At 58.0% G+C, this 55,666-nt stretch carries 55 protein-coding genes, 2 tRNA genes and 1 other RNA gene (1 of these 58 cut by a window edge); 39 read left to right on the top strand and 19 right to left on the bottom strand.

The features are described from left to right. From CXK91_RS16735 to CXK91_RS16690, 10 genes are all read left to right on the top strand, one after another. Nucleotides 1–650, top strand: partial view of a heme lyase CcmF/NrfE family subunit gene (locus tag CXK91_RS16735; RefSeq protein ID WP_103457223.1) — the final stretch only. The gene continues 1,327 nt to the left of window position 1, outside the view; 650 of the gene's 1,977 nt are visible here — the last part of the coding sequence; its start codon lies off the left edge, out of view; it ends in the stop codon at nucleotides 648–650. Continuing rightward, complete coding sequence (locus CXK91_RS16730; RefSeq protein ID WP_103457222.1) at nucleotides 647–1,177, top strand: DsbE family thiol:disulfide interchange protein; 531 nt, start codon at nucleotides 647–649, stop codon at nucleotides 1,175–1,177. The genes CXK91_RS16735 and CXK91_RS16730 overlap by 4 nt, the downstream gene beginning before the upstream one ends. Continuing rightward, nucleotides 1,174–1,647, top strand: coding sequence for a cytochrome c-type biogenesis protein (locus tag CXK91_RS16725; RefSeq protein WP_103457221.1), 474 nt, complete (start codon nucleotides 1,174–1,176; stop codon nucleotides 1,645–1,647). The genes CXK91_RS16730 and CXK91_RS16725 overlap by 4 nt, the downstream gene beginning before the upstream one ends. Beyond that, a complete protein-coding gene (gene ccmI, locus CXK91_RS16720) occupies nucleotides 1,644–2,855 on the top strand; it encodes a c-type cytochrome biogenesis protein CcmI (RefSeq protein ID WP_103457220.1) in 1,212 nt (403 codons plus the stop codon). The genes CXK91_RS16725 and ccmI overlap by 4 nt, the downstream gene beginning before the upstream one ends. Nucleotides 2,856–2,873: 18 nt before the next feature. Further along, entirely contained in the window at nucleotides 2,874–3,314 is a 441-nt protein-coding gene (locus CXK91_RS22940; protein WP_103457219.1) for a hypothetical protein, read from the top strand. A gap of 161 nt (nucleotides 3,315–3,475) precedes the next feature. Further along, nucleotides 3,476–3,772, top strand: coding sequence for a flagellar protein FliT (locus CXK91_RS16710; protein WP_103457218.1), 297 nt, complete (start codon nucleotides 3,476–3,478; stop codon nucleotides 3,770–3,772). Between the two features lie 422 nt (nucleotides 3,773–4,194). Further along, complete coding sequence (locus CXK91_RS16705; protein WP_103457217.1) at nucleotides 4,195–5,664, top strand: sigma-54 dependent transcriptional regulator; 1,470 nt, start codon at nucleotides 4,195–4,197, stop codon at nucleotides 5,662–5,664. Nucleotides 5,665–5,824: 160 nt separating this feature from the next. Next, on the top strand, nucleotides 5,825–7,012 hold the full coding sequence (locus tag CXK91_RS16700; RefSeq protein WP_103457216.1) for a sensor histidine kinase: 1,188 nt from the start codon (nucleotides 5,825–5,827) through the stop codon (nucleotides 7,010–7,012). A 5-nt stretch (nucleotides 7,013–7,017) separates the two neighbouring features. Further along, complete coding sequence (locus tag CXK91_RS16695) at nucleotides 7,018–8,412, top strand: sigma-54-dependent transcriptional regulator (RefSeq protein ID WP_103457215.1); 1,395 nt, start codon at nucleotides 7,018–7,020, stop codon at nucleotides 8,410–8,412. A 61-nt stretch (nucleotides 8,413–8,473) separates the two neighbouring features. Next, on the top strand, nucleotides 8,474–9,133 hold the full coding sequence (locus CXK91_RS16690) for a thiopurine S-methyltransferase (RefSeq protein ID WP_003280425.1): 660 nt from the start codon (nucleotides 8,474–8,476) through the stop codon (nucleotides 9,131–9,133). 26 nt (nucleotides 9,134–9,159) lie between these two features. Here CXK91_RS16690 and CXK91_RS16685 read toward each other — a convergent pair whose 3' ends face one another. The 4 genes from CXK91_RS16685 to CXK91_RS16670 all read right to left on the bottom strand — a co-directional run bounded on the left by CXK91_RS16685 (nucleotide 9,160) and on the right by CXK91_RS16670 (nucleotide 12,534). Then, nucleotides 9,160–9,804 (bottom strand): DUF2959 domain-containing protein, encoded by a 645-nt coding sequence (locus CXK91_RS16685; protein ID WP_003280427.1) that lies wholly within the window; start codon nucleotides 9,802–9,804, stop codon nucleotides 9,160–9,162. A gap of 82 nt (nucleotides 9,805–9,886) precedes the next feature. Further along, complete coding sequence (htpX, locus tag CXK91_RS16680) at nucleotides 9,887–10,759, bottom strand: protease HtpX (RefSeq protein ID WP_003280429.1); 873 nt, start codon at nucleotides 10,757–10,759, stop codon at nucleotides 9,887–9,889. Between the two features lie 88 nt (nucleotides 10,760–10,847). Continuing rightward, complete coding sequence (locus tag CXK91_RS16675) at nucleotides 10,848–11,318, bottom strand: hypothetical protein (protein ID WP_103457214.1); 471 nt, start codon at nucleotides 11,316–11,318, stop codon at nucleotides 10,848–10,850. Between the two features lie 4 nt (nucleotides 11,319–11,322). Continuing rightward, on the bottom strand, nucleotides 11,323–12,534 hold the full coding sequence (locus CXK91_RS16670; RefSeq protein ID WP_003280433.1) for a pyridoxal phosphate-dependent aminotransferase: 1,212 nt from the start codon (nucleotides 12,532–12,534) through the stop codon (nucleotides 11,323–11,325). Between the two features lie 190 nt (nucleotides 12,535–12,724). On the opposite strand from CXK91_RS16670, the gene msrB reads away from it, so the two are divergent. The 3 genes from msrB to CXK91_RS16655 all read left to right on the top strand — a co-directional run bounded on the left by msrB (nucleotide 12,725) and on the right by CXK91_RS16655 (nucleotide 14,608). Next, the gene (msrB, locus tag CXK91_RS16665; protein ID WP_003280434.1) at nucleotides 12,725–13,123 is read left to right on the top strand and encodes a peptide-methionine (R)-S-oxide reductase MsrB; all 399 of its coding nucleotides are present in this window, start codon (nucleotides 12,725–12,727) and stop codon (nucleotides 13,121–13,123) included. 26 nt (nucleotides 13,124–13,149) lie between these two features. Beyond that, entirely contained in the window at nucleotides 13,150–13,632 is a 483-nt protein-coding gene (locus CXK91_RS16660; protein ID WP_103457213.1) for a glutathione peroxidase, read from the top strand. An 85-nt stretch (nucleotides 13,633–13,717) separates the two neighbouring features. Next, complete coding sequence (locus CXK91_RS16655; protein ID WP_102819546.1) at nucleotides 13,718–14,608, top strand: ATP-binding protein; 891 nt, start codon at nucleotides 13,718–13,720, stop codon at nucleotides 14,606–14,608. Between the two features lie 85 nt (nucleotides 14,609–14,693). On the opposite strand, the gene CXK91_RS16650 is transcribed toward CXK91_RS16655, so the two are convergent. Both CXK91_RS16650 and CXK91_RS16645 read right to left on the bottom strand, forming a co-directional pair. Beyond that, nucleotides 14,694–15,371, bottom strand: a complete 678-nt coding sequence (locus tag CXK91_RS16650; RefSeq protein ID WP_103457212.1) for a glutathione S-transferase family protein — start codon at nucleotides 15,369–15,371, stop codon at nucleotides 14,694–14,696. 51 nt (nucleotides 15,372–15,422) lie between these two features. Further along, a complete protein-coding gene (locus CXK91_RS16645) occupies nucleotides 15,423–16,178 on the bottom strand; it encodes a hypothetical protein (protein ID WP_003280439.1) in 756 nt (251 codons plus the stop codon). Nucleotides 16,179–16,406: 228 nt separating this feature from the next. On the opposite strand from CXK91_RS16645, the gene CXK91_RS16640 reads away from it, so the two are divergent. Both CXK91_RS16640 and CXK91_RS16635 read left to right on the top strand, forming a co-directional pair. Continuing rightward, a tRNA-Glu gene (locus tag CXK91_RS16640) sits at nucleotides 16,407–16,482 on the top strand. 16 nt (nucleotides 16,483–16,498) lie between these two features. Continuing rightward, nucleotides 16,499–16,574 (top strand) — tRNA-Gly (locus CXK91_RS16635). Nucleotides 16,575–16,794: 220 nt separating this feature from the next. On the opposite strand, the gene CXK91_RS16630 is transcribed toward CXK91_RS16635, so the two are convergent. Further along, nucleotides 16,795–17,085: a metal-sensing transcriptional repressor gene (locus CXK91_RS16630; RefSeq protein WP_003280478.1), complete on the bottom strand. Its 291-nt coding sequence runs from the start codon at nucleotides 17,083–17,085 to the stop codon at nucleotides 16,795–16,797. A gap of 185 nt (nucleotides 17,086–17,270) precedes the next feature. Between CXK91_RS16630 and CXK91_RS16625 the strand changes: the two genes are divergently transcribed. From CXK91_RS16625 to CXK91_RS16610, 4 genes are read left to right on the top strand one after another with little or no spacing between them, the layout of a single operon-like run. Further along, on the top strand, nucleotides 17,271–17,588 hold the full coding sequence (locus tag CXK91_RS16625; protein ID WP_003280480.1) for an ArsR/SmtB family transcription factor: 318 nt from the start codon (nucleotides 17,271–17,273) through the stop codon (nucleotides 17,586–17,588). After that, nucleotides 17,585–18,019 (top strand): YeeE/YedE family protein, encoded by a 435-nt coding sequence (locus CXK91_RS16620; RefSeq protein WP_058064707.1) that lies wholly within the window; start codon nucleotides 17,585–17,587, stop codon nucleotides 18,017–18,019. Before CXK91_RS16625 ends, CXK91_RS16620 begins: the two co-directional genes overlap by 4 nt. A 2-nt stretch (nucleotides 18,020–18,021) precedes the next feature. Beyond that, nucleotides 18,022–18,441 (top strand): DUF6691 family protein, encoded by a 420-nt coding sequence (locus CXK91_RS16615; protein WP_103457211.1) that lies wholly within the window; start codon nucleotides 18,022–18,024, stop codon nucleotides 18,439–18,441. A 13-nt stretch (nucleotides 18,442–18,454) separates the two neighbouring features. Next, nucleotides 18,455–18,655: a YgaP family membrane protein gene (locus tag CXK91_RS16610; protein ID WP_003280485.1), complete on the top strand. Its 201-nt coding sequence runs from the start codon at nucleotides 18,455–18,457 to the stop codon at nucleotides 18,653–18,655. Between the two features lie 77 nt (nucleotides 18,656–18,732). Here CXK91_RS16610 and CXK91_RS16605 read toward each other — a convergent pair whose 3' ends face one another. The 7 genes from CXK91_RS16605 to CXK91_RS16575 all read right to left on the bottom strand — a co-directional run bounded on the left by CXK91_RS16605 (nucleotide 18,733) and on the right by CXK91_RS16575 (nucleotide 26,826). Next, complete coding sequence (locus tag CXK91_RS16605) at nucleotides 18,733–19,113, bottom strand: rhodanese-like domain-containing protein (protein WP_103457210.1); 381 nt, start codon at nucleotides 19,111–19,113, stop codon at nucleotides 18,733–18,735. After that, a complete protein-coding gene (locus CXK91_RS16600; protein WP_103457209.1) occupies nucleotides 19,110–20,888 on the bottom strand; it encodes a SulP family inorganic anion transporter in 1,779 nt (592 codons plus the stop codon). The genes CXK91_RS16605 and CXK91_RS16600 overlap by 4 nt, the downstream gene beginning before the upstream one ends. Next, nucleotides 20,888–22,633 carry a bifunctional protein tyrosine phosphatase family protein/NAD(P)/FAD-dependent oxidoreductase gene (locus CXK91_RS16595; RefSeq protein ID WP_103457208.1) on the bottom strand — a complete coding sequence of 582 codons (1,746 nt, stop codon included), beginning with the start codon at nucleotides 22,631–22,633 and terminating at the stop codon, nucleotides 20,888–20,890. The genes CXK91_RS16600 and CXK91_RS16595 overlap by 1 nt, the downstream gene beginning before the upstream one ends. Before the next feature lie 21 nt (nucleotides 22,634–22,654). Continuing rightward, nucleotides 22,655–23,518 carry an MBL fold metallo-hydrolase gene (locus CXK91_RS16590; RefSeq protein WP_103457207.1) on the bottom strand — a complete coding sequence of 288 codons (864 nt, stop codon included), beginning with the start codon at nucleotides 23,516–23,518 and terminating at the stop codon, nucleotides 22,655–22,657. Nucleotides 23,519–23,697: 179 nt separating this feature from the next. Then, nucleotides 23,698–24,423 carry an ABC transporter ATP-binding protein gene (locus CXK91_RS16585; protein WP_103457206.1) on the bottom strand — a complete coding sequence of 242 codons (726 nt, stop codon included), beginning with the start codon at nucleotides 24,421–24,423 and terminating at the stop codon, nucleotides 23,698–23,700. Continuing rightward, a complete protein-coding gene (locus CXK91_RS16580; protein ID WP_003280494.1) occupies nucleotides 24,416–25,636 on the bottom strand; it encodes an ABC transporter permease in 1,221 nt (406 codons plus the stop codon). The genes CXK91_RS16585 and CXK91_RS16580 overlap by 8 nt, the downstream gene beginning before the upstream one ends. 5 nt (nucleotides 25,637–25,641) lie before the next feature. Further along, nucleotides 25,642–26,826 carry an efflux RND transporter periplasmic adaptor subunit gene (locus CXK91_RS16575; protein ID WP_103457433.1) on the bottom strand — a complete coding sequence of 395 codons (1,185 nt, stop codon included), beginning with the start codon at nucleotides 26,824–26,826 and terminating at the stop codon, nucleotides 25,642–25,644. A 237-nt stretch (nucleotides 26,827–27,063) separates the two neighbouring features. Here CXK91_RS16575 and CXK91_RS16570 point away from each other — a divergent pair, with 237 nt between their 5' ends. Beyond that, the gene (locus tag CXK91_RS16570) at nucleotides 27,064–27,996 is read left to right on the top strand and encodes a ZIP family metal transporter (protein WP_103457205.1); all 933 of its coding nucleotides are present in this window, start codon (nucleotides 27,064–27,066) and stop codon (nucleotides 27,994–27,996) included. A 37-nt stretch (nucleotides 27,997–28,033) separates the two neighbouring features. Here CXK91_RS16570 and CXK91_RS16565 read toward each other — a convergent pair whose 3' ends face one another. The 3 genes from CXK91_RS16565 to CXK91_RS16555 all read right to left on the bottom strand — a co-directional run bounded on the left by CXK91_RS16565 (nucleotide 28,034) and on the right by CXK91_RS16555 (nucleotide 30,669). Further along, complete coding sequence (locus CXK91_RS16565; protein ID WP_103457204.1) at nucleotides 28,034–28,765, bottom strand: OmpA/MotB family protein; 732 nt, start codon at nucleotides 28,763–28,765, stop codon at nucleotides 28,034–28,036. A 2-nt stretch (nucleotides 28,766–28,767) separates the two neighbouring features. Continuing rightward, a complete protein-coding gene (locus CXK91_RS16560; RefSeq protein WP_058064701.1) occupies nucleotides 28,768–29,577 on the bottom strand; it encodes a motility protein A in 810 nt (269 codons plus the stop codon). A gap of 105 nt (nucleotides 29,578–29,682) precedes the next feature. Next, nucleotides 29,683–30,669 carry an NAD(P)/FAD-dependent oxidoreductase gene (locus CXK91_RS16555; RefSeq protein ID WP_103457432.1) on the bottom strand — a complete coding sequence of 329 codons (987 nt, stop codon included), beginning with the start codon at nucleotides 30,667–30,669 and terminating at the stop codon, nucleotides 29,683–29,685. Between the two features lie 308 nt (nucleotides 30,670–30,977). Between CXK91_RS16555 and ffs the strand changes: the two genes are divergently transcribed. The 3 genes from ffs to efp all read left to right on the top strand — a co-directional run bounded on the left by ffs (nucleotide 30,978) and on the right by efp (nucleotide 33,063). Further along, nucleotides 30,978–31,074: signal recognition particle sRNA small type (gene ffs, locus CXK91_RS16550), an RNA gene on the top strand. A 237-nt stretch (nucleotides 31,075–31,311) separates the two neighbouring features. After that, nucleotides 31,312–32,451, top strand: a complete 1,140-nt coding sequence (gene earP, locus CXK91_RS16545; protein ID WP_103457431.1) for an elongation factor P maturation arginine rhamnosyltransferase EarP — start codon at nucleotides 31,312–31,314, stop codon at nucleotides 32,449–32,451. Between the two features lie 45 nt (nucleotides 32,452–32,496). Further along, entirely contained in the window at nucleotides 32,497–33,063 is a 567-nt protein-coding gene (gene efp, locus CXK91_RS16540) for an elongation factor P (RefSeq protein WP_003280508.1), read from the top strand. Nucleotides 33,064–33,330: 267 nt separating this feature from the next. Here efp and CXK91_RS16535 read toward each other — a convergent pair whose 3' ends face one another. Continuing rightward, nucleotides 33,331–34,680, bottom strand: a complete 1,350-nt coding sequence (locus CXK91_RS16535; protein WP_103457203.1) for a class II 3-deoxy-7-phosphoheptulonate synthase — start codon at nucleotides 34,678–34,680, stop codon at nucleotides 33,331–33,333. A 134-nt stretch (nucleotides 34,681–34,814) separates the two neighbouring features. On the opposite strand from CXK91_RS16535, the gene CXK91_RS16530 reads away from it, so the two are divergent. After that, nucleotides 34,815–35,564, top strand: coding sequence for a spermidine synthase (locus tag CXK91_RS16530; protein WP_103457202.1), 750 nt, complete (start codon nucleotides 34,815–34,817; stop codon nucleotides 35,562–35,564). Nucleotides 35,565–36,659: 1,095 nt separating this feature from the next. Continuing rightward, on the top strand, nucleotides 36,660–38,330 hold the full coding sequence (locus CXK91_RS16525) for a DEAD/DEAH box helicase (protein ID WP_103457201.1): 1,671 nt from the start codon (nucleotides 36,660–36,662) through the stop codon (nucleotides 38,328–38,330). 300 nt (nucleotides 38,331–38,630) lie between these two features. Here the strand turns inward: CXK91_RS16525 and CXK91_RS16520 are convergent, their stop codons facing one another. Beyond that, nucleotides 38,631–39,077, bottom strand: coding sequence for an REP-associated tyrosine transposase (locus tag CXK91_RS16520; protein ID WP_103457200.1), 447 nt, complete (start codon nucleotides 39,075–39,077; stop codon nucleotides 38,631–38,633). 586 nt (nucleotides 39,078–39,663) lie between these two features. Between CXK91_RS16520 and ihfB the strand changes: the two genes are divergently transcribed. From ihfB to CXK91_RS16450, 14 genes are all read left to right on the top strand, one after another. Beyond that, nucleotides 39,664–39,948 (top strand): integration host factor subunit beta, encoded by a 285-nt coding sequence (ihfB, locus tag CXK91_RS16515; RefSeq protein ID WP_003280517.1) that lies wholly within the window; start codon nucleotides 39,664–39,666, stop codon nucleotides 39,946–39,948. A gap of 144 nt (nucleotides 39,949–40,092) precedes the next feature. Further along, entirely contained in the window at nucleotides 40,093–41,361 is a 1,269-nt protein-coding gene (locus tag CXK91_RS16510) for a Wzz/FepE/Etk N-terminal domain-containing protein (RefSeq protein WP_103457199.1), read from the top strand. 302 nt (nucleotides 41,362–41,663) lie between these two features. Further along, the gene (locus CXK91_RS16505; protein ID WP_103457198.1) at nucleotides 41,664–42,944 is read left to right on the top strand and encodes a GNVR domain-containing protein; all 1,281 of its coding nucleotides are present in this window, start codon (nucleotides 41,664–41,666) and stop codon (nucleotides 42,942–42,944) included. A 130-nt stretch (nucleotides 42,945–43,074) separates the two neighbouring features. Next, nucleotides 43,075–44,619 carry an MBL fold metallo-hydrolase gene (locus CXK91_RS16500; protein WP_103457197.1) on the top strand — a complete coding sequence of 515 codons (1,545 nt, stop codon included), beginning with the start codon at nucleotides 43,075–43,077 and terminating at the stop codon, nucleotides 44,617–44,619. A 206-nt stretch (nucleotides 44,620–44,825) separates the two neighbouring features. Then, nucleotides 44,826–46,127, top strand: a complete 1,302-nt coding sequence (locus CXK91_RS16495; protein WP_103457196.1) for a flippase — start codon at nucleotides 44,826–44,828, stop codon at nucleotides 46,125–46,127. Then, on the top strand, nucleotides 46,117–47,508 hold the full coding sequence (locus tag CXK91_RS16490; RefSeq protein WP_181003972.1) for a Coenzyme F420 hydrogenase/dehydrogenase, beta subunit C-terminal domain: 1,392 nt from the start codon (nucleotides 46,117–46,119) through the stop codon (nucleotides 47,506–47,508). Before CXK91_RS16495 ends, CXK91_RS16490 begins: the two co-directional genes overlap by 11 nt. Next, a complete protein-coding gene (locus CXK91_RS16485; RefSeq protein ID WP_103457194.1) occupies nucleotides 47,508–48,731 on the top strand; it encodes a polysaccharide pyruvyl transferase family protein in 1,224 nt (407 codons plus the stop codon). The genes CXK91_RS16490 and CXK91_RS16485 overlap by 1 nt, the downstream gene beginning before the upstream one ends. Further along, complete coding sequence (locus CXK91_RS16480) at nucleotides 48,724–49,527, top strand: glycosyltransferase family 2 protein (protein ID WP_103457193.1); 804 nt, start codon at nucleotides 48,724–48,726, stop codon at nucleotides 49,525–49,527. Before CXK91_RS16485 ends, CXK91_RS16480 begins: the two co-directional genes overlap by 8 nt. A gap of 4 nt (nucleotides 49,528–49,531) precedes the next feature. Further along, entirely contained in the window at nucleotides 49,532–50,590 is a 1,059-nt protein-coding gene (locus CXK91_RS16475) for an EpsG family protein (RefSeq protein ID WP_181003971.1), read from the top strand. A 9-nt stretch (nucleotides 50,591–50,599) separates the two neighbouring features. After that, complete coding sequence (locus CXK91_RS16470) at nucleotides 50,600–51,574, top strand: NAD-dependent epimerase/dehydratase family protein (RefSeq protein WP_103457191.1); 975 nt, start codon at nucleotides 50,600–50,602, stop codon at nucleotides 51,572–51,574. Beyond that, nucleotides 51,574–52,758, top strand: coding sequence for a glycosyltransferase family 4 protein (locus CXK91_RS16465; protein WP_103457190.1), 1,185 nt, complete (start codon nucleotides 51,574–51,576; stop codon nucleotides 52,756–52,758). Before CXK91_RS16470 ends, CXK91_RS16465 begins: the two co-directional genes overlap by 1 nt. After that, nucleotides 52,755–53,726: a UDP-glucose 4-epimerase family protein gene (locus CXK91_RS16460; RefSeq protein ID WP_423834026.1), complete on the top strand. Its 972-nt coding sequence runs from the start codon at nucleotides 52,755–52,757 to the stop codon at nucleotides 53,724–53,726. The genes CXK91_RS16465 and CXK91_RS16460 overlap by 4 nt, the downstream gene beginning before the upstream one ends. A 97-nt stretch (nucleotides 53,727–53,823) precedes the next feature. Next, nucleotides 53,824–54,846 carry an MraY family glycosyltransferase gene (locus tag CXK91_RS16455; protein ID WP_423834025.1) on the top strand — a complete coding sequence of 341 codons (1,023 nt, stop codon included), beginning with the start codon at nucleotides 53,824–53,826 and terminating at the stop codon, nucleotides 54,844–54,846. Further along, nucleotides 54,839–55,420, top strand: a complete 582-nt coding sequence (locus CXK91_RS16450) for an acetyltransferase (RefSeq protein WP_103457189.1) — start codon at nucleotides 54,839–54,841, stop codon at nucleotides 55,418–55,420. The genes CXK91_RS16455 and CXK91_RS16450 overlap by 8 nt, the downstream gene beginning before the upstream one ends. Nucleotides 55,421–55,666 lie beyond the last annotated feature (246 nt).

Here is a 55,666-nt window from a genome sequence, read left to right as displayed (position 1 = left end):
TATTCGGTGATTTCAACTGGGCGGTGCTTGCGGTATGCCTGCTGGCCGCCTGGGTGCTGCTGGCCAGCCTACGTGATCTGTTCGACAAGACCCGCCACAAGGGCCTGCTCAAAGGCATGCGCAGCATGACGCTGAGTTATTGGGGGATGCACTTGGCGCACCTGGGCCTCGCCGTCTGTGCGATTGGCGTGGTTCTTACCAGTCACCAGAGTTCGGAACGCGACCTGCGCCTGGCTCCAGGCCAGTCACTGGAGCTTGGTGGCTATCAGTTCGTTTTTGAGGGTGCCGTGCACCATGAGGGGCCTAACTTCACCTCGGACAAGGGGACCATTCGGGTGCTGAAGGGCGACAAGCAAGTCGCCGTGCTGCACCCGGAGAAGCGTCTGTATACCGTGCAGCAGATGCCGATGACCGAGGCCGGTATCGACGCTGGGTTCACTCGCGACCTCTACGTTGCACTGGGCGAGCCGCTGGATAACGGAGCCTGGGCAGTGCGCGTGCATATCAAGCCCTTCGTCCGCTGGATCTGGCTGGGCGCTCTCATGATGGGACTTGGCGGTGTACTGGCAGCATGCGACCGCCGTTATCGGGTCAAGGTGAAAACCCGCGTGCGCGAAACACTTGGCATCTCAGGAGCACAGCCGGCATGAAACGCGCATTGATGCTAATCCCCTTGGCGATCTTCCTTATTATCGCCGGGTTCCTATACAAGGGGCTGTTCCTGGATCCGAGTGACATCGGCACGACCATGATTGGCAAGCCATTGCCCGCGTTTTCCCTGCCTTCGGTGGAGGATCCGGCGAGAACCTTGACCACTGCCGATTTCGTCCGCGGCGAGCCGGCGCTGGTCAACGTCTGGGCAACCTGGTGCCCGACCTGCCGCGCAGAGCACGCAATGCTCAACAAGCTGGCAGAGCGGGGCGTGGCCATCTATGGCATCAACTACAAGGAAACCGGGGATGCGGGCCGTTGGCTGAGCGAGCTGGGGAATCCGTATCGGCTCACGGTTGCGGACCCGCAGGGTAGCCTGGGTCTTAACCTTGGCGTCTACGGCGCGCCGGAAACCTTCCTGATCGACAAGGCCGGCATTATTCGCCACAAATACGTGGGTGCCATCAATGACGATGTCTGGCGAGGGCAGCTGGCCGCGCTCTATCAGCAACTGGTGGACGAATGAAACGACTGATTAGGGGCGCGCTGCTTGGTCTATTCCTCGCTACGACCGCCCATGCAGCAATCGATACTTATGAATTCAGGGACGACGCGGAGCGAGAGCGCTACCGCACTCTCACCGAAGAGCTGCGCTGTCCGAAATGCCAGAATCAGAACATTGCCGACTCCAACGCGCCGATTGCCATGGATTTGCGTCAGGAGATCTTCCGCATGCTGGAAGAGGGAAAGAGCAACGACCAAATCGTTGACTTTCTGGTAGACCGATATGGTGACTTCGTTCGCTACAGTCCGCCGGTGAACGTAAAAACGTTACTGCTTTGGTATGGGCCGGCTGGGCTGCTCGTATTGGGATTTGGTGTGTTAACCACAATCCTGGTGCGCCGCCGTCGAGTCGAGAAATCTCCTGCATCGAACACCCTTTCCGAGACCGAGCGCGAACGTCTCGCCCAGCTTCTGGATAAAAAAGACTCATGACCGATTTCTGGATAGCCGCTGGCGCTCTGCTGCTGGTGGCACTGGCCTTTTTGCTGCTACCCATTCTGCGCGGCCGTCGTGCGCAGACTGAAGAAGACCGCACGGCGCTGAATGTTGCGCTGTACGAAGAGCGCCTAGCTGAGCTGACAGCGCAGAATGTTGCCGGGACGTTGAGCGATGAACAGCTGGAGGCTGGGCGGGCTGACGCTGCACGCGAGCTGCTGGAAGATACTGAAGGCAGTGATGCGCCAAGGCTGGCCAAGCTCGGGCGCAGCGTGCCGCTAATCGCGGCCTTGCTGGTTCCTCTCGTCGGATATGGCCTCTATATGCATTGGGGGGCTATCGACAAGGTGCATATGGCCCGGCAGTTCACGGATCAGCCGCGCACCGTCGAAGAAATGACGGCGCACCTCGAGCAAGCTGTAAAGGAGCAGCCGGACTCCACCGAAGCCTGGTACTTCCTGGGGCGCACTTACATGAATCAGGAGCGCCCGGCCGATGCGGCCAAGGCTTTCCAGCGCGTCGTGGACATTGCCGGACGTCAGCCGGAGTTGCTCGGTCAGCTGGCCCAGGCGTTGTATTTCGCGAGGGATCGGCAATGGTCCGACGAATTGCAAACACTTACCGACGAGGCATTGCAGGGGGATCCGCAGGAGCTCACCAGCCTTGGCCTGCTCGGTATCGCCGCCTACGAGGAGGAGCGTTATCAGGATGCAGTGCGTTTCTGGGAGCTTCTGGTCGCTGCGCTGCCCGAGGAAGATCCGTCTCGTGAGGCCATTCGCGGCGGTATCGAGCGTGCACGCCAGCAGATCGACGGAGGTTCCGCCAGCGCGCAAGAGGATTCTGCGGCAGAGACAGTAGGTGTTACTTTGCAGGTCGAGGTAGACCTCGCTCCAGAGGTGGCCCAGGCAGTTTCACCGCAGGACACGGTTTTCGTATTTGCGCGTGCTGTGTCGGGGCCTCCTGTTCCGCTCGCCGCGAAGCGCCTCACGGTTGCTGATCTGCCTGCGACGATAACGCTAGGCGATGCCGATGCGATGGTGCCGTCTATGAAAATCTCCAGCGTCGAGCAGGTCCTGCTGATGGCGCGTATTTCGCAGTCGGGCGATGCAACCAAGGGCGAGTGGATGGGTCAGAGCGAGGCGGTCAATACGGCCGACGGAAAATCCACCGTGCGTCTGACGATCAATCGTGCTGAGGCGCCCTGAGCCGTCAGTGAGGAAAAGATGAACACGAGAGCGTCAGCCAACCTGCAGTCGTTCAAGCGCTTTGGGCAATGCGGCGTGCTGTTGGGCCTGACGCTGTTGCTCGGTGCATGTGCGGGAAATCCCTATGACTCGACCCCGCAGGAGCCGGCAGCGCAGCCTGCTCCCCGCACGCCCGAGCCTACTGGCCCAGTGATTGCTCCGCCGCCAATCAAGGCACCTTCCGCACCACGAGCCCCAACAACCCAGAAGAGCCATCCTCGGTATGCCCCGCCGCCACACGTGGCTGCGCATTGGGATAACCGCTTGGGTGTGTATGTTGTGGAAGGGCGTGACCTCTACTATCGCGAGCGGTTGTACTACCGGTGGGATGGGGATTGGCTCTGCGCTGGACGGCCGGATGGCCCCTGGGAGCCTGTCGCGCCGCCCAGCGTGCCCCCAGGCTTGCGCAATCGCTACTGATTCAGCCTCCTTGTCGAGCGCGGCGGCCAAGAGGACTTTTCGGCAAGCCGGCCTAAAGGCTGCTGACTGGTTGCCGATAAAGGTTCTGTACCGTTGTTCTGCAACGTTTCCAGCTGGCTCGGCGAAAGCCGTCGCATCGGGCTCACGCCCCGGAGTCAATCATGAATGCTTCCGTAAAGCGCCTCGAAGAAACCGGTTCTGCACTACGCGATGCGCTGACGCAGCAGGACTGGGCGGCCATAAGCATGCTCGATCGCGAATGCCGCAATGCCGTGGACGAAGCCATGCAGGCACAGGAACGCGATAATGGTCTTGTTCGCCTGCGCCTGCAGGAGTTGCTCGACCTATATGGTGAGCTAGTCATGACATGCCAAATCGAGCAGGCCCGTGTAGTTGGCGAGTTGCGCCAGCTGAACCAGTCTCAGCAAGGTGCCAAGGTCTACCAGCTTTTCGGGTAACCCCCTCGTGATCCGCTAGCGTCTTCTGCCGCTCCGTACGCTCCTCCATTCCTTTGCAACGACTTTGCCACCGCATCCACGCGCCGGGCTGTAGGCACCAAGTCAAAATCTCGAATTTTTATCATTACAAAGTATGTGGCATTATGTCGCCATTATTTTGCCGGCCTAGGCATGTGCGCTGCGTACTGCTGAGTATTTGATGCGTATGTCTGCCATTGTGCGCAAAACGTGCTGGATCAATTTCAGGTCGCGTCACGCGACCGTTATTTTTCTCTCGTTCTTTGGTCGCTAATTCACGTCATAAATTTGACTCAGTTCATTTTTTCATTAATCTAGCTTCATCTGCCATGAGTGCGGTCGCCTTTCTACTGAGGTGGCGGACGCACGCTTTCTTTCAGCCCATTTAGAGCCCTATAAACAAGATGTGGCGTGAAACCAAGATTTTGTTGATAGACGATGATCAGGACCGCCGGCGAGACCTGGCCGTCATCCTGGATTTCCTCAGTGAAGATCACGTGGCTTGCTCCAGCAACGAATGGCATGAAGCCGTTGCCGGTCTGGAGTCCAGTCGTGCCATTAATGGCGTCATGCTGGGCTACGTGGCTGCCAAGGGCGGCGCTGTCGAGCTGATCAAGCAGATGGGCAAGTGGGATGAAAACGTCCCGCTGATGTTGATAGGGGAGCCTGCTCACGCCGATTGGCCGGACGAAGTGCGGCGGAGGGTGCTCACCAGCCTGGAGATGCCGCCCAGCTATAACAAGCTGCTCGACTCCCTGCATCGTGCGCAGATCTATCGGGAGATGTACGACCAAGCCAGGGCTCGTGGCCGACAGCGCGAACCCAACCTCTTTCGCAGCCTGGTAGGTACCAGTCGGGCCGTCCAGCATGTGCGGCAGATGATGGAACAGGTTGCCGATACGGAAGCCAGTGTCCTGATCCTCGGCGAGTCCGGCACAGGAAAGGAGGTTGTAGCGCGGAATCTGCACTATCACTCCAAGCGGCGCCAGGGGCCATTCGTTCCGGTTAACTGCGGTGCGATTCCGGCGGAGCTGCTGGAGAGCGAGCTGTTTGGCCATGAAAAAGGCGCGTTTACCGGCGCAATCACTGCGAGGGCAGGGCGGTTCGAGCTGGCTGAAGGTGGCACGCTATTCCTTGATGAAATAGGCGACATGCCGCTGCCCATGCAGGTCAAGCTGTTGCGGGTGCTGCAGGAGCGGACATTCGAGCGCGTCGGCAGTAATCGTACTCAGAATGCTGATGTGCGCATCATCGCGGCGACGCACAAGGATCTTGAGAAGATGATCGAGGTGGGGACCTTCCGCGAAGATCTCTACTATCGCCTAAACGTCTTCCCAATCGAAATGGCGCCGCTGCGTGAGCGCGTCGAAGACATCCCGCTGCTGATGAACGAACTGATTTCGCGCATGGAGCACGAGAAGCGCGGCTCCATTCGCTTCAACTCGGCTGCCATCATGTCGCTGTGTCGGCACGACTGGCCGGGCAATGTTCGCGAGCTGGCCAATCTGGTCGAGCGTATGGCGATCATGCATCCCTACGGCGTCATCGGCGTAATGGAGCTGCCGAAGAAATTCCGGCATGTAGATGACGACGATGAGCAGTACGCGACCAACCTGCATGATGAAATGGAAGAGCGTGCGGCCATCAGTGCACCAATGGTCATACCCGAAGCCCAGGCGATGCTGCCGGTCGAGGGTCTGGATCTGAAAGAGTACCTTGGCAATCTGGAGCAGGGCCTCATCCATCAGGCGCTGGAAGATGCCGGTGGGGTGGTGGCTCGCGCGGCAGAGCGCTTGCGCATTCGGCGCACGACGCTTGTTGAAAAGATGCGCAAGTACGGTATGAATCGGCGTGATGACGATATGGGCGAGTAAGCGCTGAGCGGTATTTCGAAAGGCCACCTCATCAGGTGGCCTTTTTTTCGAGTGTCCTTCAAGCTCGTCATGGATTTGCACTAAGCGCGTCAGCAGCGCTGGGCACGAAGTTTGCTGTCGTCACTGCACTGACTATCTTTTGACAGGCGCGAGTGAAACAGTGAATTCCGTCACCAGGCCTTCCATAGATCCGCATGACTCCCCAGACGCGCTTGCGTTGACGCGGTCTCTCGAGCTGTTTCGCCAGGTCTCCGGACAGCTGGGCGAGTCCGAGGGTTTTTTGCAGGCGCGGGTTGCCGAGTTGAAGGGCCAGCTTGCCGAGGCTGGCGAGCTACGCCGCCAGGAGCTCGAAGAAAAGGAGAGGCTCGCGCAGCGATTGCAGAATGTTCTGGATCTGCTGCCGGGCGGCGTAATTGTTATCGATGGGCATGGGCAGGTACGTGACGCCAACCCCGTTGGGCTTGAACTGCTCGGCGAACCGTTGGTGGGGGCGCACTGGCGGGATGTGATCGCTCGCTGCTTTGCGCCCCGCAAAGACGATGGCCATGAAATCTCATTGCGCAATGGCCGCCGTCTGTCGATCGCCACGCGCTCGCTCAGCGGGGAGCCAGGCCAGCTGGTACTGCTCACGGATCTTACCGAAACACGGCGCTTACAGGACCAGCTGGCGCGCCACGAGCGATTGTCCTCACTTGGGCGGATGGTTGCCTCGCTTGCCCACCAGATTCGCACGCCATTATCTACGGCGTTGCTGTATGCCAGCCACCTAGAGCAGGGTGGGCTGACGGAGGCGCAGCAGCAACGTTTTGCTGGCAATCTGAAGTCGCGGTTGCACGAGCTGGAACACCAGGTGCGCGACATGCTGGTTTTTGCCCGTGGTGACCTGCCTCTGAATGATCGGCTTAGTCCGGCGGCGTTGCTGCTGGCATTGCGTGCCGCTGCCGAGGCGCAACTGCAGAATGTGGCGGTGCGTTGGCAGTGTGATGTTCACGGTGCAGAGATTCTGTGTAATCGCGATACGCTGGTCGGCGCGTTGCTCAATCTTATCGAGAATGCCCTGCAGGCCAGTGGTGGAGACCTCCGGCTGAAGGTTCACCTGTATCGCCGGGATGGAGCGCTGCGGCTGTGTATCACTGACAACGGCCCAGGTATCGAAGCCGACACACTGGCTCGTTTAGGTGAGCCGTTCTTCACGACCAGAACTGCCGGTACCGGGCTTGGTTTGGCCGTCGCCAAAGCTGTCGCCAAAGCGCATCAGGGCCAATTGCAATTGCGCTCGCGGCCAGGGCAGGGCACGTGCGCGGTGGTGACACTTCCGCTGATTCCTGCTGTACAGAGATCGGAGTGACCTGCATGGCCGCCAAGATACTTCTGGTCGAAGATGACCACTCTTTACGCGAAGCCTTGGGCATTACGCTCCAGTTGGGTGGTTACGAATACCGTGCCGTCGACTGCGCCGAGGCAGCCCTGGTTGCCCTGAGCGAAGAGCTGTTCGGGTTGGTCATCAGCGATGTGAACATGCCAGGCATGGATGGGCATGAGTTGCTGGGCCTGATTCGGCAGCGCTATCCCCACATTCCAGTACTGCTGATGACCGCTTTTGGCGCGGTGGCGAGGGCGGTTGATGCTATGCGCCAAGGCGCTGTCGATTACTTGGTCAAACCGTTTGAACCGGGCACGCTGCTGGAGTTGCTGGCTCGCCATGTCAACGGCACCGTCGATACTGCCGAGTCGGAGGGGCCGGTGGCGTGCGAGCTGTCCAGTCAGCAATTGCTGAGCCTTGCCGCGCGGGTGGCGCAAAGCGATTCGACAGTATTGATTTCCGGCGAATCCGGCACCGGCAAAGAGGTACTGGCGCGTTACATTCATCAGCAGTCGTCTCGGATGGACAAGCCGTTCATTGCAATTAACTGCGCTGCGATCCCGGACAACATGCTCGAAGCGACCCTGTTTGGTCACGAGAAGGGTGCGTTCACCGGGGCGATTGCGAGTCAGCCTGGCAAGTTCGAGCAGGCCGATGGTGGCACGCTATTACTCGACGAAATCTCCGAAATGCCTTTGGGGCTGCAGGCAAAGCTGCTACGCGTCTTGCAGGAGCGGGAAGTCGAGCGTGTAGGCGGGCGCAGGCCAATCGTGCTTGATATTCGAGTGCTTGCCACTACCAACCGGGACCTGGCTGGCGAGGTGGCTGCCGGCCGCTTTCGCGAAGACTTGTTCTATCGGCTCTCGGTGTTCCCTCTGGCATGGCCGCCCCTGCGTCAACGGCCCGCAGACATTCTGCCGTTGGCCGAACGCTTATTGGCCAGTCATGCCCGGAAGATGCGTCAGGTCCCGGCGCGCCTTTCGGCTGAGGCGCAGCGCTGCCTGGTTCAGTATGGGTGGCCCGGAAACGTGCGAGAGCTGGATAACGCCATCCAGCGCGCGCTGATTCTTCAGCAGGGTGGCCTGATACAGCCTAGTGACCTGTGTCTTGTGGCGCCGGGCATCCAGGCGAGCTTGCCAGTGGTTGGCGCTCCCGGGCAGTCGCTGGGCGAGCCTGCCGTTGACGTGGTCGAGCCCGGCAACGCGCTGGGCGATGATCTGCGTCGTCGCGAGTTTCAGCTGATCATCGACACCCTGCGTGCCGAACGCGGGCGGCGTAAGGAAACGGCTGACCGGCTGGGTATCAGTGCACGCACCCTGCGCTACAAACTCGCGCAGATGCGCGATGCCGGATTGGATGTCGAGGCGTCGCTTTACGCCGGCTGAGTGCGCTGGCCTCAACGATGCTCTGATAAGCTGCCGCCATCATCATGATGGAGATATCCAGGTGCACGAAGACTTCTGGCAGGAGCGCTGGGCTCGCAACGAGATCGGTTTTCACCTTGACGTTGTTCATCCTGGCTTGCGTCGCCACTGGCCGCGCTTGGACCTACCTGCCGGCGCCCAGGTGTTGGTGCCACTCTGCGGAAAAAGCCTGGATATGACGTGGATCGCCGGGCAAGGCTACCGGGTGCTGGGAGTCGAGCTGAGCGAGAAGGCCGTTGAGGCATTCTTCGCCGAGCAGCAGCTTGAGGCCGAGATTACTCAAGTCGGAGTGTTCAGGGTCTATCGATCCGGGGCACTGGAGATTCGTTGTGGTGACTTTTTCGCGCTGGGCGCCGCCGATGTTGCTGGATGCCGAGGTGTTTATGATCGTGCCGCGCTGATTGCGCTGCCCCCGCCAATGCGGCAGCGCTACGCGGCGCTGCTGTCTGCCATCCTGCCAGGCGGTTGTCAGCAGCTATTGGTTACGCTGGACTATGACCAGGCTGAAATGGACGGCCCACCGTTTGCTGTCAGCGATGCCGAGGTAATGGGCCTGTATGCCGATGAATGGGATGTGGAGCGGTTGGAGGCCAAGGAGGTTCTGGAGCGTAACCCGCGAATGCGGGAGCGTGGTCTAACGCGCCTCGGTGAGCACTTTCATCGGCTGCAACGGCGGGGCTGACCCGCCGCAGGTTAGCGGTGTGGCGATCAGTTTGCGGCCTGTAGCCGGCGAATGAACGTATCCGCCTCGTCAATGGCGCGCTGCATATCTGCCATCAACTGATCGACATTGCCTTGCAGTGTGCGGTACTCCCCATGCAAAGCGCTGATCGCTCGGGCGTTGAGGTTGTGCTTGAGAAACAGCACCTGGTCCCGTAACACGCTGAGCACCGGCTCGATGCGCTTCTCTGCTGCCTTCATGCGCTGAAGCAATGTCCGGTACTCAGCCCTGGTGCGGCTGAGCTCCTTTGCGCTGGCGGCTTTCAAGCTGGCGTTACTGTATTGCTTGAGCTCGCTTTCCCACTCCTTGAACAACGCGTCAGCCACGTCTTCGACTGCCTCGATGCGAAGTTGAACATCGCGCGCGCTTGCCACGCTGGCTTCGTACTCTCTGTTGAGCGCGTCATAGCGCTTTTCCAGATCACCGCCCTTTACCTCGACGACGCTGCGGTAACGCTCCAGGGCGTCCTTGAACTGCTGCTTGGCTTCCTGCTGGGAGTCACGGGCATCTTCCACTCGATCGACCAGAATGTCGCGCTTATGGATGCCGGCCTTCTCCATGGCTGAGTAGTAGGCGCTCTGACAGCCAGTGAGGGCAAGTAGGGCGCAGCAGGCGAATATGAAGCGACGCATGGTGATTCCTTGTATGCGGGATGACACTGCATAGACAAATGAAAAGGGCGACTTACGTCGCCCTTGGTACATATCGCGTAGGTCAGCCGCGCTGGCGCAGCGCTTCGATGCGCTCTTCCAGCGGTGGGTGGGTCATGAACAGGCCGGCCAGACCATGCTTCAGCGAGCCGTTGATGCCGAATGCCTTGAGTGTGTCAGGCATGTGCACCGGCATGCCTTGTTCGGCGCGCAGGCGCTGCAGTGCCCCGATCATGGCGCTGGTGCCGGCCAGCTGGGCACCGGCCTCGTCGGCACGGTACTCGCGCTTACGCGAGAACCACATGACGATAATGCTGGCGAGCAGGCCCAAAACCAGTTCGGCGAAGATGGTTGCGACGAAGTAGCCAATGCCGTGACCATCCTCATTTTTCAGGATCGCCTTGTCGACGAAATTACCGAAGATGCGCGCGAAGAACATCACGAAGGTGTTCACCACACCCTGGATCAGCGCCAACGTAACCATATCGCCGTTGGCTACGTGGCCGATCTCATGGGCCAGCACTGCCTTGACCTCGTCTGGAGAAAAGCGCTCGAGCAGGCCCTGACTGACTGCGACCAGCGCGTCGTTACGATTCCAGCCGGTGGCGAAGGCGTTGGCTTCGTAGGCAGGGAAAATCCCGACTTCGGGCATCTTAATACCGGCGTCGCGCGACAGCTGTTCAACCGTCTGCAGCAACCACTGCTCATGACGGGTACGTGGCTGGCTGATGATTTCGGTGCGGGTACTCATCTTCGCCATCCACTTGGAGATGAACAGCGAGATCAGCGACCCTGCGAAGCCAAAAACCGCACAGAAGACCAGCAGGCTTCCGTAGTTCTGGCCGGTGTAGCGATCAACCCCGAGCAGCTTCAGGGTGATGCTGGCAATGACCAGTACCGCAAGGTTGGTGGCCAGGAACAAGAAAATGCGCATCATGTTGCGGCAGACTCCAGGGTAGGAATTGAAGAACGATAGGCTATATAAGGTGCGGCCTTGAGCTATTCAACCGAGCGACTATTTCAAGCTATGTCGCTTGCCCAGCCAGGCTCGGGTGCAAAGGTGCACCCAGCTCGTTTTCGAACAGCAGTCGGGCAAGTTGAGCGACACGCTCGCCGTGCCTGTTCTTCAGTGCATCGCGAAGCTGATGGGCGAGGCTCGCCTGAATGCGGAGCACGCTCGGAGGCAGGCTGTGGTCCCCAGTGATGTGTCCCGGGACGCCGCGCGTGAGGCGCACGAAGCCTTTTTCGGTAAGCACCGCCTGGTCAAGCGCCTGGAAATGAATGGTGCTATCGAATCGCAGATAGCCTTCTTCGGCAAGCCAGAGCAGTGCGCTCAAGCAGCTTTGGTGGCGTTTGGAGGGGAGGCCGAACTCATCCGGCTCCTCCCGGCCGATCAGATCTTCGACATAAAGCGCAACCTTGCGCGGAAAGGCCTGATAGAGCATGAGCAGGCCGCTCGCTGCATCCTTGTAGAAATCGTCGATCTGCAGGTCCATCGTTTTACTGCTGATAAGTCTTGAGGAAGTTGCCGATACGTCCAATGGCCTGTTCCAGATCGTCTACGCGGGGGAGGGTGACCACGCGGAAATGATCGGGCCACGGCCAGTTGAATGCCGTGCCCTGGACGATCAACAGCTTTTCGGCCAGCAGCAGGTCGAGCACGAACTTCTCGTCGTTGTGAATCGGACAGATCTTCGGGTCGATGCGCGGGAAGGCGTACAGCGCCCCCATTGGCTTGACGCAGCTGATGCCGGGAATATCGTTGAGCAGCTCCCAGGTGCGATTACGCTGCTCGAGCAGGCGACCCGGCGGCAGTACCAGATCGTTGATGCTCTGGTAGCCGCCCAGTGCGGTCTGGATGGCGTGCTGTGACGGCACGTTGGCGCACAGGCGCATGTTGGCAAGGATATCCAGGCCTTCGATGTAGCTCTGAGCCTTGTGCTTGGGGCCGGAGATCGCTACCCAGCCGGAGCGGAAGCCGGCAACGCGGTACGACTTGGACAGGCCGTTGAAGGTCAGGCACAGCACGTCCGGTGCCAGCGATGCAGTGGAAATGTGCACTGCATCGTCATACAGAATCTTGTCGTAGATCTCGTCGGAGAACAGCACCAGCTTGTGCTGACGGGCCAGCTCGACCATACCCTCAAGCACTTCCTTCGGATAGACCGCGCCGGTAGGGTTGTTCGGGTTGATCAGGACCAGTGCCTTGGTGTTCGACGTGATCTTGGCTTTGATGTCGGCCAGATCCGGCCACCAGTTGGCCTGTTCATCGCAGAGGTAATGCACCGGCTTTCCGCCAGCCAGGCTGACCGCGGCGGTCCACAGCGGGTAGTCCGGCGCGGGAATCAGTACCTCGTCGCCATTGTTGAGCAGGGCCTGCATGGACATGACAATCAGCTCGGATACGCCGTTACCGAGGTAGATATCCTCGATGCCGACGCCCTCCACCTGCTTCTGCTGGTAGTACTGCATGATTGCCTTGCGCGCACTGAACAGGCCTTTCGAATCGCTGTAGCCTTGCGCAGTGGGCAGATTGCGGATCACGTCCTGGAGGATTTCCTCCGGTGCTTCGAAACCGAACGGCGCTGGGTTGCCGATATTCAGCTTGAGGATGCGATGGCCTTCCTCTTCCAGCCGCTTGGCGTGCTTTAGCACGGGCCCGCGGATGTCGTAGCAGACATTGGCGAGCTTGTTCGATTTGCTGACCTGCATGATCCTGAGTGTCCCGAAGTGAAAACGCGCCAGTTCCGGAAATGGCTGGTCACGTTTGGCATGAACCCGGGCGCCTTGGCAGTAGGAAGCCCCGCTGCCAGACTAGGCGTCGAAGAGGGACGCATGATACGTGCGCCCCGACCACCGGAAAAGGTACAGATCGGCCTTTTTTGAGCTGAGGAGTGTATCGATGGATAAGCTGGAAAAACCGCTCGAGGTCTGGCGTGAAGAACTCTCTGACGAGCAGTTCCAGATATGCCGGCTCGGTGCCACAGAGCGCCCGTTCACAGGCAAGTACAACGACACCAAGACAACCGGTATCTATCACTGTGCATGCTGCCGTACACCGCTGTTCGACTCGGATGCCAAGTTCGATTCTGGCTGCGGTTGGCCCAGCTATTTCCAGCCCGTGAGCGATACTGCCATTGCCAGCATCGACGATTTCAGTCACGGCATGCATCGGATCGAGGTCAGATGCGCCCGCTGCGATGCTCATCTTGGTCATGTGTTTCCTGATGGCCCACAGCCAACCGGATTGCGTTACTGCATCAATTCGGCTTCTCTCAATCTGGAACCGCGCGAAGCTTGAGCTCCGCCGGCCGCAAGGAGCCATGTATGCACGATCCATTGTTGGACATCCCCTGCGTCACCATCGAGGGTGAGCAGAAGACGCTCGCTGATTTCGGCGCCAAGGTGCTGCTGGTTGTGAATACTGCCAGTCAGTGTGGTTTCACGCCCCAGTACAAGGGGTTGGAGGAGCTGTGGCAGCGTTATGGCGAGCGCGGGCTGGTGGTGCTTGGTTTTCCATGCAATCAATTTGGTGGGCAGGAGCCGGATGGCGAGCAGGAAATTGCCGCATTCTGTGAGCGACGCTTCGGTGTTTCCTTTCCGCTGTTCGCCAAGGTCGAGGTCAACGGTGGGGAGGCCCATCCGCTATTTATCGAATTGAAAAAGCGAGCGCCTGGCCTGCTGGGCAGCAAGGCTATCAAGTGGAACTTCACCAAATTTCTCGTTGCCGATCAGGGCGGGACGGTGAAGCGATATTCCTCGCGCACCAGCCCTCAAGCGCTGGCCGCAGAAATCGAAGCACTGCTTTAGCGGTTCAGGCAAGGGCGCTGTTAGGCCAGCCCATCGCGAGTTGTTCGGTCCGGTTCAACCGGGCCTTTTAGTATCTGGAGTCTCCATGGATGTCGAATTGAAAGCCTTCCTGCAACGTGCAGAGGGCCTGCTGGCGCGTATCGAGCCGCTGCTACCGGTTCAGCCTCCCGTCATCGATTGGGATCGCACCTTGGCGGCGCGCTGGCAGCGTGACGCCCGCAGCGGCTTCCTGGCGCCGCTGGAAGTCAGTCTGGATCTGAGTCTGGCTGATTTGATCGGCGTTGATCGCCAGCGTGACTTGCTGGCTGCCAATACCCGTCAGTTCGTCGATGGCCTGCCGGCCAATCATGTGCTGCTCTGGGGTGCCCGAGGGACCGGCAAATCCTCGCTGATTCGCGCGTTGCTGGCCGAATATGCCGCGAGCGGGCTGCGCTTGATCGAGATCGAACGTGATCATCTGGCGGATCTGCCGCGAGTTGTCGAGCAACTCGCAGGATTGCGTCAGGCATTCGTTCTGTTTTGTGACGACCTTTCGTTCGAGGCGGGAGAGGGCGATTACCGTGTGCTCAAGAGCGTGCTGGACGGCTCTCTGGAACGAGCACCGGAAAATGTCCTGCTATATGCGACGTCGAACCGCCGGCATTTGGTGCCGGAGCGGCAGAGTGACAACGAAAACTGGCAGATGGTCGACGGCGAACTGCACCCGAACGAAGCGGTGGAAGACAAAATCGCGTTGTCCGACCGTTTTGGTTTATGGCTGTCGTTCTACCCCTTTACCCAGCAACACTACCTCAGCGTGGTGCGTCACTGGATCGACTCGCTGGCGCGCAACGCGAAGTTGCAGTGGGACTGGGATGAAGCGTTGGAGAAGGATGCAATTCGCTGGGCCACCGGACGCGGCAATCGCAATGGCCGCTGTGCCTACCAGTACGCCCGTCAGTGGGTAGGCAAGCGTTTGCTGGAGGCCCGGGGCTGAAGGGATCGTGAAGGGATCGCCAGCAACCACCCGCCATCGCTGGCTGCTGCGCGTATCGCAGCGGGCATTGCCCGGGCGGCGTGGTTCAGGCAGTAGCGGCCTTGCCCATTTCCTTGAGTTTGGCGTTCATGCGCTGCTCGTCCGGCAGCATGCCTGAGGCCGAAGGCAACGCCAGCATACGAGCATGATGACCAGCCAGGCCTGGCCAGCGTTGCGCGTCGAGCTGTTCGCCGCCGTGCGCCATATTGATCAACTGGCAGGCTATGGCAATATCGGCCATCGAGAGCCGATCTCCGACGAAGAAGTGCTGCTGGCCAAGTTGCTGCTCCAGGTAATCGAAGTGCGGTGGTAGCTTCTGCTGCAGAGCTGCCTGCACTGCCTCTTCGTTGCAAGGATGGCCGGAGGTTGGCTTGAGGATTCGGTTGCGGAAGACGGTGAAGGTAGTCAGGGGCGCCAGTTCATAGTCTGCGTACTTTTCCAGCCAGCGGATTCGGCCACGGTCTTGGGCTGTGTCTCCGTAAAGCGCGACGGTATCGGGATAGGCTTCTTCCAGGTGCTGGCAGATGACGCTGGAATCGGCGAGGGTGCAGTCGCCGTCCTTGAGCGCTGGAATGCGGCCTAGGGGATTGATTTCCAGATACCACTGCGGCGGTGTAAAGGGCATGACCGTTTCGAGCTTATAGTCGAGTCCCTTTTCCTGCAGGCACAGGCGCACCTTGCGTACGAAGGGGGAGAGGGGCACGCCGTAAAGGGTTAAAGTCATTATTGTTCTCCGCAGCTAATCGGTTCTTTCAAGGCGCCGGATGGTGAGCCATCAATAGACGTTGTTCTTCTTCCAGAGATCTTCGTCATCGAACGCTTTCAACCCTTCTTCCAGCTCGTTGGGCATTTCTGCTTTGGGCTGCTCGTTATTCAGTACCAGAGCGTTTGAATGCTCGAGCAGCGCCTCCAGCTGTTGCAGCTGGGCTTGGTAAGGGGCCGGTGCCGGCTGGCGGCGAATGTGCTGAATGCCTCGTTCGAACGCCAGGCGCGCGCGCTGTGGCTGGCCCTGCTGCAATGCAAGCTTGCCCAGGCTGGTGAAGAACTCGATATGCAAAATGGCCAACATGCGTTGGATGTCCTGCACCCAGCGTTTGGCCTCAGCTTTCTGCAGCAGCCCTTCTTTGGTCGCATGAACGATCTGCGCATGAAGGTCTTCGAGCATGAAGCGACTTTCCTTGGCTTGCGCTTCGGTCAGAATCTGCCGTGGTGGATTGCGTACCTCGATGCCATCGCCCTTCGCCACGTCAGCGCGTAGCGTCTGAATGCGCGAAGCGAGTTTTTCGTTACCCTTGTCCAGCGGCTGCAGACGCTCGCTCAGGGCGAGTTCGAGCCGCGACAGCAGTAACTTGAGGGCCGGCGTCATCATCTGTCCTGGAAGGCTATCGGACAGATTGGCACAGCGGCGGCAGCGGTCAGTCAAGTCTGCGCGCTTGCGGGCCTTTTCCAAATTGCCCTTTTCGACGATCTGGATCGTGTACACGATGCCGACCAGTAGAAAGGCCCCGGCCAGGACCAGGCCCGTGATCATAAGTGGGGACACTTGATTGTACCTCGCGCGCCGCTGGTCTTTCGCCTGAGTGTAGTGGCTCGGCGGTGCGGCCGATAGCTTCTATTGCAGCTGAGCCACGTAGAGAAATTTTTTTCTAAACTATGCTTGACGACTCTTGGAGGCCTCCATAGAATGCGCGCCACTTGCAGCGTGAAGCACCAAACAGAGCGCTGCAAGCCGGAATGAAACTTGTGGTTTCCGGGCAGCGTCCCCTTCGTCTAGTGGCCTAGGACACCGCCCTTTCACGGCGGTAACAGGGGTTCGAGTCCCCTAGGGGACGCCATTTTTGTTGTAGATAAGCGGGAATAGCTCAGTTGGTAGAGCACGACCTTGCCAAGGTCGGGGTCGCGAGTTCGAGTCTCGTTTCCCGCTCCAAATTCTCTTCGAGTGCTTCTTGGAAGAACTTGAAGATTGAAAAAGCGACCTTAGGGTCGCTTTTTTCGTTTCTGAATCAGGCCTTTTCAGCCGGTGTCTGCAGGCGCGTCCCGCGCTAATCAGTGATCGATGATGTGACAGCATTGGCCGAGGCCGCCGATTATCCTGGCGACCCCTAGACTCGGTTGGCGCTGAACGACTGCTCAGGGCCAGCGTACCTTCAGGTGTACTTGGTGAAGATGCTGCGTACGCGCGCCAGTGTCTCGCCGGTATCCTGGGTTTGATCGTGCAGTGCCTCTTCGATCAGGCAGGTCAGCATCAACCGATAAGCCTTGTCCAGCGCGCTGCGAGCAGCGGAAAACTGCTGGGCGATGGATTCGCAATCCTCGCCACGTTTGATCATTGCCTGGATGCCCCGCACTTGTCCCTCGACCCTCGCGAGCCGTTTCAGCATGGCCTGCTGTTGCGCCTGCAGGTCTGCGGATTCGGCAAGAGTAGTCTGGTCGTTCATGCCGCTACCTCGAAATCAGTGGAATGGTATGTCTGCCACGTTCCGGGTACCGGAGCGGGGACTCATATACGGGTATGGGCATGCTAGCGGCGCGAGCGGTCATGGCCAACTTCTTTCGCTCAGGGCTTGCATAACAATATATAAAAAAATATATTGTTTTCATCTTAAGCGTTTTGGTTTTCGTCATGGGCCCCGATTTGGATATAGAGCAACTGCGAGCCAACGCGGCTTCCGCCGGTGCCTTGCTAAAGGCTCTGGCCAACCCTGATCGCCTGTTGCTGCTTTGTCAGCTCTCGCAGGGTGAGCGCAATGTCTCCGAGCTCGAACAACTTTTGGGTATCCAGCAGCCGACATTGTCGCAGCAGCTGGCTGTGCTCAGGCGAGAAGGCCTAGTGGCTACGCGTCGCGAGGGCAAACAGATCCACTATCGAATAAGCAGCCCGGAAGCTTTGGCCGTGATCACCACGCTTTATCAGTTGTTCTGCGAGGGAGATCGACAATGACCATCGACTGGATCAGCTTCACGCCGTGGTCTGCACTCGCTGGTGGCGTATTGATTGGTGCTGCAGCGAGCCTGTTTGTTCTGCTCAACGGGCGTATCGCAGGTATCAGTGGGCTGCTCGCCAGCGCGCTGCAGCGCGGCGCGGAGGGCAGAGGTGAAAAGCTGTTGTTTCTGCTGGGTGTGCTGGTCGCGCCGCTGCTGTGGATGCTGTTCGGTACGTTGCCGGCCTTGGAGTTTCAGTCCGGCTGGCTCGGGTTGGTGGTGGCTGGTCTGCTGGTCGGCCTGGGCACCCGCTATGGCGCCGGATGTACCAGTGGCCATGGGGTGTGCGGCATTTCGCGACTGTCTGTGCGCTCCATCGTCGCCACATTGGCTTTCATGGCCGCTGGCTTTGCCACCGTCTTTGTTCTGCGTCATCAGCTTGGAGGATGAGCATGCGCAAGCTGGCTTCGTTTGCTGCCGGGCTGTTGTTCGGGGTGGGGTTGTTACTTTCGGGAATGGCCAATCCGGCGAAGGTTATCGGCTTTCTAGATATCACTGGCGCCTGGGACCCATCGCTTGCGCTGGTTATGGCCGGCGCTATCGGTACGGCACTCCTGCCGTTTACGTGGGCCAAGGCGCGTAAGCGCTCGCTGCTTGGTGCTCCCATGCAGTTACCCAACAAGCGCGAACTCGATGGACGGCTGATCGGCGGCAGTCTGCTGTTTGGAGTGGGCTGGGGTATCGCTGGCATCTGCCCGGGGCCAGCTATTGCCGTACTGCTGAGCGGGCATTGGCAGGTCGTGCTTTTCGTTCTCGCCATGCTAGGCGGGATGCTGTTGTTCTCTGCGCTGGAACGCCGGCGCACTTGCTGACCGGGAGGTCATTATGAAAGCCAACGTTGGAACCATCGATCGGACACTACGTATCGTAATCGGCATTGCGCTGATCGGCCTGAGCCTGGCCGGAGTAATCGGCGTGTGGGGCTGGATCGGCCTATTACCGCTGGCCACCGGTATCTTTCGCTTCTGCCCGGCCTATACGCTGCTTGGCATCAAGACCTGCAAAGCCTGCAACACCAAGGCATAACGGCTGCTGTGCTGCAGACCACGAAAGGCCGACGGTGATGTCGGCCTTTTCGCTGGTGCAGATTTACCTTTGTGTCGTTATTCGAAGCTCGGCAGGCTCGGCTTGACCGCCGCTTTTCCGGCTGCGGTCCATGCGTCGAAACCGCCGGCGATAGATTTCACGTTCAAATAACCCATTTGCCGCAGCGAAGCGGCTGCCAGCGCCGCACGGCCGCTGGTTTTGCAGTAGAGCACGATGTTCAGATCGCGTGCGCCCAGCTCAGGCGTTCCGCTGAGCTTGAATTCCAGCAAGCCGCGCGGAATGTTCAGCGCACCGCTGACATGGCCCTCCCGGAATTCGTCTGCTTCACGTACATCGATTACCACATCGGCCGCCTGGATCGCTGCCTCGGCCTCAGCCAGCGGTATCTCCTGGATGCCGGCCCGAGCCTGCTCGACGAGATCATGTGCGGTTTTCATTCTGCGTTCTCCTTGATGCTGGAAAAGTGGTCGCGCTGTCGTTCCACTGCGTGACGGGTGGTATGAGGGTCCAGGTTGAGCAGGGCTTCGTACTGGCTGATGAACACCTGGCCGCCGAAATGTTCGAGAAAATCAGTGCGCCGTAGCCGATCCATCACCGGGCCTTTCACTTCGGAGAAATGCAGCTGAATGCCGGCGGTACGAAGGCGTGCTGCTATGGCTTCGAGGCTTTCCAGGGCGCTGGCGTCGATCAGGTTTACGCCGGGACACATGAGTACCAGATGCTCGGCCTGTGGATGGCGGCCAATGAGCTCGGCGATGCGGTCTTCCAGAAAGCGCGCATTGGGGAAGTACAGGCTCTCGTCGACGCGCACCGACAAGACCTTGTCGCTCTGCACTACGGCGAAGCGTTCGATATTTCGGAAATGCTCACTGCCAGGCAGTTGCCCGACCACGGCGATATGCGGTTGGCTGGTGCGCCAGAGGAAGAGCAACAATGACAGACCGACCCCGAGGATGATGCCGCTCTCCACGCCAATCAGCAGCACGCCGAGCATTGTCGCGGCCATCGCTGAGGCGTCCTGGGGAGAGTATCGCCAGGTACGCTGAAGCGCGGCGAGGTCCACCAGGCTGAGCACCGCAACAATGATCGTCGCGGCCAGCACGGCATGTGGCAGGTTGTGAAATAGCGGCGTGAAAAACGCGACAGTCAGAGCGATGCCCGCTGCGGTCAGGGCGCCGGCCAACGGTGTTTGAGCGCCTGCGTCGAAGTTGACCACCGAGCGGGCAAAGCCACCAGTAACTGGAAAGCCGCCGCTTAGGGCAGCGGCAACATTGGCGCCGCCGAGGGCCACCAGTTCCTGGTTGGGCTCGATGCGTTCTCGTCTTTTGGCTGCAAGGGTCTGCGCCACGGAGACAGATTCGACGAAGCCGACCAGGCTGATCAGCACTGCAGCCGGCAGCAGCTGCATGGCCAGGGCAAGGTTCAGCGACGGCAGGTTCATCGAAGGCAGTCCGCTGGGCACCTCGCCGACTACCCGCACTCCAGCGTCGGCGAGCTGAAAGGTACTGACGGCCGCTATCGCAAGGAGCAGGGCTGCGACTGGCCCAATTTTCGACAGCGTTCCGGCAGTCCGAGGACTCATGCCGAGCCGTTGCAGCCGGTCGCCGAGCTGGCTGCGTATCAGATAAAGAAATATCAGGCTGGTGACGCCGACGCCTAGCGTCGGCAGGTGCGTTTGCGGCAAGCCAGCGACCAAGCCTTGGGCCAGCTCTAACGCGTTTTCACCGACGATCGAGATGCCGAGGATGTGCTTGAGCTGGCCAAGGGCAATGAGAATGCCTGAGGCGCTGATGAATCCGGAAATCACCGGATGGCTGAGAAAATTTGCAATGAAGCCCAGCCGCAACGCGGCCATGACCAGCATGATCGCACCAGAGAGCAACGCCAGCAGCATTGCCGCGCCTGCGTACTCCGCGCTTCCAGCAGCGAACAGCGGCCCTAGGGCTGCGGCGGTCATCAGCGATACCACTGCAACCGGGCCAACCGCCAGGGTGCGGCTGGTGCCAAAGAGGGTATAGGCAATCAGCGGCAAGATGCTGGCGTAAAGGCCGGTTACCGGCGGCAAACCTGCGAGCATTGCGTAAGCCAAGCTCTGCGGTATCAGCATCAGGGTCACGATCAGCGCCGCGAGGCTGTCCTTGGCTGCCGCTGCCCGGTTGTAGTCTTTCGCCCAGCCCAGGCATGGCAGGTAACGGGCCAGCCGCTGCTGCATCACTTTTTCTCCTGGGTGAAGTCGCAGGCGCTGGACGCCTCAGCCGGACGCGGCTCGAAATCCAGGTGTTTCGGCTCGGCCAGCCACTCATGCCCTTTGAGCATCATGTCGTAGTAGATCGACGGCATCCATTGGGTCTTCAGCCGCCAGGCCAGGCGTCTTGGCACACGTGGATCGAGCGGGAAGGTCGGCAGCAGTTTGCCGCCGTAGCCGAACTCGGCAAGGATCACCTTGCCACGCTCGACCGTCAGCGGGCAGAAACCGTAGCCGTCATAGATCGCTCGAGGCCCCTTGCCGTCGAGCACGCTCAGGATGTTTTCCGCTACCACTGGTGCCTGCTTGCGCACAGCTGCGGCGGTCTTGGCGTTGGGGGCGGAGCAGACGTCGCCAAGACTGAATATGTTGCCGAAGCGCGGGTGACGCAGGGTTTCGTGCTCTGCTTCGAACCAGCCGTCGGCGTTAGCCAGAGCGCTCTGGCGGATGAAGTCCGGCGCATGCTGCGGCGGCACCAGATGCAGCAGATCGAAGTCACGCTCCACCGTAGTGCTCTGTCCGGTGCCGTCGGTGGCTTTAAACCAGGCCTTTTGTGCCGGCCCGTCGATTGCCACCAGGTTGTGGTTGAAGTTCAGCCGGGCACCGTAGCGTTCGACGTACTGCATTAGCGCGGGCACGAAGTCGGCGACGCCGAACAGCACCGCGCCGGCCGAACAGAAGTCGACCTCGATGTCCTGCAGCACGCCTTGCTGGCGCCAGTGATCGCAGGACAGATACATGGCCTTCTGCGGTGCGCCGGCACACTTGATCGGCATCGGCGGCTGAGTGAACAGCGCCTTGCCACCGCGCAGGCTCTGCACCAATTGCCAGGTATAGGGCGCCAGCTCGAAGGCGTAGTTAGAGGTCACGCCAAACTTGCCAAGGCTGTCGCGGGCGCCTTCGATAGCATCCCAATCGAGGCTCAATCCAGGGCATACCACCAGTGCTCGATAGCCTATGCGGCTGCCGTCTTCGAGCACCACTTGCTGATGCTCCGGCTCGAATGCTTCGGCAGCCGCGCGGATCCATTGCGCCTTGGACGGAATGCAGCGACTCATCGCGCGCTCGGTCGCGGCGCGGTCGAACACGCCGGCGCCTACCAGCGTCCAGCCGGGCTGATAGTAGTGCTGGTCCCGCGGCTCGATTATGGCGACGCGCAAATCAGGGTTGCGTTTGAGCAGGCTGGCAGTCACGGCGCAGCCGGCCGCACCGCCGCCAACCACCAGCACGTCGTAGCGCGGTGTAGCGGCGAATCGTGTCGCAGAGAGGAGCAGCTGATCGCCCTCGGACTGCCAGTGCTGCTGCAGCCGCGGCAAAAGGGCGCTCAGATCGTAGTCCGCCTGCTGCGCTGTTTTCAGCAGTACCTGCGGATCCAGATGGTGTGCCTCGGCCAGCGCCCAGAGCGAGGCCGATCGGGTCCCGGTCCTGCAGAACGCCAATGCCGGCCCCTTGATCCGCTCCAGCAGTGCGCGAAAGTCCGCGATATCGGCGTCACTGATCTGGCCGGATACCACCGGCAGGAAGTGGTACTCGAGCCCCGAATCCTCGGCGGCGATGCGCATCGCCTCGCTCGACGGCTGAGCTTCACCCTCGTTGTCCGGACGATTGTTGATGACGCAGCGAAAGCCGCTGCTGGCCAGCAGTGCTATGTCCGACGGTTGCAGTTGGGCGGCGACGGAGATGAAGGGTGTCAGGCGTTTTAGAGTTTGCATGTGACGGCCTCCACGCTCGGCTTACAGCACGTCCAGAGGGATCTTCAGATAGCGCGTGCCGTTGCTTTCGGGGCTGGGCAGCTCGCCGCCGCGCATGTTGATCTGCACCGAAGGCAGGATCAGCGTAGGCATGCCCAAGGTTGCGTCCCGCTCGGTGCGCATGGCGACGAACTGGTCCTCAGTGATGCCACTGTGTACGTGCACGTTGCTTTCGCGTTCGGCGGCGATAGTCGTCTCATAGAGGAACTCTTCTCGGCCCGGCGCCTTGTAGTCGTGGCACATGAATACCCGCGTGTCGCCCGGCAGGGCGAACAGTTTCTGGATCGACTGATACAGCATGCGCGCGTCTCCGCCGGGGAAGTCGCAGCGGGCAGTGCCGTAATCGGGCATGAACAGCGTATCGCCTACGAACGCCGCGTCGCCGATGACGTATGTCATGCAGGCGGGCGTGTGGCCGGGCGTGTGGATTGCGCGCGCCTGGACGTCGCCCACCTGGAAGGTGTCGCCATCGTGAAACAGATGGTCGAACTGGCGGCCATCGGTAGCAAAATCGGTACCGGCATTGAACAACTTGCCGAATGTGTCCTGCACAACGGTGATCCGATCACCGATTGCCAGCTGGCCGCCAAGTTGTTGCTTCAGATAAGGCGCGGCGCTCAGGTGGTCAGCATGCACATGGGTCTCAAGCAACCATTGCACCTTCAGCTCATGCTCACGTACGTAAGCGATTAAACGCTCCGCGCTGGTATGGGAGGTGCGGCCCGACGCCGCGTCGTAGTCCAGCACCGAATCGATCAGCGCGCATTGACGCGTAACGGGGTCGCTGACCACGTAGCTGTAAGTGAAGGTAGCGGGATCGAAGAAAGCTTCAATGTGGGCATTCATGGGGTGCGCCTCTTCTATATTCATATACCGGCGGGGGTATTCGTGTGATGCCTGATCTTAGCTCTGAAGTTGGTTATATGCTTAGAATTAATAGTTATTAATGGTCGGGGTCGTTTCGCGTGTGGGCATGACGCACGCTGGCCGCAGGCTGAGCGCTAGGCCAGCCAAAGAGTGACTGATCAGAGGGTGCTGGTTCGGGCTTCGTCACTGACGATATGTCCGTCGACCAGCTGGATGGTCCGCTCACAATCCGCAGCGAGTCGCGGATCATGGGTTACCACCAGCACCGCGCAGCCAAATTGAGCATTGATGCGATGGAACAGTTCGAACACGCTTTGCGCGGTGCGACTGTCCAGATTGCCGGTCGGCTCGTCGGCCAGCAGCAGAGGAGGGCGCGTGACCAGCGCTCGGGCGATGGCCACCCGTTGCTGCTGACCACCGGAGATCTGCGTTGGCTTCTTGTCGGCGAACTGGCTCAGCCCGACTTCGTCGAGTAGGCCGCGCGCCAGTTCGATATCCGCGCTCGATGGCTTGCCGTGGCGGATCATCAACGGCATCAGCACATTTTCCAGCACGCTGAAGGCCGAGATCAGGTGGTGAAACTGGAACACGAAGCCAATCGCCTGGTTGCGCAGGTGGGTGCGGGTTTCGTCGTCGCTGTCGCGTGTCGCTTGTCCCAGCAGGTACAGCTCGCCGGAACTGGGCGCATCGAGCAGCCCGATCAGGTTCAGCAGCGTGCTTTTGCCTGAGCCGGACGGCCCGATCAGTGCTGTGAGCTCGCCGCGGCACAGGCGGAGGTCGATACCGTGCAGTACTTGCGTTTCCAGTGGCGTGCCAGGATTGAAAACCTTGCGCACCTGATCCAGGCGCAGGACCTCGTTTGCATTGGTGGCCAGATCAGACATAACGAATTGCCACCGCAGGGTCGTAACGTGCCGCGCGGCGCGCCGGCATGGCAGCCGCCAACACGCCGGTGATCGTGGCGATCAGCATGGCCAGCGGTACCAGTGTCGGGTCGACGGGGATATCGAACAGGCGCGGGCCGGCTATATTGAACACCTGCACCAGCCCCCATCCAACGCCGCCGCCGCAGGCCGAGCCGAGCAGTCCGAGTAGCCCACCCTGCAGCAGGAACACGCGCAGGATCTGCCCACGTGGACTACCCATGGCGCGCAGGATGCCGATCTCTCGGGTACGCTGAACCACACTAACGGCCAGCACGCTGGCGATGCCGAACGCCACGGAGATACCGACGAATACGCGGATCATTTCGGTGGTCATGCTTTGCGAACTGAGGGCATTGAGCAGTTGCCCGTTGGTTTCCATCCAGCTCTCGGCGCGCAGCCCGGTGAGGCGAGCCAGGCGCGTGGCGACCTGGTCGGCCTCGAAGATTTCCGCGACTGTGGTATCGATTACTGTGACTCCACCCGGCAGGTCGAGCAGCGTCTGCGCCTGCTTCAAATCCAGGTAAACGTAACGTGCGTCCAGTTCGCGCACGCCCAACTCGAAGATGCCTGCGATATCGACTACGGTTTCCCGGCCTTCGCCCGCATCCAGTCGCAGCTTGTCACCGATGCCCAGGCCCAGGTCACGGGCGAGTTCCTTGCCGATCACCGCGTTGCCGGCGCCGACCACCAGCTGGCCTGCGATGAGGTCGCGGCTGAGGGGGATGATGCGCTGGTAACGCTGCGGATCGATGCCGAGCAAGGCCACCGAAGCACGGGCCACGCCGCGTCGAGCGATGGCCGGGCCGCTGATTACCGGTGACACCGCGAGGATCTGCGAGTCCTGATCGAGCACATCGCGAACATCCTGCCAATTGATGATCGAGCGCAGCCGTTGTGCCCTTGGGCTCTCCAGCACCAGTGACCAGCTACCGTCATCTACAGGCAAGGTGCGGTTGACTTCATCCGGCGGCAGGATGCGGATATGTGCCTGGGTGCCGAGCGTGCGTTCGACCACGTTGGCCTGCAGGCCGGTGATCAATGCGGTAATGAAAACGATCACCGCCGAGCCGACGGCGATGCCGAAGATGATCAGCAGCGATTGCATACGGTTGTCCAGCAGGAAGCGCAGGGCGATCGTCCATTCGGTCCACAACGAGTCGGCGAGGCGCATGCCAATCAGTCCTGAATGCCGCTGGGGATCTGTTGCTCGACTACCCGCACGCGCTTGCCCTCTTCGGCGTCAGCGATCAGCACCAGGTCACCGGCTTCCAGACCATCGATGACCTCGCTCAATGCGGTGCCCAGCAGGCCCAGACGTACGTTGACCCGTTCGACCCGTCCAGCGTTGACCCGCAGTACCTGAGCACGCGCGCCGTCGCGCGCGCGCAGTGCATCGTTGGGCAGCACCAGTGCTTGTTCGCGACGGCCAGTCTCGATGTTCACCGAAACCGTCATGCCCTGGCGGAGAAGGTCGGTCGGCTCTTGCAGGTCCAGATGAACATCGATGGTCCCGCGGGCTGTGTCGACGCTGGGTGCGATAAAGCTGACTCGCGCCGTCAGCACGCGGTCGGGGTAGGCATCGGCGATGATCTTCGCCGCTTGGCCCAGTTCGATTGGGGCCAGATTCTTCTCGTCCAGCGGCAACAGAATTTCGCTGCTGCCTGAGCGGGCGATGGCCAACAACGTGCGGCCCGGTTGGACCAGGTCGCCGGGCTCGACATCGCGCGTCTGCACGATGCCGTCGACCTGCGCGTGAATACGGGTTTTTGCGAGCGCTGCGCGAGCCGCTTCCAGGCGCTGACGCAATACCTGCTCCTCGCTGCCCCCTGCGGCCACGGTGGCAGCGGCGAAACGGGCGCGATCACGTATGACCCGTGCGGTCAGCTCCGCACGGCGGGCCTGCTCCAGCGGTTCGGAGGCTAGGATTTTGCGTTCGAAGAGCGTCTCACGGCGCTGCAGCTCTCGGCTCGCCTGTTCCAGATTGTGCTGTGCCTCGCGCAATGTGGCTTGCGCCTGTGGGCGGGTGGAATCGATCAGTTGCTGCAGGCTGGCCTCGGCTTCAAGCACGCGGGCTCGCTGCTCGTCGTCGCGTAGCTCGAGCAACAGATCGCCGGCCTTCACCGCGTCACCCTCACGCACATGGCGCGCAGCAATGACACCGGTTATCTCGCTGCCTACCTGTGCCAGCGATTGGCTATCCACCTCGCCGCTGGCGACTACACGTTGCACCAGCGGTCGTGCTTCAACGCGATAGGCTGGCAATTGCGGGCCTTGCAGTTGGCGCCAGAACAGCCAGGCGCCAAGCAGCACGAGTGCAACGAGCAGCGGAAATGCGCGGCGGGTGGATTTTTCGGCTGGCACGACGGACCACTCCCTGATGCGGCCCGTGACGGCCATCAAATCGTTTCAAGCTTACGGACAACTTCCGGCAATTGGTACAAGGCCAATGGCTACGAGGCATAGCGTCGCATTGCTGATCAAGGGCAGATGGCTTTCGCGCTGCGATGGCGGTCCATGGGGATGTCCTATCGCGGCGATAGGCTCAGGTTCCGAGAGGGGCGGAGTACACTGGCGGTCCGCCCCCAGGATTTCGTGATCATGGCCTCGACCATTCAAAGCCCTGCTGCCACTTTACGCGCCGCCTGGATCGCCCAAGCGCAGGCCAGCCCCTGGATCACCTTCAGCCTCGCTGCTGCTGCAGCCGCGGTGCTGCTTCTGCTGGTGGCGGGCGGCGTTAGTGCATTTCAGAGCGATGACACGGACAACGTTCGCTACGCGCTGCTCGGCGGCACTGCCGGTTTTGTCGCGACGGCTTTTGGCGCGTTCCTGGCGATCGGTCTGCGCGACATCTCTACCCGTACACAGGACAGCATGCTTGGTTTCGCAGCTGGAATGATGCTGGCGGCGAGCGCGTTCTCGTTGATCCTGCCGGGCTTGGCAGCCGGCCGTGAATTGTTCGGCAGTGGTTCGGCGGCGGCTCTGACTGTCGTCGTCGGCCTGGGTTTCGGCGTGCTGTTGATGCTTGGGCTGGATTACTTCACACCCCATGAGCACGAGAGCACGGGCCCTTGCGGGCCGGAGTGCGAGCGCTTTAATCGAGTCTGGCTGTTCGTCCTTGCCATCGCGCTGCACAACATTCCCGAAGGCATGGCCATTGGTGTCAGCTTCGCCAATGGCGACCTTAGTGTTGGCCTGCCGCTGACCACTGCCATCTCCATTCAGGACATTCCGGAGGGGCTGGCTGTCGCGCTGGCATTGCGCACGACGGGGCTGTCTGCAATGCGGTCGGTACTGGTCGCTGCGGCTTCCGGGCTGATGGAGCCAATTGGCGCGTTGGTGGGTATCGGCATGTCGAGCGGGTTCGCCATTGCCTATCCCATCAGCCTTGGCTTGGCTGCGGGCGCGATGATCTTCGTGGTTTCCCATGAAGTCATTCCGGAAACCCATCGCAACGGACATCAGACGCCCGCCACCTTGGGATTGATGGTGGGCTTCGCGGTGATGATGTTTCTGGATACCGCGCTGGGGTGATGCAGGCGGTGTCGTCGGCCTTGGAGATCGATGGTCGTCAGGGTTTATCGGGCTCGGTGCGCATGACCAGCTCGACGCGCCGGTTACTGGCCCGGCCGCGTTCATCGGCGTTGTCGGCAATCGGGCGAGTGTCGGCATAGCCGGTCGCGCTCAAGCGCGTCGCTTCGATATCGGCCAACTGCAGGTAGCGCACCACGCTGCTGGCGCGGCTGGCGGAGAGCTCCCAGTTGGAAGGGAAGCGTTCGGTCTGGATTGGCAGGTTATCGGTGTGGCCTTCGACGATGATTCGATAGCGGCCTGCGGCGAGGGTTGGCACCAGGCGATCGATTACGTCCAGGCCCGCATCTTCCAGCTCTGCCCGACCGGAGCCAAACAGTATCTCGCTGCTGATGCGAAAGCTGATGCTGCCATCGTTGACGATTACCTCGATATCTTCGCCTAGCGCTAGGTCCGCCACCGAGCGGGCTACCTCATCGGCTTCGGTTTCCACATCGGTCGCCGGCGACGGTACCGGGGCGATGGATGGGATGGGCGAGGCTGAAGACTGCAGTGCCACGACCTGTTCGCCAGCAGTCAGCGACGCAGCCTCGAGCGCTGTCTGTTCGTTCTGCTTGGCATCCCCTTTACCCGCCATGGCCAGCATGATGACCAGCATGACCAGCAGCAGCGTGAGCATGTCCAGGTAGGTCACCAGCCAGGCTTCCTGCTCCTCCTCCCGTTGCGGCTCGATATGCCATCTGGCAAACCGGCTGCCCTGTGGCCCGCTCACCCTCAATCACCCTGCGGTTTGACGCGCGGCGCGACGGGGGTGCCGTCGCGGATCTCGTCGTCATGGTGGGCAATGAATGACTTCAGCGTTTCTCGCATGTAAGCGGGGCTGCGGCGGTTGCACATCATCGAAATGCCCTGCATCACCAGGTTCATAAGTGCCACGCGCTGCTCGGTGCGCCGTTCCAGCTTCACGGCGACCGGCTTGAGAATCAGGTTGGCCAGCAACACACCATAGAAGGTGGTCATCAATGCGACCGCGAGGCTGCGGCCGATCAGATCCATGTCGCCACTGCCGAGCATGAACATCAGGTTGATCAGTCCCACCAGCGTGCCGATCATGCCGAATGCCGGCGCATAGCTGGCCATGGCGCGAAACAGCTGCGCCTCGGCGTTTTCACGGGCACGCAAACGAGCGATCCGCCATTGCAGCACGTCCAGGATGTCCTCTTCCGGCGTATTGTCGATCACCAGCTGGACGCCCGTGCGTAGAAACGGATTACTGACCTGCTCGACTGCCTTTTCCACGGCGACGAGATCTCCGCTGATCCACAGTCGGGATATCTGAACCAGCTCATCCAGATCCTGACGGGTATACAGCCGCTCGTTACGCATTACGGTCCATATCAGCCCGAATACCCGCGTGACCTCGCGTAATGGGTAGCTGATAAAGGTGGCCGCCAATGTGCCGACCAGGACGATGCCAAGGCTGGGCAGGTCGATGAACATTGCAGGTTCTTTGGCTGCAAAGAGCATGACGACAGCGAGCAGGCCGATGCTCGCGAGGATGCCGATCAGGGTGGAGGGATTCATCGAGACTCCGCTGAAGGGGGCAATGCACAAAGCGCGCGATGATAGCAGCCGGTCTGGATGCGCGGCTGACCTGGGTCAGGCCCGGATCAGCCGCGGTGCTTGCGCTTAGAGATTTTCCAGCAGCCGCCGCGCGGCTTCCTGCCCACTGAGCCAGGCACCTTCCACCCGACCGGACAGGCACCAGTCGCCGCAGGCGTACAGGCCTAAACCAGCGTCGGCCAGCGCGTTCCACTCATGGGCCTGCGCGGGCCGGGCATACAACCAGCGGTGAGCCAGCGTAAATTCCGGGGCCGGCACCACGCAGTCGATCAGCTCCGCGAAAGCGCCATGCAGACGCTCGATGACTTGCTCTTTGGGCAGATCCAGATGCTGACGGCTCCAGCTGCTGGTGCCATGCAGTACCCAGGTGTCGAGGTCGCCGTTGCGTCCGGGCTTGCTGCGGTTGCGCGCGATCCAGTCCAGTGCATCGTCCTGCACGAAGCAGCCTTCCAGGGTCGTACTCAACGGTGTGGCAAAGCCCAGCGCGACCGCCCACGTCGGCTCCATCGCCACGCTGGCTGCGACCGCGGCTAGCTTGGGCGCGCTCGACAGCAGCGCGGCCGCCTGCGGTGCCGGAACCGCAACCACCACCTGACTGAAAGGTCCGTGACTGGTGCCGGTAGCATCGACCAGGGTCCAGAACTGCTCGCCGCGAAATACCTCGGTGATCCGGCAACTGAACGTGACCGGCATCTCGCCCAGCAGGCCGCGGGTAATTGCGCTCATGGTTGGCGTGCCGACCCAGCGCAGCTGCTCGTCGGCCGAGGGTTTCAGCTGTCCGTCGCGGGACTGGAAGAGGGTGGGTGTCCATTGACCTACCCAGCCTTCGGCCTGCCATTGGTGTACGGTTTCGGTGAAGCGCCGATCGCGCGTGGTGAAGTACTGCGCCCCGAGATCCAGCGAGCCCGCGTCGCTGCGCTTGCTGGCCATGCGGCCGCCGCTACCGCGGCTTTTGTCGAAGAGGTGTACGGCGTGCCCGGCATCGCACAGGGTGCGGGCTGCCGACAGACCTGCGATTCCGGTTCCGATGATGGCGATTGGAGCCTTGCTCATGATTACCTCGTATGCTGGTGCCATCAGCTGCACTGACGAAACGCCGCGCAGCATGATTTCATGACAAGCGTTCGATAGCGCTTGAGCCTGCTCATCCTCGGACAGACGCCGGTGTTTGGCTAGAGGGTTTTGCTGCAATGGGGCAACCATCCGACGGTTTTCAGTGTTGCAGACTGTCGGTGCTCTCCCCAGACGTATGAGGCAATCGGCCTGCCGTGCACCGCGCCTGCAGCCAATGGTTGTAAGTTGCTGATAAGCCGGTACAATGGCGCCGCTCGCCGCCAGGCGAGTTTTGTTATGGTGGGCCCTGCCGGTCCCCTCGCAACGATCAGCCGTGAACCCGGTCAGGCCTGGAAGGGAGCAGCCGCAGCGGTGACATTGTGTGCCGGGGTGTGGCTGGTAGGGTTCACCTCCATAACGACTTCCCGGTTTCTCTCCCTCCTTGTTTAAAACACGCTGACGCCTACACGGGCTCGGGTGCATTCGTACGTCTGCCGTTCTGTCTTTGGCATGCCGCTCACTGCGAATGCTAGGACTTTACCTATGCCTCGCCCCCCCCCCCCGGCGGCTGGCTCAACCTTGTATCCTGCGCAGCATTTTCAAAAGACGTGAAGTGCCTTTATCTGTTTGAGGAGCATGGGTTTGTCTGTCAAAGCGAAGTGGGACATCTTTTGCGCTGTCGTGGATAACTTTGGCGACATCGGCGTCACCTGGCGCCTGGCCCGACAGCTGGCGGCAGAGCATGGCCAGGAGGTGCGGCTCTGGGTAGACGATCTGGTCACGTTCGCTCGGCTCTGCCCTGCGGCCAATGCCAACGCCGAGCAGCAAACATATGAGGGCGTTGATGTCAGGCTCTGGCCCAAGACGTGGCCAGGTGCTGATCCCGTCGATGTGGTCATCGAAGCGTTTGCCTGCAGCTTGCCTCAACCGTACATCAATGCGATGGCTGCGAGCGGCCGGCGAATCCTCTGGTTGAATCTAGAGTACCTGAGCGCCGAGGATTGGATCGTCGGCTGCCATGCACTGCCGTCACTTCAGGCGAACGGACTGCAAAAGTACTTTTTCTTCCCCGGCTTTGAAGCGCAGACCGGCGGCCTCATCCGTGAGGCTGATCTGATGCTGCGGCGTGCGGAGTTCCAGGGTGATGTGGCGCAGCAGGCTGATTTTCTCGCTACGCTGGGGGTGGTGCGAAAGCCGGGCTCACGCCTGCTTTCGCTGTTCGCTTATGAGAACCCTGCAGTTGCGGGCTGGCTGGACGCGCTAGCGGCTGATTCGCACGTCAATCAGCTGTTGGTTCCAGAGGGGCGGGTACTTGGTGATGTCGCCGCCTGGCTCGGTTTACCAAAGGTGCAAGTTGGTGAGCACCACCAGCGCGGCAGTCTTCAGCTGAATATCGTGCCGTTCATGACCCAGGACGAGTACGACCTGCTGCTGTGGAGCTGCGACTTCAATGCGGTGCGGGGCGAGGAGTCTTTCATTCGCGCCCAGTGGGCCGGCCGACCGCTGGTGTGGCATATCTATCCTCAGGAAGACGACGCCCACTGGGACAAGCTCAATGCCTTCCTCGATCTGTACGCGCATGGACTGCCGACGGCTGCTGATGTCGCGCTGCGAGGATTCTGGCGAGCTTGGAACATGGGGGAGGGCGCGGGCGAGGCTTGGCACGCTTTGATGCGGGAATATCCGGCGCTGCTCGCGCACTCCCAGGGCTGGACGCACGAACAGGTAGCCAATGGCGACCTGGCCGGAAAGCTGGTGTTTTTTTACACAGATTGGCTATGATACGCGGCCTGTTTTTTTGTCTCTAATTCCCTTCGGATATTTCGTATGAAAACCGCACAAGAGTTCCGTGCCGGCCAGGTGGCCATCATCAACGGCGCACCCTGGGTCATCCAGAAAGCCGAGTTCAACAAGTCCGGTCGTAACAGTGCCGTGGTCAAGATGAAGCTGAAGAACCTGCTCAACGGTTCGGCTACCGAGACCGTTTACAAGGCTGACGACAAGCTGGAGCCGGTCATCCTCGAGCGTAAGGAAGTGACCTATTCCTACTTCGCCGACCCGCTGTATGTGTTCATGGACGACGAGTTCAACCAGTACGAAATCGAGAAAGACGATCTCGAAGGCGTAATGACCTTCATCGAAGACGGCATGACCGACGTCTGCGAAGCCGTTTTCTACAACGACAAGGTGATCTCCGTCGAGCTGCCGACCACCATCGTTCGCGAAATCGTTTACACCGAGCCGTCCGTCCGTGGCGACACCTCCGGCAAGGTTATGAAGACCGCTCGCCTGAAGAACGGTGCCGAGCTGCAGGTTTCCGCTTTCTGCGAAATCGGTGACTCGATCGAAATCGACACCCGTACCGGCGAGTATAAGTCCCGCGTCAAGGCCTGATAGGCCTCGCAGACCGCTCGAAAAAAGCCCGGCCCAGCGCCGGGCTTTTTTGTGCGCACTATCGGGTGGATGGTGAGTGCACGAACTGGTGGGCTGAAGCCCACCCTACAGCGTTATAGCCCGCCCTCTGTGCCGAACCGCTCGTGCGTAGGGTGGGCTTCAGCCCACCAAGGATCGCTCGGTGACGCAGCTGACAGGGCCTACCTTCACAGCGTCGCAGCTGCGATGCCTTAGTTCCCGACACCAAGACGGCTGTTGCCAAAACCGTCAGTTGGGGCGCAGCTGCTTCAGTGTCTCGGCGATCATGAAGGCCATTTCCAGCGACTGATCGGCGTTGAGTCGCGGGTCGCAATGGGTGTGGTAGCGATCACTGAGGCCGGCCTCGGTGATCGGCCGCGAACCACCGATGCACTCGGTCACGTTCTGACCGGTCATCTCAATGTGTATGCCGCCGGGATAGCTGCCCTCGGCACGGTGTACATCGAAGAACTGGCGGACTTCGGCAAGCACCTTCTCGAAGTCCCGAGTCTTGTAGCCGCTGGAGGCCTTCATTGTATTGCCGTGCATTGGGTCGGAACTCCACAGCACATGGCGACCTTCGTTCTGCACTGCACGCACCAGTCGCGGCAGGCCAGCTTCGACCTTGTCGGCACCCATGCGTACGATCAGATTCAGGCGGCCCGGATCGTTCTGTGGGTTGAGGATGTCGATCAGGCGGATCAGCTCATCGCTGTCCATGCTCGGCCCGACCTTCACGCCGATGGGGTTGCCCACGCCGCGTAGGAACTCGACATGCGCGCCGTCCAGCTGACGCGTGCGGTCACCGATCCACAGCATGTGTGCGGAGCAGTCGTACCAACCGCCGCTGAGGCTGTCCTGGCGGACGAATGCCTGCTCGTAGTTGAGCAGCAGCGCCTCATGGGCAGTGAAGAAGCTGGTTTCGCGCAACTGCGGTGCGCCATCAAGGCCGCATGCCCGCATGAATTTCAGTGTTTCGTCGATGCGTGCGCCGAGCTGGTGGTACTTCTCGGCCAGTAACGAGTTGGCGATGAAGTCCAGGTTCCACTGATGCACCTGGTGCAGGTCGGCAAAACCGCCTTGGGCGAAGGCGCGCAGCAGGTTCAGGCTGGAGGTCGACTGGTGGTAGGCCTGCAGCAGGCGCTCCGGGTCCGGCACGCGGCTTTTTTCATTGAAGTCGATGCCATTGACGATGTCGCCACGGTACGCCGGCAAGGTCACGCCATCGATGGTCTCGTCGCCGGCCGAACGCGGCTTGGCAAACTGACCGGCCATGCGTCCCACCTTCACTACCGGGCAGCCGGCGGCAAAGGTCATGACGATGGCCATCTGCAACAGCACCTTGAAGGTGTCGCGAATCTTGGTGGCGGAGAATTCGGCGAAGCTCTCGGCACAATCGCCGCCCTGGAGCAGAAACGCACGGCCCTGGGTCACCTCGGCAAACTGCCGCTTCAGCTCGCGCGCTTCGCCGGCGAATACCAAGGGTGGCAATCCGGCCAAAGTATGTTCGACGCGCTTGAGATGGTCGGCATCCGGGTATACGGGCTGTTGCTGGATCGGCTTGCTTCTCCAGCTTTCGGGGCTCCACGCGTCGTTCATGATCGTTCCAATTCCTAAAAAGTGCGGCGATTTTACCTGAAGCGCTTGGCCCCCGGAGATAGCGATGGCCTATAGGCCTGCGTAAGATGCGCTTCGCCGAAACACCGGTGATCGGATAGCTGTGGAGCACATTGATGGACAAAGAGGAGCGTTTGCTCGCCGAGGTGCATGACGCGTTCGGGCTCATTCGCGTGCTGGAAGTGGGGGAGTATCGCTTCCTGGAGTTTGGTGCTGCGATCGAGCAGAGCTGCGTCTTCACAGCCGATCCCGCCTGGCTGGAGTATGACTACACCCGCGCCATGCTGCTGGGCGGGCTTTGTCATGCGGAGCCGGAGACGGCGCTATTTCTCGGGCTGGGCGGAGGCAATCTGACTCAGGCTTGCCTGCAGTTCCTGCCGCTGGAGGACGTCGAGGTCATCGAGCTGCGTCCGGCGGTGCCAGAGCTTGCGATGCGCTATCTGGGCCTGCAGAACGACTCGCGCCTGTACATTCGTATCGGCGATGCAACCGAGTTGCTGGATACCGCCGAGAGTTCCGACCTGATTTTCGTCGACCTGTACAACGACGCGGGCCCGGATGCCGCGCATCTGGCCTGGTCGTTCCTCAAGCGCTGCCAGGAGAAGCTCAACCCTGACGGCTGGCTGATCATCAATCAGTGGGGCACCGACGATGACCGCCCCCTTGGTGCGGCATTGCTGCGCGGCCTCTATCACCGGCACTACTGGGAGTGCTCGGTGAAGGAGGGCAACGTGGTGCTATTGGTGCCGGCGGATCTCGATCAGCAACTGGATATGGTCGGGCTGCGTCAGCGCGCCGAAGCGCTTGCGCCACGTCTTGGCTATTCGCTCGAATCACTGATTGGGGCGCTACGGCCTGCGAGCTGATCGCTGCGCCAAGCTGGCGCGTCGGCTGCTATGACGTGTCGATGCGCTTTCTATCGCCGTAGCGCCCGTGTTGCCGAGGTTTGCACCAGGCGGTCGAGTATGTTCGACATCATCAGCGGGCCGCCAAAGCTTTAGGAGCCGCGCCCCGTTATGAAGACAGGCCGCAAGCCTATCAAAGCAACAGCTTCGCCCCGAGGTCGGGCCTCCCACAACAGCAGAGAGCGCTTACCAACCTCGTAGGAGGCGCGCCCCCGCGGCGATGGCAGGCTGCAAGCCTGCCAAAGCAAAAGCTTCGCCCCGAGGTCGGGCCTCCCACAACAACGCCAGAGTGCACACCAAACCGCAGGAGGCGCCCCCCGCGGCGAATGGAGGCTGCAAGCCTGCCAAAGCAGGAGCTTCGCCCCGAGGTCGGGCCTCCCACAACGGCACCAGAGTGCACACCAAACCATGGGGGGCGCGCCCCCGCGGCGATGGCGGGCTGCAGGCCTACCAAAGCAAAAGCTTCGCCCCGACACCGGGCCTCCCACAACAGCACCAGAGTGCACGCCAAACCGTAGGAGGCGCGCCCCCGCGGCGAATGGAGGCTGCAAGCCTGCCATAGCAAGAGCCTCGCCCCGAGGTCGGGCCTCCCACAACAGCGCCAGAGTGCCCACAAAACCATGGGAGGCGCGCTCCCGCGGCGATGGCGGGCTGCAGGCCTACCAAAGCAAAAGCTTCGCCCCGACACCGGGCCTCCCACAACAGCACCAGAGTGCACGCCAAACCGTAGGAGGCGCGCCCCCGCGGCGAAAGGCAGGCTGCAAGCCTGCAAGAGTGGGCCAGGGGTGATCACTAATCGCCCCTGTAAAATACACGCACAGCGTCACGTTAATCCGGTATAGTACGCGCCGGCTGCAAACCAGCCTGCGTTCAGGTACTGCAACACACGAAGCGCTGCTTCGGCTGCTGTCCGCTTCGAGCGGGCTATCCTTGACGATTCATCATTCATTCGTTTTCGCAACCCCGCCGACCAGGCTGCCAGGGTGACCCTCGGGTTTTACACGGCATGCGCAGCTTCGGAACAATGGGTCTTGCGGAGCATCAGAGACAAGACCCATGACCCAAGAAATCGGCGGCTTTGCCGCACTCGGTATTCACTCCGCTGTTCTGGCTGCCATCAGTGCAGTTGGCTACGAAGAGCCATCTCCCATCCAGTCCCAAGCGATCCCGGTGATCCTTGGCGGCCACGACATGATCGGCCAGGCACAGACCGGCACGGGCAAGACCGCTGCCTTCGCACTGCCAATCCTGTCGAAAATCGATCCCGCTCGTAAGGAAGTGCAGGCACTGATCCTTGCGCCGACTCGCGAGTTGGCGTTGCAGGTCGCAACCGCATTCGAGACTTATTCCAAGCAGATGCCTGGCCTGACCGTCGTCGCGGTCTATGGTGGCGCACCGATGGGCCCGCAGCTCAAGGCCATCCGCCAGGGCGCACAGGTCATCGTTGCGACTCCGGGCCGTCTGGTCGATCACCTGAGCCGCAACAGTGGCCTGCTGTCGACCATTCGCTTCCTGGTACTCGACGAAGCGGACGAGATGCTCAAACTGGGCTTCATGGATGACCTCGAAGTGATCTTCGAAGCCATGCCGGAAAGCCGTCAGACTGTTCTGTTCTCCGCCACGCTGCCGCATTCCATTCGCGCGATTGCTGAAAAGCATCTGCGTGAGCCGCAGCACATCAAGATCGCCACCAAGACTCAGACCGTCGCTCGTATCGAGCAGGCGCACCTGATGGTCCATGCCGATCAGAAGATCCAGGCTGTACTGCGTTTGCTGGAAGTCGAAGAATTCGACGCGCTGATCGCATTCGTGCGCACCAAGCAAGCCACCCTGGATCTGGCCGCCGCGCTGGAAGCCAAGGGCTACAAGGCCGCTGCACTGAATGGCGATATCGCCCAGAACCAGCGTGAGCGCGTCATCGAATCGCTCAAGGACGGGCGCCTGGATATCGTTGTAGCCACCGACGTGGCGGCTCGTGGCCTCGACGTGGCACGCATCACCCACGTATTCAACGTGGACATGCCCTACGATCCGGAGTCCTATGTGCACCGTATCGGCCGTACCGGCCGTGCTGGTCGCGAAGGTCGTGCTCTGCTGCTGGTTACCCCGCGTGAGCGCCGCATGCTGCAGGTCATCGAGCGCGTGACCAATCAGAAGGTAGCCGAGGCTCGCCTGCCCAATGCTCAGCAGGTGCTGGATGCGCGCATCAAGAAACTCACCAACAGTCTCGCGCCGCTGGTAGCCGATGCTGAAGCCACCCACGGTGAGTTGCTCGACAAGCTGGTTGCCGACATCGGTTGCAGCCCGCGCGCGCTGGCCGCTGCGCTGTTGCGCAAAGCCACCAATGGTCAGGCCCTGACCTTGGCCGAGGTGGAAAGAGAGCAGCCTCTGGTTCCAACCAGCAGCCCGCGTGAGCGCACCGAGCGTTCGGATCGTCCTGAGCGTACTGGTGACCGCGAGCGTCGCGCTCCCGTCCCGCTGGCCGAAGGCCGCGCCCGCTGCCGTACTCCGCTAGGTGCCCGTGATGGCATCGCCGCCCGCAATTTGCTCGGCGCCATCCTGAACGAAGGCGGCCTGGCCCGTGAAGCCATCGGCCGTATCCAGGTGCGCGACAGCTTCAGCCTGGTCGAGCTACCGGAAGACGGCCTTGAGCGCCTGCTTGGCAAACTCAAGGACACCCGCGTCGGCGGCAAGCAGCTCAAACTGCGTCGTTATCGCGAAGATTGAGTGCATCCTAGGTAGATGAGGAGGCGGGCTTAATAGCCCGCCTTTTTTATATCCAAAAAATGCTCAGTGCTTATCAAGCTTCGCCCCGAGGTCGGGCCTCCCACAACAGCAGAGGGTGCGCGCCAAGCCCATAGGAGGCACGCCCTCGCGGCGAAAGCAGGCTGCAAACTGCGAAAGACAGAAACTTCGCCCCGAGGTCGGGCCGCCCACAACAGCAGAGTGCGCGCCAAGCCCGTAGGAGGCGCGCCCTCGCGGCGAAAGCAGATCGCAGAGCTGCCAGCAAGCAATTGGCGTCGGGATTTAAAGCCAAACCGCATCCCAGTGAGGGTAATCACCAACGCGTTCTACCAACCTCGCGCGCAAGGGATTGGCGACGACGTACCGCGCAACAGTCACTAAATCCTCCTCGACGCGTAGCGCCCTGTCATGAAAACCATCCTGCCAGACGCGCGTGCCCAACCGCCGGGCTGATATCGACTTTACCCTGCCAACCAGTTCGGATAACGATCCTTCATGAAGTTGCAGTAGCCAGTGCAGATGGTCGGGCATTACCACAAACGCCAGCGTCTCATGCGACCCCCGCCGGGCATCCTCACGCATGGTAAGTATCAACGTACGAGCAGCCGAGAGATCATCGAAAACCCTGGCCCTGCCCAGGGTTACCGCAGTTACCAGATAAACCTGATTGACGACTGAACTGCGACCTCGCCGTAATCGACTGGATGCTGCATAAGCTTCCTTGCTCATTTCATCTCCTTTCAAAATGGCTTTATCTAAGGTCGATCTCGCCCCGAGGTCGGGCCTCCCACGACAGCAGAGTGTGCGTACCAAACCCGTAGGAGGCGCGCCCCCGCGGCGAAAGGCAGGCTGCAAACCTACCAAATCAATAGCTTCGCCCCGAGGTCGGGCCTCCCACAATGGCAAAGCGTGCACACCAACCCGTAGGAGGCGCGCCCCCGCGGCGAAAGGCTGGCTGCAAGCCTGGCCAAAGCAGAAGCTTCGCCCCGAGGTCGGGCCTCCCACGACAGCAGAGCGTGCGCACCAACCCCGTAGGAGGCGCGCCCCCGCGGCGAATGGAGGCTGCAAGCCTGACCAAAGCAAAAGCTTCGCCCCGAGGTCGGGCCTCCCACATGGCAGAGCGTGCATACCAAACCCGTAGGAGGCGCGCCCCCGCGGCGAATACAGGTCAACGACCTGCTCAGACCTTTCAATTCCCTCGCCATGCAAAGTAGGACCCGCTCGTCAATCCCGCTCGGGCTGTTCAAACTCTGAACAACATGCTACAAACGAGCGAACCCGAATGATCTAGCCGCTTGAAAACGAAGGGAAAACCATGACCAAGTCGGAGTTGATCGAGCGAATCGTCACCCAGCAGGGGCTGCTTTCGTCGAAGGATGTCGAGCTGGCCATCAAGACCATGCTTGAGCAAATGGCTCAGGCTTTGGCCACCGGCGACAGAATTGAGATCCGTGGCTTCGGAAGCTTTTCTCTGCACTACCGCGCGCCCCGCGTCGGCCGCAATCCGAAGACCGGGCAATCCGTCAGCCTTGATGGCAAATTCGTTCCGCATTTCAAGCCGGGGAAGGAGTTGCGTGACAGGGTCAATGAGGACGAGTAACTAGGCCGCTGGGCGCGATACCTGCGTTATTGGCATATAAAAAGTTGTCACAAAGCATCAGCCCCACTGAACTTTCGGCCTCTCATGCGCACAAAATCCGGTTAGCTTGCCCTGCAGTGAAGGGCATACATACAAGGACTTCGCATGACTGTGCAGCAATCTACTTCGCCTAATGACGAGATCGATTTGGTCGAGTTATTCCGCGCGCTTTGGCGGCAGAAAGTCTTGATCGCCGGTATCGCATTGTTGGTCACCGCACTAGCGGCCATCTACGCCTTCACGGCTACGCCGTACTTCCAAACCCGCACTTATCTTCGGCCCGTGCCACAGAGCAATCTTGATCAGCTCAATGAGACGGGCATCTACAAGCTCACCCCGGAAGAAGCCATCAGTCGCGTCGCCGGCGGCCTGTCGTCCTACGATAATCGCCTGGAATTCTTCATGAACAACCAGGAGCTGTTTCCGAACATCACCAAGGACGGCGGCTCGTTGGAGCAGGCCTTCGCCGAGTTTAATGACGAAGCTTTCGAAATGTTGTTTCCGGACCCAAAACGTACGGATAACCGCAGCGCTTTCGTTGGCTTGAAACTTATATACCCGCAGGGTGTGGCCGGCGCTTCGGTAGTGAATGGCTTCGTCGCCTACGTACTGGATTTGGAGCGCCGGGCAATTTCGGACGATGTGGAAAGCCTGATCAACAACCGGCTGGCCAGTCTGGAAAAGAATATCGATGCGCAGCGCGCAAACTACAACGCTTCCAAAGAGGCAAAGATCGCGAAGTTGCTTGAGGATGCCGCGCTTAAGCGTGCCCAGCTACAGGATGAGCTCTCCAGTCTGCGCGAGGAACTCAAGACGCGGCGGACCAACCGGATTCAGCAGCTGAGCGAGGCGATCTCGATAGCTGAATCGTTGGGCATCAGCAAACCTACCAGCCCATCAGGGATGTCCGAGTCGGCGCGTGGAGGCACGCAAGTCATCCGCACTGAGGTGACCAATCGGGAGACTCCCCTGTATTTCATGGGCACCGAAGCGCTTACCGCCGAACGCGACGCGCTTGCCGCCAGAAAGTCGGATGACTTCGTCGAGCCCCGTATTGCCGAGATTCAGTCGGAGCTGGCGATGCTAAAAAATAATCGTGAGGTTGAAATACTGAAAGGGCGCGAAGGTGAAGATCTTTACCTGACCAACCTGGCGCAGCTGCGCGAGGAGGCAGCTCGCCTTAAGGGTATCAAGCTCGATACTGAACGGCTGCGACTCGTTCGACTCGATCAACCCGCCCTGGATTCGTCCAAGCCGATAAAACCTAAAAAGGCGATGATCCTTGCGTTGGGGCTGGTGCTCGGTGGCATGCTCGGCATCTTTGTTGCCCTCGTGCGCAGCCTTGCAAGTCGCGGGGCCGAGCAGCAAGTTTAGCTCTGTCTGCGGCGCTGAGTGCAGGCGCCGCAGAATTCCTCTTTTCTATCTATTCGACTGGTTCGCCGGCGTTTGGGCAGATTATCGCCTGATTTTAGCTGGAGTCCTATCGCGCCCGCGAACTGACCAAGTTGCGGTGGGCGAAGGCTCTAGACTGGCGCTCACGGCCGCAGAAAACCTGATGCAATCACTTGTTTTTTGTGAACTGGCTGGCAAAATGGCCGTCCGCAAGAAAACGGAACTTTCATTTTCACTTGCGGTACAGGCCATTCGCGCCGCAACCAGTGAGATGGAACTCTAACGTGAACGCTGTCACTCCCCCCCAAATCCTCAATCCAAAGCCGCATGACGAGATTGATCTCGTTCAGCTCGGGCGTGCGCTATGGAAGCAAAAGTCGCTCATCGTTGCAGTCACGCTGATTGTGGGCCTTACCGGGCTCGTATACGCACTGCTCGCACCTCGCTATTACACAGTTCAAAGCGTCCTGCGGCCCGCCGCAATCAAGGACCTCGATGAGCTGAACCATCTCGGCATCTATAAGCTGTCGCCCAAGCAAGCCCTAGCCCAAGTTGGAGCTGCGCTCGACTCCTATGAAAACCGGCTTGCCTACTTTCGCGACAATCAGCAGTTGTTTGCCGATCTTGAGCAGCCCGGGCGCAGCCTTGAACAGACTTTCGAAGACTTCAATGATCAAGCGTTCAAAGTGCTGCAGCCTGACCCCAAGAAAGCAGAGGGCACCACGCCTTTCATTGGCCTACAACTAACCTATCCCCAGAAGCTCAACGGTGTAGAGATCGTCAACGGCTTCGTGCAGTACTCGCTGGATAATGTCCGGAAGGAAATTGGCGCGGACCTCGAAACGCTCATCGCCAACCGACTCAGCCAGCTGGAAAAGAAAATGGCTGCCGCCCGCGCTAATTACGAGGCAACCAAAGAAGTCAAAATCGCCAAGCTCACGGAAGAAGACACGCTCAAACGAGCGCAGCTTAACGACGAGCTGGCGGCTCTGCGACAGCAGCTCAAGACCCGTCGCGACAACCGCATCAACCAGCTCAACGAAGCAATTCGCATTGCCACATCACTGGGTATCAGCAAGCCCACAACGCCATCCTCGCTTGGGGCTGCCGAAATCACCGGTCAGGGTAGTGTGATCCGCACCGAGGTCAATAATCAGCAGATCCCCCTTTACTTCATGGGCAGCGAGGCATTGCAAGCGGAGCGCAAGGCCTTACTGGCTCGCCGTTCCGATGACTTTACCGAGCCGCGTGTTGCGCAAATCGCCCGTGAGCTCAAGTTGCTGGAACACAACCGCCAGATCGAGGTCCTAATCAGCCGGGAGAACGATGATCTGTTCCTTAAAGACCTTGCCGGTTGGCGTGAGGAGGCCGCGCGCTTGCGCGCCTTGGCGCTTGATGCCAGCGCGCTGAAGCTGGTTTCCATCGATCAGCGCGCAGTAGAGCCTCGCCGTCCGATCAAGCCCAAGAAGGCGCTGATCGTTGCGCTCGCCTTGGTATTGGGCGGCATGCTTGGCTTGTTCATCGCGTTGGTGCGAAATCTGCGCAGACCTGCCACTGCGGCATGACCATCTATCCGTCCGAACGCCGCTGAGGACTTAGCGGCGTGGAAAGGCGGTAGTATTGCCGCTGATTTTTAAGTGGACTCGTGCCTAGCCTGTTGCGAGTGCGTTGGCTGACATCGTTAAAGGAATAACCGTGCGCTATCCCGATATCGAACACCACGGCGCTCAGGATGGCGTCACCGGCTCCTGTCATCAGCTGCGCATGGATGCGGCCAATAGCTTGCTGATTGATTGCGGCCTGTTTCAGGGCAGCGAAGCCTCGGTGGATGGACGTTCCGGGGCAGGGCGGTTAGCCATCGAGTTTTCGCTGGCCACCATCAAGGCGCTAATCGTTACTCACGTGCATATCGACCACGTAGGGCGAATTCCTTACCTGCTGGCCGCCGGCTTCAAGGGGCCGATTCTGTGCAGCGAGCCCTCGGCCAAACTGCTACCCATCGTTCTGGAAGATGCCTTCAAACTGGGTTTCAGCCGTGACCAGAAAGACGTAGAACGCTATATCAAGCTGGTCGAGCAGCGCCTTCAGCCACTGCCCTACAAACAATGGTTCACTCTCATCGAAACCGATGAGCTTTGCGTGCGTATTCGCCTGCAGCGTGCCGGCCACATTCTCGGCTCGGCGTACGTGGAAATCGACGTGCTCTACCCCGGCACGGGTGACACCAAACGCATCGTCTTTTCTGGTGATCTTGGCGCGCCCCATGCGCCGTTGCTCATGCCGCCTGAACCACCCGAGCGCGCCGATATCCTCGTACTGGAAAGCACCTACGGTGATCGTCTGCATGAAGACCGCGCCAGCCGCCGTCAGCGTCTGGATGCCGTCATCGAGCACGCCCTGCAGGATCAAGGCACCGTCCTGATCCCCGCCTTCAGTATCGGCCGCACCCAGGAACTGCTATACGAGCTGGAAGAAATCATTCACAGCAAACTGCAGGCCCATACAGATAAGCGCCCTCTCAACGCTGATGAGGGTGGTAGCGATTTTGCAAATAGCGTTAGCGCCGCGCACGACTCAAAGTCCCCTCTCCCCTTCGGGGAGAGGGCTAGGGTGAGGGGAAATAACGACAACGCCGAGGCTCGCTTTGGAACAAACTGGCCGCAACTCCCAATCATCCTCGATTCCCCCTTAGCCACACGCTTCACCGAGGCCTACCGAAGCCTGCAGCCCTACTGGAATCAGGAGGCGCGCGAGCGCGTCGAAGCCGGCCGCAACCCACTGGCGTTCGACAACCTGATCATGATCGATAACCACGCCGACCATATCGCCGTGTTGAACCGCCTTGCCCAAACCGCACGCCCCGCGATCGTCATTGCCGGCAATGGCATGTGCTCCGGTGGGCGCATCGTCAACTACCTGAAAGCTATGCTGCATGATCCAAGGCATGACGTTCTGTTCGTTGGCTACCAAGCCAAGGGCACACCCGGCCATGCCATCCAGCAATTCGGGCCCAAGGGTGGCTATGTTGAACTGGATGGTGAGCGTTTCGATATTCGCGCGAAGGTGACCAGCATTGGTGGCTACTCGGCTCATGCAGATCAAAAGGGATTGGTGGATTTTGTGACGGGCATGCGGGAGTGGCCAGCAGAAATAAAATTGGTGCATGGAGAACCAACAGCCAAACGAGAACTAGCTGCCGTGTTTTCTCTGAATTGTAAAGACGTCGTCCTGCGTGCATAAAGGTAGAATATTTTTTCGGCCGTAGTACGAAACCGATTGATAAAATTTTCCCGTTTGTGGTGTGTGAGAAATAGCAAAGAGTACACGAGCAGTTTTACCTAATCATTAGAGTTACATACCCTAAAATCTACGCCAGTTTACCAGCTAGTGAATGCGCTAAGGCAAAACTACATGAAGGGCTGTGAATTACTGAGTGAGGAAAAAGCTTGATTCGCTTAGCATCAATAAAAATAATTTCTTACCTTTGGCTCGGATCTATTCTGGGAGCTGGCTGCGCGTTCGTTACCCAGGTAATTTTGGCACGCGAGCTCAATCCAGCGGATTTTGGAACACTTGCTGCTGCGCTTGGCATGGTTACGCTAGTGGCGCCGCTGGCCAGTTTTGGAGTGGGCGGATTCTGGCTGAAGTCGTTCGGGCAGGAAGGATGGCAGGCCCGGCGCTGGCTACGTGCCTCACTCAAGTACGCGTTGGCAACAACATCTTTGGTGCTTGTAGCGTTATGGATATGGGGGGGAGTAGGGCCACACGATGCGTCTACTCGAAGTCTGCTATTGGTCCTATCAAGTTATCTATTAGGATTAGTTACGGTAGATATGGTCAGCGCTAAGTTACAGCTAGAAGAACGCTATGTGGAGTTGGCTATCTGGCAGTTTTTCCCCCATTTTTTGCGATTGCTGGTGGTGTTAATACTGGTCTTTATAACAGTCCAGTCAGTTACGCCCTGGGGGGTTGCATGCGCATATTCCATAATGTCCTTCGGCGTTTTTATCTATGGCATGAGATTTTTATGGCAGTTGTATTGTGGCAATTTGGATCTGAAAGGACATGGTGAGGCGCTAGCTGGTTCCAACATAAAAAACGCCTCTCCCAGCATCATGGCAGTAGCCGCTCAATCCTGGCCATTTGGCTTGGCCGGCGTATTTTACCTAATCTACTTTCAGAGTGATGTGATTCTTCTGAAGTACATTTCGGGGGACGAGGCAGCAGGGCAATACAACGTCGCATTCGTAATTATGGCAGCTGTCTATTTGTTGCCCAGCGTAATATACCAAAAATTTCTTTTGCCAAAGATACATCGATGGGCGAACCATGATCGACAACAGTTCTATCAAATTTACCGTACTGGTAACTTAATCATGCTATTGCTAGGCATACTAGCTATGTTGGTGATATGGGTTTTCGCTCCTTGGGGAATACCGCTGTTTTTTAGTAGCAGCTATATGGACGCTATAATTCCTTTAAATATACTCGCGCTTGCTGCACCAATTCGCTTTTTGGCAACCAGTGTAGGTTCCACCCTGGCAACACAACAACATATGAAGAAAAAAGTCTGGTATATGGCCTTCACTGCTATATTAAATATTTCTCTTAATGCTTTTTTAATTCCAGAATATGGGGTCATTGGGGCTGCCATTGCCACCGTCGTCAGCGATGCCGCTCTGCTGATATTGTACGTATATTCTGCAAAGTATCATGTTTTTTTTAAGGGTAGCTTCAATGCCAGATAGTCTAGTATCCGCATCCAATATTCGAGAGGTCGTGACGGGTGGCTACTGTATAGGTTGTGGTGGTTGTGCGGTTCAGGACAACACAATTAGCCTAATGCAAAGTCCTATCGGTATGCCACAAGCAGAGTTGACTAACAATTCACAGCTTGACAGCGTTTGTCCATTTGGCTCCGATGTTTCAGAAAATGAAATATCTAAGTCATTATATGCCGATAATGGTTGTTTTGATGAAAGGGTCGGATTCTATCTGGGTAACTATGTAGGGTTCGTTACGGAGTCAACGTACAGAGAAAGCGCCAGCTCTGGCGGTATAGTCTCTTGGGTGTTAGTTGAGCTATTCAGGCGCGGGGAGATAGACGGTGTCATCCATGTCGCTGAGGGTCAAAATGATATCTTCGAATATCAAGTGTCCGAGACAATTGGCGAGATCACAAGAAAATCCAAGTCGCGGTATTATCCCGTGCATTATGAAAATGCTTTAAATAAAGTATTGGGGAATGGTAAGAAGTACGCGTTTGTTGGTGTTCCTTGTTATGTTAAGTCTATTAGGCTCTTGGCAAGAAACAATAAAAGTGTTAATGAAAGCATAAAATACTGCATTGCAATTTTTTGCGGTCACTTAAAAACAAAAGGCTTTGCTGAAATGATTGCCATGCAGCAAGGTGTCCCAGCTAATGCCATAGCGTCAGTAGACTTTAGGGTAAAGAATCTTAAGCAGCCAGCTAATAGGTATAGCAGTCAGGTGTTTTTCAAGGACAGCTGCGGAGAAATAAAGTCGCTGCCACCCGTGCCAACTCAAGATCTATATGGGCTGGACTGGGGGTTGGGGTACTTCAAGCCGAAGGCTTGCGACTGGTGTGATGATATTGCTGGAGAGACGGCGGATCTAGCTTGTGGCGATGCGTGGTTGCCTGAGGTAGTAGAGGATCCTCTTGGTACGAATGTAGTGATAACGCGCAACAAGTTGATCGATGATATTTTAAGAAAAGGGCGCAGCGAAAAGCTATTATCGCTCACCGATGTGTCTGTGGAAAAAATATATGAATCCCAAGCGGGAAACTATCGACATCGGCGTGAGGGGTTGGCTGTAAGGCTTGAAGACGCAGCACGTCGCGGGATCTGGACGCCGCCAAAGAGGATTAAAGCTGCGAGTTATATGGTGGGTAATTCCAGAAGAAGAATCTATATGCTGCGTGCGCTTATAGCTGAACGCTCTCATTTTGCTTTCATTAAAGCCAAAAATAAAAATAGCTTTCTTTATTTTATGTTTTTGATGTTGCCCTTGGAGTTGTATTACTACTTTCTCAATGGAAGGCTTTTTCGAGGATCGGCCAAATTTTTATACCAACTTTATCGATATTTGACGCGAAGGAATAGGTGATGCGATTTTATTTTTCTGGGCAACGTACTTTTGGCAATCGGGGTTGCGAGGCAATCGTGAGAAGTACGGTTGCGATGCTAAATAAAAAGTTTAGTGACGTTGAGGTATTGGTACCCTCAGACGATATCGCGCGTGATGAAAAACAGTGGCCAGAAGCAGGGCAGCATGGCGTTCGCTTTGTTGATGCTTATCTCCCGGCTCACACTCGACCGTGGACCCACCTGCAACGCTTGCCCCTGCCCGTGCTAAAACAAGCTGGTTGGCCTTTCCCGTTTCCCAAAAAAGTGCGGGATGAAATACAGAGCTGCGATGCTGTCTTGTCGGTGGGCGGCGATAATTATTCATTGGATTATCGGTTGCCGTCTTTGCTGATGGGGATTGATCGCCTAGCGATGGATTTAGGGAAGCCCGTAATACTTTGGGGTGCTTCAGTGGGGCCGTTTGAGCGCGAGCCACAATTTTTGCCCGCTATTCGAAACCATTTGGCAAGGATGGCTTTAATTGCTGTAAGAGAAAGTATTTCTTATGAATATTTAACTAAAATTCTAGGAATGAATAACGTAATTCAAATGGCTGATCCAGCATTTACGTTAACGAAAGAACCTGTTGACATAGCGCCATTCTGGCCGCAGTCAGAAAGTAAAGGCGTGATTGGGCTAAATATAAGTCCGTTGATTGAACGCTATAAGCGCGGCTCGCAAGATCTCAGAAAGGAGACCATAAACTTTATCCGTGACGTCGCGAGCAGAGGGTACGGCATATTGCTAGTGCCGCACGTGGTTCCGCTTGACGGCAACGACAATAATAATGACGCCAAGTATATGACGGGGATTCTAGAGGAAGTAAAGGCGTTGGGCAATGCTGTAAGCATTATGCCGGAACGCTTTAATGCTTCTCAAATAAAATACGTTATTAGCCAGCTTCGTTATTTTATTGGTGCGCGTACCCATGCCACGATTGCTGCACTCTCAAGTGGTGTTCCTACGCTGTCTATTGCCTACAGCGTTAAGGCTCAAGGGATTAACAAAGATTTATTGGGCGACATGCGCGTGGTGTTATCTACTCCAGACCTAACCGCCGCATCTCTGATGGAGCATTTAGAGTATCTTATCGCAAATGAATCGATAATTAAGGAGGCGTTAAGTATAAAGCTTCCTTTATGGCGTGAGCGTGTTGAGCTGGCAGCGATTGAAACAAATAAAAGGATGCGAGTTTATGCCTGAGGAGGCTAGCGTTAGTGTAATCGTCCCCTGCTACCGGTGTTGTGAAACCATAGAGCGCGCTGTGGCTTCGATAGCCTGCCAGACTTTACGACCGGCTGAGGTGATATTGGTCGATGATAACAGTGCGGATAGGACGGAGTTTTTGTTAAAAGAAATTCAGCAGAGTTATGCAGAAGGCTGGATCAAAATAGTTCGTCAGTTTTCGAATAAGGGGCCAGGATCAGCACGTAACGCTGGGTGGGAGTTGGCATCGCAGCCATATATAGCATTTCTCGATTCAGATGATGCGTGGCACCCGCAGAAAATTGAAATTCAATGGCGTTGGATGGTTGATCATCCTGAAGTGGTGCTTACGGGGCATGCTTATCAAGTAGTTAATGGGGCGCTGCTTGATGCTAATATCCAAGATAATGTGTTTGGATTTAACAATGTATCTAAGCGTAAGTTGCTGTTAGCGAATCAGTTTGCAACGCCGACTGTTATGTTGAAGCGTAGTTTGCCATATCGATTTGTTGAGGGTAAGCGGGCGTGTGAAGATTTTTTATTATGGTGCGAAATTTTGCTTGGCGGGAATAAGTGCTCTCGTAGCCCTTTAGCTCTTACCTGGTTGTTTAAGGCCGCTTACGGGAAAAGCGGACTCAGCGGGAATTTATGGAGCATGGAAAAGGGAGAGTTGGATGCATATCGGAGATTGGCACGAGCTGATCTCATCAGCTTTCCTCTGATGATGGTTTTGAGCGTATGGTCGTTATTAAAGTTCGCTAGGCGGATTATTGTATATTCAGTGCGGGTATAAGCCGGTGATCTATTTATTTGGCTGGTTGCTTTGCTATTTCTTTATTGCAGTAGAGGCTATCTCCGGCTACAAGGGCCGTTTCTTTGCTTTTTTGTTGGTTTGCTATTTTGGCATCGTTTCATTGTTACGGGGATCTGTAGGTACAGATACGGCGAATTATGAAAAAATGCTAGTGTCTGTGACCAATAACTACATTTGGGATGGTAGAGAGCCGGGTTTCATGGCAGTCGCTTGGCTGCTTAGCCTAATTGCGCCATCTGCTGAAATTGCGGTTAGACTACTTAGTTTTATTTTTTTTGTAGTGCTGGCAATTTTTCTGATCCGCTCAGATAGAAACGAACGCTTTCTCTTGGTGGGTTATATTATTCCCGCGTTCGCTTTTCAATATAGTATGAATGGCCTGCGCCTTGGGCTTGCATCCTCGATTCTAATGCTGGCCGTCCAGCAGTATCGAATTAATGGCTCGCTGGCGGGGATCCGTGTAGCAATTCCATCTATTATGTTTCATTATTCTGTTTTTTTTTCATTGTCATATTTAATTGTCTCTCAGGTTGGATTTTTGCGAGTTTCTTCATTGTTTGGCTTGTTGACTCTCCTGTTTTTTGGTGTCGCTGGGTTTTTTTTGTTGGATATATCGTATGTGGCTGATAAGTTTTCTTCTTATCAGATGATGCAGGCTCCCGGCACATTGTCGGGTGTTAGTAGGGTGGTGGTGGTTTTAGTTTTTGTGTGTGGGATTGCAATTAGTAACCTTCCTAGCGGCGACCGAATTAGGTTGTCTGTGTTGGGCCTTTCATTTTTATTTCTGTTCTGGCTTTTAACGCAATATACATATGCAGGTTTAAGGATGTTGGATCTTCTTTGCCTAGTGTGTCCTCTGGCTATGGCTGTTAGCTTTGCGCGTTTAGGATTGAATTTTAATATACCTATTAAAATTGTGATTTTATTGGCTGGAATGCTTTCTGTTTTTGCTGTTTATCGAGGGTTCTTGCTAGAGTCTGGTTTGGGAAGTTCGCCTTTTTTGCCGTACGAATTTATATCTCTTCCTTTCGAAATTATTTGAGATTTATTTATGCGTATTGTAGTGACTGGGGGTACAGGATTTATCGGCTCGAGATTGGTTTCGTCGCTATGTCGCTTGGGTCATGAAGTGCGCGTTATCTCCCGAAAGACAGAGCTTGATGTTCCTGGTGATTGTTTTGATGTTGTAAATTTAGATCTGGTTCGTGCGACCTCAGTTCCGGATGAGTTATTGGCTGACTGTTCGTTATTCTTTAATTGTGCGGGGGCGCTCTCTGATAATAGCTGCATGCGTGCTCTTCATGTTGAGTCAACGCGGATGCTGGTTGATGCATGTAAGAAAGCGGCTGTAGCATCTTCGCGTAGTATTCACTGGGTGCAGTTAAGCAGTGTTGGTGCCTACGGCGCGGTACGTGGTAGGGCAGATCTTAATAGGGTTGTTACGGAAGAGACTCTAACTAATCCAAAAGGAGAGTATGAGGTTACTAAAACTCAGGCTGATGAGCTGCTGCTATCAGCCGCTGAGCCTGGGGTATTTAGCTGTTCTATCCTACGGCCTTCTAACGTTTATGGGATAGGGATGCCTAACGACTCTCTGCGTCAATGGGGCAGGGTTTTGCAGGCTAATAAATTTTTTTATATAGGCCCTAATGGAGCTATTTCTACATACGTGCATGTGGATGATGTGGTAAGGGCTCTGTTATTGTGCGGCTTTAATGAACATGCCAAGGGCGAGATATTCAATATCTCAAACGACTGCACTCAGGAAGAGCTGGTTGAGGCTATGGCGGAAGCTCTCAAAGTGCGCGCTCCGGCGCTGCGGGTGCCGGAGTTACTGGCTAGGGCGACTTCCAGAATCTTTTCGCGCGTGCCAGGATTCCCCCTTTCAAGTACTAGAATAGACTCTCTTGTGGCGCGCACGACTTATCCCGTGGATAAGTTGGCCACGGTTTTGGGGTATAGCCATGACCGTCCTGTAAAGGACACGATTTCCGAAGTTATACTGAGTAATAATGATGGGCGCTAATGCTGAATACCAATAGAGGATTGAGCGGGGTAAGTATCGCTAGAGTGTCTACGGTGTCATTCTTCGTTCAGACCCAGTTGCGCTCTCAGATAGGAGACATTGCCCAGAACGGCGGCGATGTTATGGTCGTTGCAAGTGACAAGGCGTTGGGCTTTGAAAGCCCAGGGGTTAGTTATGCTTCGATCCATATCCCGCGAAAGATTGAGCCACTAAAAGACTTAATTGCACTTATAAGACTTTGGCTTTTCTTTCGGCGGTCAAATTTTCAGATCGTTCACTCTACAACGCCAAAGGCTGGCCTGCTTTGCTCAATTGCTGCTCTAGTGGCTGGTGTGCCAGTTCGACTGCATACCTTTACCGGTCAGGCATGGGTTGAAATGCGCGGACTGAAGCGGTTTCTTTCTAAAGGAAGTGATAAATTAATTGCATTATTGAATACTCGATGCTATGCGGATAGTAAATCTCAGAAGGAATTTATAGTTAATAGCGGGGTCGCCAAATCAGTTCAGATTCACGTCCTCGGCTCTGGTTCTTTAGCGGGTATAGACCTGCAGCGATTTCGTTCTGAGCGGTTCTGTGACGCTGATAGTGTCAAGCTGAAGGTGGAACTTAATATTCCGGCAAACGCCCAAGTGTTATTGTTTGTTGGGCGTTTGACTAAAGATAAGGGAATAGTAGAACTGCTGGCTGCTTTTGAGGAGGTCGTGAGTAGGGGGCGCGATACGTACCTAATACTACTCGGCCCCCATGAGGTGGATATTGAAGTTCTATTGTCCGGGTTAAGCGCTGACACGCGGCAACGTATCTCCATGCCCGGCTTTTCGGTTGAGCCCGAACGGTACATGGTTGCGGCAGATTTGCTGGTACTGCCCAGCTATCGCGAGGGCTTTGGCACCGTCGTCATTGAGGCGGCAGCTGTGGGCCTGCCCGCCGTCTGTACCAATATTTATGGGCTTGCTGATGCAGTAGTCGATGGTGAGACCGGCGTACTGGTTCCGGTAAAAGATGAGAAGAGTTTGGCTGCGGCTATCGACGGTCTGCTTGTTGATCCAGATAAACGTCGGATGATGGGTAGGTGTGCGCAATCTCGGGTTGAGCGAGAGTTTTCCAGTGAAAGAATCAGTACATTGTTGATTGAGGAGTATGTCGAGCTCTTGCGTATCAACAAGGAGAAGTTTTCATGACGGCCGCACGTCGAATGACTTTGCTAACTGGTGCGTCTGGCTTCGTGGGTGGTGGTGTACTTAGTCGCCTAGCAGCGGCTGATTATCCTGTTCGTGTCGCCCTGCGTGGTCCCTCGAAAATGGGGTGCCTACGGGTACCTTCTGTAACGATCGGAGAACTCCTTCCTTGTACCAATTGGGCTGAGGCCCTTGAGGGCGTTCAGGTCGTCATCCACGCTGCGGCTAGGGTGCATGTCATGGCTGAGCGGGCTACCGATCCGCTGAAGGAATTTCGCCAAGCGAACGTCGAAGGAACACTCCAGTTGGCTCGTCAGGCGGCTCAGGCAGGTGCCAAGCGTTTCATTTTCATCAGCTCAATCAAGGTCAATGGGGAGAGTACGGAGAGAGACGTTCCATTCTCCATCGGTGATTTTCCGGCACCGCTCGATCCATATGGCATTTCTAAAATGGAAGCTGAGACAGGTCTTCGGTCGTTGGCGGCAGAGACTGGAATGGAAGTGGTCATTATCCGCCCAGTGCTGGTCTATGGGCCCGGCGTCAAAGCTAACTTTCGGAGCATGATGAATTGGCTTTGCATGGGAGTTCCTTTACCGCTGGGCGCTATACATAACAAGCGGAGCCTGGTTGCGTTGGACAACCTTGTCGATTTGATTGTCACGTGTATCGATCACCCCGCTGCCGCCAACCAGACCTTTCTGGTCAGTGACGGAGAGGACTTGTCCACTACTGAACTGCTGCGGCGCATGAGCCTAGCTCTGGGTAAGCCGGCACGGCTGTTGCCAGTGCCAGCGGCATTGCTTGGAAGTGCTGCCGCAATGCTCGGAAAGAAAAACGTTGCACAAAGGCTTTGTGGCTCGTTGCAAGTGGATATTTCCAAGACCCGTGAGCTGTTGGGGTGGGTTCCGCCTGTCAGCGTAGACCAAGCGCTGCGTATGACCGCAGATCACTACTTGGCGCATAAGGGCTGAATACTCGTTACCGAATACCATTTGACGTGACGCGGATAGGCTCGCTTCTAGTTGAGTCTCTAGAGGCATCTACGGAAAAAAACTTGAGGGATCGAAGTTGCTGATTTGGTTGCTGCCGTTACTTATCGGTGTTTCATTTTGCCTAACGTGGGCGCTGCGCCGTTATGCTCTTGCTCGCAGCATCATCGATGTTCCTAATGCTAGAAGCTCGCACTCCGTACCCACTCCCCGTGGCGGCGGTGTGGCGATTGTCGTGACGTTCTTGCTCGCGCTGCTGCTGCTCGGGACCGGCGATTTCATCGAGTCACCATTGATGTGGTCGTTGCTCGGGGCAGGCGCCGGGATTGCCATCTTGGGTTTTCTGGATGATCACGGGCATATTGCAGCACGCTGGCGTTTGTTGGGGCACTTCGTTGCGGCTATCTGGGTGCTGTTTTGGCTTGGCGGCCTGCCTGCGTTGCCGATTTTTGGTAGCACAATTGAACTTGGTTGGTTCGGCCACGCATTGGCCGCTGTTTATCTGGTGTGGCTCCTTAACCTCTACAACTTCATGGATGGAATCGATGGCATTGCCAGTGTCGAAGCGATCTGTGTTTGTCTGGGAGGTACTTTGCTGTACGGCCTCACCAGTGGGGTGAGCGTCGAAACCACCGTGCCTTTATTGTTGGCTGCTGCTGTAGCCGGATTTTTGTTCTGGAACTTTCCACCAGCGCGCATATTCATGGGCGATGCTGGTAGTGGTTTCCTTGGCATTTCGCTCGGAGTGCTCTCTTTACAGGCGGCTAGGGCAGCACCGGAGCTTTTCTGGGCATGGTTGGTGCTGCTCGGTGTATTCATCGTGGACGCAACGTTTACTTTGTTGCGCCGTCTGCTACGCCGCGACAGGGTCTACGAGGCGCACCGCAGTCATGCTTACCAATATGCTTCACGCCACTTCAGCAGCCATTTGGCGGTGACGTTGGCCGTTCTCGTTATCAACGTGCTTTGGTTACTACCTGTTGCTATCTGGATCGCGATAGGTGGCGTAGATGGTCTATCGGGACTGCTCATCGCTTATGCACCGTTGGTGCTGCTTGCCTGGAAATATAATGCGGGTGCATTGGAGTACCGGCATGAATAAGAGGACGCTGTTGATAATCGGCGCTGGCGGCCATGGTAAGGCCGTTGCAGAGGCCGCATTGCTGAGCGGCAATTGGCAACGAATCGTTTTTGCTGATGATCGCTGGCCGGAGCTGAAAGAGTGGGTTGGCTGGCCCGTCGTTGCTAAGGGCGCGGACATTGTTCATCTTCGGGCATCGGTTCAGGGGGCCATTGCGGCCATAGGCAACAACGGGCTGCGTAGCCGTTTTGTTCAGGTTATTGATGCAGCCGGGTTTCCATTGGTTTCAATCATCCACCCTCGGGCGTATGTCAGCGACAGCGCGTTTCTAGGCGCGGGGGTTGCCATTATGGCTTGTGCGATGGTTGGCACTGATGCGCGCCTTGGCAAAGCGGCTATCGTCAACGCGAGCGCAACGGTAGATCACGATGCTGCTCTTGGTGATTTCGCTCACCTAGGCGTGGGCGTTCAGTTGGCAGGCGGAGTGCACATTGGCGCGCGTGCTTGGCTGCAGGCTGGGTGCTGCGCTGGCTATGGCGTCAAGGTTGCCGAGGATGTTGTGCTGGCGCCGGGCACTGTTTTGCAGACCACTTAGCCGTATTTGCGTTAACCGCCGGATCCATATTCGGGTCGAAATCGTTGGGGCGTCTCTATATTCGAGATGGCCCGTTCAGGAGTGAGGAATTGGTGTGTTGAGGTTGGCTGAAAAACTAAGGATGGTCTGAAGTAGTTGTGTATTTCTGGCTGACTTCAGCCCCTGCCGATTTTAAAAGCGGCAAATCGATCAAAAACGCTCAGATCACCCGCTTATTTCTGTGTTTTTAGCCGCCGCGAGCACCTC

The organism is Stutzerimonas stutzeri, from assembly GCF_002909485.1.
Classification (GTDB): Bacteria; Pseudomonadota; Gammaproteobacteria; order Pseudomonadales; family Pseudomonadaceae; genus Stutzerimonas; species Stutzerimonas stutzeri_AH.
The sequence above is the reverse complement of the archived record's forward strand: the minus strand, read 5'-3'. Positions and strand labels throughout refer to the sequence as shown.

Bases quoted from the DNA above. Each gene is read 5' to 3' on its own strand.
- CXK91_RS16730 (WP_103457222.1), top strand. From the start codon at position 647: ATGAAACGCGCATTGATGCTAATCCCCTTGGCGATCTTCCTTATTATC.
- CXK91_RS16725 (WP_103457221.1), top strand. From the start codon at position 1,174: ATGAAACGACTGATTAGGGGCGCGCTGCTTGGTCTATTCCTCGCTACG.
- ccmI (WP_103457220.1), top strand. From the start codon at position 1,644: ATGACCGATTTCTGGATAGCCGCTGGCGCTCTGCTGCTGGTGGCACTG.
- CXK91_RS22940 (WP_103457219.1), top strand. From the start codon at position 2,874: ATGAACACGAGAGCGTCAGCCAACCTGCAGTCGTTCAAGCGCTTTGGG.
- CXK91_RS16710 (WP_103457218.1), top strand. From the start codon at position 3,476: ATGAATGCTTCCGTAAAGCGCCTCGAAGAAACCGGTTCTGCACTACGC.
- CXK91_RS16705 (WP_103457217.1), top strand. From the start codon at position 4,195: ATGTGGCGTGAAACCAAGATTTTGTTGATAGACGATGATCAGGACCGC.
- CXK91_RS16695 (WP_103457215.1), top strand. From the start codon at position 7,018: ATGGCCGCCAAGATACTTCTGGTCGAAGATGACCACTCTTTACGCGAA.
- CXK91_RS16685 (WP_003280427.1), bottom strand. From the start codon at position 9,804: ATGCGTCGCTTCATATTCGCCTGCTGCGCCCTACTTGCCCTCACTGGC.
- htpX (WP_003280429.1), bottom strand. From the start codon at position 10,759: ATGATGCGCATTTTCTTGTTCCTGGCCACCAACCTTGCGGTACTGGTC.
- CXK91_RS16675 (WP_103457214.1), bottom strand. From the start codon at position 11,318: ATGGACCTGCAGATCGACGATTTCTACAAGGATGCAGCGAGCGGCCTG.
- CXK91_RS16670 (WP_003280433.1), bottom strand. From the start codon at position 12,534: ATGCAGGTCAGCAAATCGAACAAGCTCGCCAATGTCTGCTACGACATC.
- msrB (WP_003280434.1), top strand. From the start codon at position 12,725: ATGGATAAGCTGGAAAAACCGCTCGAGGTCTGGCGTGAAGAACTCTCT.
- CXK91_RS16660 (WP_103457213.1), top strand. From the start codon at position 13,150: ATGCACGATCCATTGTTGGACATCCCCTGCGTCACCATCGAGGGTGAG.
- CXK91_RS16655 (WP_102819546.1), top strand. From the start codon at position 13,718: ATGGATGTCGAATTGAAAGCCTTCCTGCAACGTGCAGAGGGCCTGCTG.
- CXK91_RS16650 (WP_103457212.1), bottom strand. From the start codon at position 15,371: ATGACTTTAACCCTTTACGGCGTGCCCCTCTCCCCCTTCGTACGCAAG.
- CXK91_RS16645 (WP_003280439.1), bottom strand. From the start codon at position 16,178: ATGATCACGGGCCTGGTCCTGGCCGGGGCCTTTCTACTGGTCGGCATC.
- CXK91_RS16630 (WP_003280478.1), bottom strand. From the start codon at position 17,085: ATGAACGACCAGACTACTCTTGCCGAATCCGCAGACCTGCAGGCGCAA.
- CXK91_RS16625 (WP_003280480.1), top strand. From the start codon at position 17,271: ATGGGCCCCGATTTGGATATAGAGCAACTGCGAGCCAACGCGGCTTCC.
- CXK91_RS16620 (WP_058064707.1), top strand. From the start codon at position 17,585: ATGACCATCGACTGGATCAGCTTCACGCCGTGGTCTGCACTCGCTGGT.
- CXK91_RS16615 (WP_103457211.1), top strand. From the start codon at position 18,022: ATGCGCAAGCTGGCTTCGTTTGCTGCCGGGCTGTTGTTCGGGGTGGGG.
- CXK91_RS16610 (WP_003280485.1), top strand. From the start codon at position 18,455: ATGAAAGCCAACGTTGGAACCATCGATCGGACACTACGTATCGTAATC.
- CXK91_RS16605 (WP_103457210.1), bottom strand. From the start codon at position 19,113: ATGAAAACCGCACATGATCTCGTCGAGCAGGCTCGGGCCGGCATCCAG.
- CXK91_RS16600 (WP_103457209.1), bottom strand. From the start codon at position 20,888: ATGCAGCAGCGGCTGGCCCGTTACCTGCCATGCCTGGGCTGGGCGAAA.
- CXK91_RS16595 (WP_103457208.1), bottom strand. From the start codon at position 22,633: ATGCAAACTCTAAAACGCCTGACACCCTTCATCTCCGTCGCCGCCCAA.
- CXK91_RS16590 (WP_103457207.1), bottom strand. From the start codon at position 23,518: ATGAATGCCCACATTGAAGCTTTCTTCGATCCCGCTACCTTCACTTAC.
- CXK91_RS16585 (WP_103457206.1), bottom strand. From the start codon at position 24,423: ATGTCTGATCTGGCCACCAATGCAAACGAGGTCCTGCGCCTGGATCAG.
- CXK91_RS16580 (WP_003280494.1), bottom strand. From the start codon at position 25,636: ATGCGCCTCGCCGACTCGTTGTGGACCGAATGGACGATCGCCCTGCGC.
- CXK91_RS16570 (WP_103457205.1), top strand. From the start codon at position 27,064: ATGGCCTCGACCATTCAAAGCCCTGCTGCCACTTTACGCGCCGCCTGG.
- CXK91_RS16560 (WP_058064701.1), bottom strand. From the start codon at position 29,577: ATGAATCCCTCCACCCTGATCGGCATCCTCGCGAGCATCGGCCTGCTC.
- CXK91_RS16555 (WP_103457432.1), bottom strand. From the start codon at position 30,669: ATGAGCAAGGCTCCAATCGCCATCATCGGAACCGGAATCGCAGGTCTG.
- efp (WP_003280508.1), top strand. From the start codon at position 32,497: ATGAAAACCGCACAAGAGTTCCGTGCCGGCCAGGTGGCCATCATCAAC.
- CXK91_RS16535 (WP_103457203.1), bottom strand. From the start codon at position 34,680: ATGAACGACGCGTGGAGCCCCGAAAGCTGGAGAAGCAAGCCGATCCAG.
- CXK91_RS16530 (WP_103457202.1), top strand. From the start codon at position 34,815: ATGGACAAAGAGGAGCGTTTGCTCGCCGAGGTGCATGACGCGTTCGGG.
- CXK91_RS16525 (WP_103457201.1), top strand. From the start codon at position 36,660: ATGACCCAAGAAATCGGCGGCTTTGCCGCACTCGGTATTCACTCCGCT.
- CXK91_RS16520 (WP_103457200.1), bottom strand. From the start codon at position 39,077: ATGAGCAAGGAAGCTTATGCAGCATCCAGTCGATTACGGCGAGGTCGC.
- ihfB (WP_003280517.1), top strand. From the start codon at position 39,664: ATGACCAAGTCGGAGTTGATCGAGCGAATCGTCACCCAGCAGGGGCTG.
- CXK91_RS16510 (WP_103457199.1), top strand. From the start codon at position 40,093: ATGACTGTGCAGCAATCTACTTCGCCTAATGACGAGATCGATTTGGTC.
- CXK91_RS16490 (WP_181003972.1), top strand. From the start codon at position 46,117: ATGCCAGATAGTCTAGTATCCGCATCCAATATTCGAGAGGTCGTGACG.
- CXK91_RS16485 (WP_103457194.1), top strand. From the start codon at position 47,508: ATGCGATTTTATTTTTCTGGGCAACGTACTTTTGGCAATCGGGGTTGC.
- CXK91_RS16480 (WP_103457193.1), top strand. From the start codon at position 48,724: ATGCCTGAGGAGGCTAGCGTTAGTGTAATCGTCCCCTGCTACCGGTGT.
- CXK91_RS16470 (WP_103457191.1), top strand. From the start codon at position 50,600: ATGCGTATTGTAGTGACTGGGGGTACAGGATTTATCGGCTCGAGATTG.
- CXK91_RS16465 (WP_103457190.1), top strand. From the start codon at position 51,574: ATGCTGAATACCAATAGAGGATTGAGCGGGGTAAGTATCGCTAGAGTG.
- CXK91_RS16460 (WP_423834026.1), top strand. From the start codon at position 52,755: ATGACGGCCGCACGTCGAATGACTTTGCTAACTGGTGCGTCTGGCTTC.
- CXK91_RS16450 (WP_103457189.1), top strand. From the start codon at position 54,839: ATGAATAAGAGGACGCTGTTGATAATCGGCGCTGGCGGCCATGGTAAG.